Annotated in this window: 55 protein-coding genes, 1 tRNA gene, 1 pseudogene and 1 other annotated feature (1 of these 58 running past the window's edge); of the genes and pseudogenes, 48 read left to right on the top strand and 9 right to left on the bottom strand. The window is 36.5% G+C overall.

Annotated elements, in window-relative coordinates; all coding sequences use genetic code 11:
* From grpE to deoC, 7 genes are all read left to right on the top strand, one after another.
* Window positions 1-321, top strand: the 3' portion of a protein-coding gene (gene grpE / locus ACFYKX_RS21825; RefSeq protein WP_389363570.1) for a nucleotide exchange factor GrpE. Its footprint begins 261 nt before the window's first position; the window shows 321 of its 582 coding nt (coding positions 262-582); its start codon lies beyond the left edge, outside the window; its stop codon occupies window positions 319-321.
* 46 nt (window positions 322-367) lie between these two features.
* Window positions 368-2200, top strand: a complete 1833-nt coding sequence (gene dnaK / locus ACFYKX_RS21820) for a molecular chaperone DnaK (RefSeq protein WP_389363568.1) — start codon at window positions 368-370, stop codon at window positions 2198-2200.
* A gap of 194 nt (window positions 2201-2394) precedes the next feature.
* Window positions 2395-3528 carry a molecular chaperone DnaJ gene (dnaJ, locus tag ACFYKX_RS21815; protein ID WP_389363566.1) on the top strand — a complete coding sequence of 378 codons (1134 nt, stop codon included), beginning with the start codon at window positions 2395-2397 and terminating at the stop codon, window positions 3526-3528.
* A 20-nt stretch (window positions 3529-3548) separates the two neighbouring features.
* Window positions 3549-4487, top strand: coding sequence for a 50S ribosomal protein L11 methyltransferase (gene prmA, locus ACFYKX_RS21810; RefSeq protein ID WP_389363565.1), 939 nt, complete (start codon window positions 3549-3551; stop codon window positions 4485-4487).
* Window positions 4488-4622: 135 nt separating this feature from the next.
* Window positions 4623-5369: a 16S rRNA (uracil(1498)-N(3))-methyltransferase gene (locus ACFYKX_RS21805; protein ID WP_389363563.1), complete on the top strand. Its 747-nt coding sequence runs from the start codon at window positions 4623-4625 to the stop codon at window positions 5367-5369.
* A gap of 6 nt (window positions 5370-5375) precedes the next feature.
* Window positions 5376-6734: a tRNA (N(6)-L-threonylcarbamoyladenosine(37)-C(2))-methylthiotransferase MtaB gene (mtaB, locus tag ACFYKX_RS21800; protein ID WP_389363561.1), complete on the top strand. Its 1359-nt coding sequence runs from the start codon at window positions 5376-5378 to the stop codon at window positions 6732-6734.
* 708 nt (window positions 6735-7442) lie between these two features.
* Window positions 7443-8114 (top strand): deoxyribose-phosphate aldolase, encoded by a 672-nt coding sequence (gene deoC / locus ACFYKX_RS21795; RefSeq protein ID WP_389363560.1) that lies wholly within the window; start codon window positions 7443-7445, stop codon window positions 8112-8114.
* 41 nt (window positions 8115-8155) lie between these two features.
* Here the strand turns inward: deoC and ACFYKX_RS21790 are convergent, their stop codons facing one another.
* Window positions 8156-9088 carry a Na/Pi symporter gene (locus tag ACFYKX_RS21790; RefSeq protein ID WP_389363559.1) on the bottom strand — a complete coding sequence of 311 codons (933 nt, stop codon included), beginning with the start codon at window positions 9086-9088 and terminating at the stop codon, window positions 8156-8158.
* Between the two features lie 371 nt (window positions 9089-9459).
* Here ACFYKX_RS21790 and rpsU point away from each other — a divergent pair, with 371 nt between their 5' ends.
* The 27 genes and pseudogenes from rpsU (at window position 9460) to ACFYKX_RS21655 (ending at window position 35897) form a co-directional block, all read left to right on the top strand.
* On the top strand, window positions 9460-9633 hold the full coding sequence (gene rpsU / locus ACFYKX_RS21785; RefSeq protein ID WP_019154564.1) for a 30S ribosomal protein S21: 174 nt from the start codon (window positions 9460-9462) through the stop codon (window positions 9631-9633).
* A gap of 16 nt (window positions 9634-9649) precedes the next feature.
* On the top strand, window positions 9650-10093 hold the full coding sequence (locus ACFYKX_RS21780) for a GatB/YqeY domain-containing protein (RefSeq protein WP_389363556.1): 444 nt from the start codon (window positions 9650-9652) through the stop codon (window positions 10091-10093).
* A gap of 305 nt (window positions 10094-10398) precedes the next feature.
* On the top strand, window positions 10399-11676 hold the full coding sequence (locus tag ACFYKX_RS21775; RefSeq protein ID WP_389363699.1) for an NfeD family protein: 1278 nt from the start codon (window positions 10399-10401) through the stop codon (window positions 11674-11676).
* A gap of 19 nt (window positions 11677-11695) precedes the next feature.
* A complete protein-coding gene (gene floA, locus ACFYKX_RS21770) occupies window positions 11696-12694 on the top strand; it encodes a flotillin-like protein FloA (RefSeq protein ID WP_389363554.1) in 999 nt (332 codons plus the stop codon).
* Between the two features lie 32 nt (window positions 12695-12726).
* Entirely contained in the window at window positions 12727-13221 is a 495-nt protein-coding gene (locus ACFYKX_RS21765) for a hypothetical protein (protein ID WP_389363552.1), read from the top strand.
* Between the two features lie 160 nt (window positions 13222-13381).
* The gene (yqfC, locus tag ACFYKX_RS21760; RefSeq protein ID WP_389363551.1) at window positions 13382-13666 is read left to right on the top strand and encodes a sporulation protein YqfC; all 285 of its coding nucleotides are present in this window, start codon (window positions 13382-13384) and stop codon (window positions 13664-13666) included.
* A 166-nt stretch (window positions 13667-13832) separates the two neighbouring features.
* Window positions 13833-15026: a sporulation protein YqfD gene (gene yqfD / locus ACFYKX_RS21755; RefSeq protein WP_389363549.1), complete on the top strand. Its 1194-nt coding sequence runs from the start codon at window positions 13833-13835 to the stop codon at window positions 15024-15026.
* Window positions 15023-15988, top strand: a complete 966-nt coding sequence (locus ACFYKX_RS21750) for a PhoH family protein (protein WP_389363547.1) — start codon at window positions 15023-15025, stop codon at window positions 15986-15988. The genes yqfD and ACFYKX_RS21750 overlap by 4 nt, the downstream gene beginning before the upstream one ends.
* A 476-nt stretch (window positions 15989-16464) precedes the next feature.
* Entirely contained in the window at window positions 16465-18633 is a 2169-nt protein-coding gene (locus ACFYKX_RS21745) for an HD family phosphohydrolase (protein ID WP_389363697.1), read from the top strand.
* The gene (ybeY, locus tag ACFYKX_RS21740) at window positions 18630-19100 is read left to right on the top strand and encodes an rRNA maturation RNase YbeY (protein ID WP_389363545.1); all 471 of its coding nucleotides are present in this window, start codon (window positions 18630-18632) and stop codon (window positions 19098-19100) included. Before ACFYKX_RS21745 ends, ybeY begins: the two co-directional genes overlap by 4 nt.
* Entirely contained in the window at window positions 19078-19467 is a 390-nt protein-coding gene (locus tag ACFYKX_RS21735) for a diacylglycerol kinase family protein (protein ID WP_389363543.1), read from the top strand. Before ybeY ends, ACFYKX_RS21735 begins: the two co-directional genes overlap by 23 nt.
* 537 nt (window positions 19468-20004) lie before the next feature.
* The gene (locus ACFYKX_RS21730; RefSeq protein ID WP_389363542.1) at window positions 20005-20403 is read left to right on the top strand and encodes a cytidine deaminase; all 399 of its coding nucleotides are present in this window, start codon (window positions 20005-20007) and stop codon (window positions 20401-20403) included.
* Window positions 20396-21319 (top strand): GTPase Era, encoded by a 924-nt coding sequence (era, locus tag ACFYKX_RS21725; protein ID WP_389363540.1) that lies wholly within the window; start codon window positions 20396-20398, stop codon window positions 21317-21319. Before ACFYKX_RS21730 ends, era begins: the two co-directional genes overlap by 8 nt.
* Before the next feature lie 153 nt (window positions 21320-21472).
* Window positions 21473-21616, top strand: a complete 144-nt coding sequence (locus ACFYKX_RS21720; RefSeq protein ID WP_389363539.1) for a YqzL family protein — start codon at window positions 21473-21475, stop codon at window positions 21614-21616.
* A gap of 31 nt (window positions 21617-21647) precedes the next feature.
* A complete protein-coding gene (recO, locus tag ACFYKX_RS21715; protein ID WP_389363537.1) occupies window positions 21648-22403 on the top strand; it encodes a DNA repair protein RecO in 756 nt (251 codons plus the stop codon).
* 44 nt (window positions 22404-22447) lie between these two features.
* Window positions 22448-22621 (top strand) — a binding site (T-box leader).
* A 157-nt stretch (window positions 22622-22778) separates the two neighbouring features.
* Window positions 22779-23669, top strand: a complete 891-nt coding sequence (gene glyQ / locus ACFYKX_RS21710) for a glycine--tRNA ligase subunit alpha (RefSeq protein ID WP_389363535.1) — start codon at window positions 22779-22781, stop codon at window positions 23667-23669.
* Window positions 23662-25734 carry a glycine--tRNA ligase subunit beta gene (glyS, locus tag ACFYKX_RS21705; RefSeq protein WP_389363533.1) on the top strand — a complete coding sequence of 691 codons (2073 nt, stop codon included), beginning with the start codon at window positions 23662-23664 and terminating at the stop codon, window positions 25732-25734. The genes glyQ and glyS overlap by 8 nt, the downstream gene beginning before the upstream one ends.
* Window positions 25735-25921: 187 nt before the next feature.
* A complete protein-coding gene (locus ACFYKX_RS21700) occupies window positions 25922-26557 on the top strand; it encodes a helix-turn-helix transcriptional regulator (protein ID WP_389363532.1) in 636 nt (211 codons plus the stop codon).
* Window positions 26558-26676: 119 nt separating this feature from the next.
* Window positions 26677-27495: a pyruvate, water dikinase regulatory protein gene (locus ACFYKX_RS21695; protein ID WP_389363530.1), complete on the top strand. Its 819-nt coding sequence runs from the start codon at window positions 26677-26679 to the stop codon at window positions 27493-27495.
* Between the two features lie 387 nt (window positions 27496-27882).
* Window positions 27883-28347: pseudogene (locus ACFYKX_RS21690) on the top strand (YaiI/YqxD family protein).
* 40 nt (window positions 28348-28387) lie between these two features.
* The gene (gene dnaG / locus ACFYKX_RS21685; protein ID WP_389363528.1) at window positions 28388-30199 is read left to right on the top strand and encodes a DNA primase; all 1812 of its coding nucleotides are present in this window, start codon (window positions 28388-28390) and stop codon (window positions 30197-30199) included.
* 98 nt (window positions 30200-30297) lie between these two features.
* Window positions 30298-31422 carry an RNA polymerase sigma factor RpoD gene (rpoD, locus tag ACFYKX_RS21680; RefSeq protein ID WP_389363526.1) on the top strand — a complete coding sequence of 375 codons (1125 nt, stop codon included), beginning with the start codon at window positions 30298-30300 and terminating at the stop codon, window positions 31420-31422.
* A 177-nt stretch (window positions 31423-31599) separates the two neighbouring features.
* Window positions 31600-32127, top strand: coding sequence for a hypothetical protein (locus ACFYKX_RS21675; protein WP_389363524.1), 528 nt, complete (start codon window positions 31600-31602; stop codon window positions 32125-32127).
* Window positions 32128-32227: 100 nt separating this feature from the next.
* Window positions 32228-33367, top strand: coding sequence for an acyl-CoA dehydrogenase family protein (locus ACFYKX_RS21670; RefSeq protein WP_389363522.1), 1140 nt, complete (start codon window positions 32228-32230; stop codon window positions 33365-33367).
* Window positions 33368-33573: 206 nt separating this feature from the next.
* Window positions 33574-33936 carry a cytochrome c550 gene (gene cccA / locus ACFYKX_RS21665; protein ID WP_389363520.1) on the top strand — a complete coding sequence of 121 codons (363 nt, stop codon included), beginning with the start codon at window positions 33574-33576 and terminating at the stop codon, window positions 33934-33936.
* Window positions 33937-34071: 135 nt separating this feature from the next.
* Window positions 34072-34785, top strand: coding sequence for a tRNA (adenine(22)-N(1))-methyltransferase (locus tag ACFYKX_RS21660; RefSeq protein WP_389363518.1), 714 nt, complete (start codon window positions 34072-34074; stop codon window positions 34783-34785).
* Window positions 34782-35897, top strand: a complete 1116-nt coding sequence (locus ACFYKX_RS21655) for a Nif3-like dinuclear metal center hexameric protein (protein WP_389363516.1) — start codon at window positions 34782-34784, stop codon at window positions 35895-35897. Before ACFYKX_RS21660 ends, ACFYKX_RS21655 begins: the two co-directional genes overlap by 4 nt.
* A gap of 71 nt (window positions 35898-35968) precedes the next feature.
* Here the strand turns inward: ACFYKX_RS21655 and ACFYKX_RS21650 are convergent, their stop codons facing one another.
* Together ACFYKX_RS21650 and vrrA are read right to left on the bottom strand one after the other, a co-directional pair.
* Window positions 35969-36907, bottom strand: a complete 939-nt coding sequence (locus ACFYKX_RS21650) for a 4-hydroxy-3-methylbut-2-enyl diphosphate reductase (protein WP_389363514.1) — start codon at window positions 36905-36907, stop codon at window positions 35969-35971.
* 133 nt (window positions 36908-37040) lie between these two features.
* A complete protein-coding gene (gene vrrA, locus ACFYKX_RS21645; protein WP_389363512.1) occupies window positions 37041-37673 on the bottom strand; it encodes a VrrA/YqfQ family protein in 633 nt (210 codons plus the stop codon).
* Between the two features lie 265 nt (window positions 37674-37938).
* Here vrrA and ACFYKX_RS21640 point away from each other — a divergent pair, with 265 nt between their 5' ends.
* Together ACFYKX_RS21640 and ACFYKX_RS21635 are read left to right on the top strand one after the other, a co-directional pair.
* Window positions 37939-39249 carry a DEAD/DEAH box helicase gene (locus ACFYKX_RS21640; protein WP_389363510.1) on the top strand — a complete coding sequence of 437 codons (1311 nt, stop codon included), beginning with the start codon at window positions 37939-37941 and terminating at the stop codon, window positions 39247-39249.
* Between the two features lie 31 nt (window positions 39250-39280).
* Window positions 39281-40174: a deoxyribonuclease IV gene (locus tag ACFYKX_RS21635; RefSeq protein WP_389363508.1), complete on the top strand. Its 894-nt coding sequence runs from the start codon at window positions 39281-39283 to the stop codon at window positions 40172-40174.
* A 62-nt stretch (window positions 40175-40236) separates the two neighbouring features.
* On the opposite strand, the gene ACFYKX_RS21630 is transcribed toward ACFYKX_RS21635, so the two are convergent.
* Window positions 40237-40491 carry a DUF2624 domain-containing protein gene (locus ACFYKX_RS21630; RefSeq protein ID WP_389363506.1) on the bottom strand — a complete coding sequence of 85 codons (255 nt, stop codon included), beginning with the start codon at window positions 40489-40491 and terminating at the stop codon, window positions 40237-40239.
* A gap of 87 nt (window positions 40492-40578) precedes the next feature.
* On the opposite strand from ACFYKX_RS21630, the gene ACFYKX_RS21625 reads away from it, so the two are divergent.
* The 4 genes from ACFYKX_RS21625 to ACFYKX_RS21610 all read left to right on the top strand — a co-directional run bounded on the left by ACFYKX_RS21625 (window position 40579) and on the right by ACFYKX_RS21610 (window position 43706).
* Window positions 40579-41460: a YitT family protein gene (locus tag ACFYKX_RS21625; RefSeq protein ID WP_389363504.1), complete on the top strand. Its 882-nt coding sequence runs from the start codon at window positions 40579-40581 to the stop codon at window positions 41458-41460.
* A 180-nt stretch (window positions 41461-41640) separates the two neighbouring features.
* Complete coding sequence (locus tag ACFYKX_RS21620; RefSeq protein WP_389363502.1) at window positions 41641-42435, top strand: metal ABC transporter ATP-binding protein; 795 nt, start codon at window positions 41641-41643, stop codon at window positions 42433-42435.
* Window positions 42432-43274: a metal ABC transporter permease gene (locus tag ACFYKX_RS21615; protein WP_389363500.1), complete on the top strand. Its 843-nt coding sequence runs from the start codon at window positions 42432-42434 to the stop codon at window positions 43272-43274. Before ACFYKX_RS21620 ends, ACFYKX_RS21615 begins: the two co-directional genes overlap by 4 nt.
* An 18-nt stretch (window positions 43275-43292) precedes the next feature.
* Window positions 43293-43706: a Fur family transcriptional regulator gene (locus tag ACFYKX_RS21610; protein ID WP_389363498.1), complete on the top strand. Its 414-nt coding sequence runs from the start codon at window positions 43293-43295 to the stop codon at window positions 43704-43706.
* A gap of 31 nt (window positions 43707-43737) precedes the next feature.
* Here ACFYKX_RS21610 and ACFYKX_RS21605 read toward each other — a convergent pair whose 3' ends face one another.
* Window positions 43738-44307 carry a hypothetical protein gene (locus tag ACFYKX_RS21605; protein WP_389363496.1) on the bottom strand — a complete coding sequence of 190 codons (570 nt, stop codon included), beginning with the start codon at window positions 44305-44307 and terminating at the stop codon, window positions 43738-43740.
* A 212-nt stretch (window positions 44308-44519) separates the two neighbouring features.
* On the opposite strand from ACFYKX_RS21605, the gene ACFYKX_RS21600 reads away from it, so the two are divergent.
* Entirely contained in the window at window positions 44520-44900 is a 381-nt protein-coding gene (locus ACFYKX_RS21600) for a hypothetical protein (protein ID WP_389363494.1), read from the top strand.
* Between the two features lie 58 nt (window positions 44901-44958).
* Here the strand turns inward: ACFYKX_RS21600 and ispG are convergent, their stop codons facing one another.
* Together ispG and ACFYKX_RS21590 are read right to left on the bottom strand one after the other, a co-directional pair.
* Window positions 44959-46068 (bottom strand): flavodoxin-dependent (E)-4-hydroxy-3-methylbut-2-enyl-diphosphate synthase, encoded by a 1110-nt coding sequence (ispG, locus tag ACFYKX_RS21595; RefSeq protein ID WP_389363492.1) that lies wholly within the window; start codon window positions 46066-46068, stop codon window positions 44959-44961.
* 184 nt (window positions 46069-46252) lie between these two features.
* The gene (locus tag ACFYKX_RS21590; protein WP_389363490.1) at window positions 46253-46597 is read right to left on the bottom strand and encodes a hypothetical protein; all 345 of its coding nucleotides are present in this window, start codon (window positions 46595-46597) and stop codon (window positions 46253-46255) included.
* Window positions 46598-46825: 228 nt separating this feature from the next.
* Here ACFYKX_RS21590 and ACFYKX_RS21585 point away from each other — a divergent pair, with 228 nt between their 5' ends.
* Complete coding sequence (locus ACFYKX_RS21585) at window positions 46826-48628, top strand: methyl-accepting chemotaxis protein (protein ID WP_389363488.1); 1803 nt, start codon at window positions 46826-46828, stop codon at window positions 48626-48628.
* A 78-nt stretch (window positions 48629-48706) separates the two neighbouring features.
* On the opposite strand, the gene ACFYKX_RS21580 is transcribed toward ACFYKX_RS21585, so the two are convergent.
* Window positions 48707-49474 (bottom strand): DUF1189 domain-containing protein, encoded by a 768-nt coding sequence (locus ACFYKX_RS21580; RefSeq protein ID WP_389363486.1) that lies wholly within the window; start codon window positions 49472-49474, stop codon window positions 48707-48709.
* 261 nt (window positions 49475-49735) lie between these two features.
* Here ACFYKX_RS21580 and ACFYKX_RS21575 point away from each other — a divergent pair, with 261 nt between their 5' ends.
* From ACFYKX_RS21575 to ACFYKX_RS21565, 3 genes are all read left to right on the top strand, one after another.
* Window positions 49736-51346: a Na/Pi cotransporter family protein gene (locus ACFYKX_RS21575; RefSeq protein WP_389363696.1), complete on the top strand. Its 1611-nt coding sequence runs from the start codon at window positions 49736-49738 to the stop codon at window positions 51344-51346.
* Window positions 51347-51406: 60 nt separating this feature from the next.
* Window positions 51407-51889 (top strand): DUF456 domain-containing protein, encoded by a 483-nt coding sequence (locus ACFYKX_RS21570; protein WP_389363484.1) that lies wholly within the window; start codon window positions 51407-51409, stop codon window positions 51887-51889.
* Window positions 51890-51945: 56 nt separating this feature from the next.
* Window positions 51946-52019 (top strand) — tRNA-Leu (locus tag ACFYKX_RS21565).
* A gap of 47 nt (window positions 52020-52066) precedes the next feature.
* On the opposite strand, the gene ACFYKX_RS21560 is transcribed toward ACFYKX_RS21565, so the two are convergent.
* Entirely contained in the window at window positions 52067-52765 is a 699-nt protein-coding gene (locus tag ACFYKX_RS21560) for a Crp/Fnr family transcriptional regulator (protein WP_389363482.1), read from the bottom strand.
* Window positions 52766-53146: 381 nt separating this feature from the next.
* Between ACFYKX_RS21560 and sodA the strand changes: the two genes are divergently transcribed.
* From sodA to ACFYKX_RS21545, 3 genes are all read left to right on the top strand, one after another.
* Window positions 53147-53755 carry a superoxide dismutase SodA gene (sodA, locus tag ACFYKX_RS21555; RefSeq protein ID WP_389363480.1) on the top strand — a complete coding sequence of 203 codons (609 nt, stop codon included), beginning with the start codon at window positions 53147-53149 and terminating at the stop codon, window positions 53753-53755.
* Between the two features lie 161 nt (window positions 53756-53916).
* The gene (locus tag ACFYKX_RS21550) at window positions 53917-55134 is read left to right on the top strand and encodes an MFS transporter (protein ID WP_389363478.1); all 1218 of its coding nucleotides are present in this window, start codon (window positions 53917-53919) and stop codon (window positions 55132-55134) included.
* Window positions 55135-55406: 272 nt separating this feature from the next.
* The gene (locus ACFYKX_RS21545; RefSeq protein WP_389363694.1) at window positions 55407-57500 is read left to right on the top strand and encodes a peptidoglycan D,D-transpeptidase FtsI family protein; all 2094 of its coding nucleotides are present in this window, start codon (window positions 55407-55409) and stop codon (window positions 57498-57500) included.
* Window positions 57501-57671: the final 171 nt, after the last annotated feature.

Genomic DNA, 57671 nt, shown 5'->3' with positions numbered 1-57671 from the left:
TCTCAAAGTCTTATCACAGACATCCTACCAGCTTTAGATAATTTTGATAGAGCGCTTCAAATGGAGAGTGACAATGAGCAAGTAAAGTCGCTACTACAAGGTATGCAAATGGTTTACCGTAGCTTACATGAGGCACTGTTAAAAGAAGGCCTAGAACCAATTGAAGCTGTAGGAAATGAATTTGACCCTAATCTTCATCAAGCTGTCATGCAAGTCGAGGATGAGAACTTCGGTTCAAATGTGGTAGTGGAAGAATTCCAAAAGGGATATAAATTAAAGGATCGAGTACTTCGACCTTCAATGGTTAAGGTAAATCAATAATTTATTGAAATAAAGAACTTACATATATTTATGGGAGGAACAGGATATGAGTAAAATTATCGGAATTGACTTAGGTACAACAAACTCATGTGTATCCGTTTTAGAAGGCGGCGAACCTAAAGTTATACCTAATCCAGAAGGAAATAGAACAACTCCATCAGTTGTTGCATTTAAAAATGGCGAGCGACAAGTTGGGGAAGTAGCAAAGCGCCAATCGATTACAAATCCTAATACAATCATGTCCGTCAAACGTCACATGGGGACTGATTACAAAGTTGAGATTGAAGGGAAAGAGTATACCCCACAAGAGGTATCTGCTATTATCCTACAATACTTAAAATCATATGCAGAAGACTATCTTGGTGAAAAAGTAACAAAGGCTGTTGTTACAGTTCCTGCATACTTCAATGATGCTGAGCGTCAAGCAACGAAAGATGCTGGTAAAATTGCTGGTCTAGAGGTAGAGCGTATTATCAACGAACCAACTGCCGCTGCTCTTGCATACGGTCTAGACAAGATGGAAGAAGATCAAACGATTCTTGTTTATGACCTTGGTGGAGGAACATTTGACGTTTCCATCCTTGAACTTGGTGACGGAGTATTTGAAGTAAAAGCTACTGCTGGTGATAACCGCCTTGGTGGAGATGACTTTGACCAAGTAATTATTGATTATTTAGTAGAACAATTCAAAAAAGAAAATGGAATTGATCTTTCAAAAGATAAAATGGCTTTACAACGCCTAAAAGACGCAGCTGAAAAAGCGAAAAAAGATTTATCAGGTGTAACAACTACACAAATTTCATTACCTTTCATAACAGCTGGTGCAGAAGGACCACTTCACTTAGAAGTATCTCTTTCAAGAGCTAAATTTGATGAAATTTCATCAAATCTAGTAGAAAGAACAATGGGACCTACTCGCCAAGCAATTAAGGATGCAGGCTTAACACCATCTGAAATCGATAAGATTATCCTTGTTGGTGGTTCAACTCGTATCCCTGCAGTGCAAGAAGCAATCAAGAAAGAAACAGGAAAAGAGCCGCATAGAGGAGTAAATCCTGATGAAGTAGTTGCAATGGGTGCTGCAATCCAAGGTGGGGTTATTACTGGAGACGTGAAAGATGTAGTATTACTGGACGTTACTCCACTTTCACTAGGAATTGAGACAATGGGTGGAGTATTCACAAAGCTTATTGACCGTAATACAACGATTCCAACTTCTAAATCACAAGTATTCTCAACGGCTGCGGATAGTCAAACGGCTGTAGATATTCATGTATTACAAGGTGAGAGACCAATGGCTGCTGATAACAAAACGCTTGGTCGCTTCCAGTTAACGGATATTCCTCCAGCACCACGTGGAGTACCTCAAATCGAAGTTTCTTTCGATATTGATAAGAACGGAATTGTAAACGTACGTGCAAAGGATTTAGGAACAAACAAAGAACAAGCTATTACGATTAAATCTTCAACGGGATTATCAGACGAAGATATCGAAAAAATGGTAAGAGAAGCGGAAGAAAATGCTGAGGCAGATCAAAAGCGTAAAGCAGAAGTTGAATTACGCAATGAAGCAGATCAGTTAGTTTTCCAAACTGAAAAGACATTAAAAGATCTTGAAGGTAAAGTGGATGAGTCAGAAGTAGCTAAAGCTAACGAAGCGAAGGATGCTCTAAAAGCTGCTATTGAGAAAAATGACTTAGAAGAAATCCGTACGACGAAAGATGCTCTTCAAGAAATCGTTCAAAACTTATCTGTAAAGCTTTATGAAGAAGCAGCTAAACAAGCACAAGCTGCACAAGGTGAACAGCCTCAAGGTGCTGCTTCTAAAGACGACGATGTGGTGGATGCTGAGTTTGAAGAAGTTAAAGATGATAAGTAAGATTAGCTAATGATTAGAAAAGTCAAAGTCACATCTATAATGGCTTTGACTTTTTCTATGTAAAGGGTTGAAAGAGTAGAAGAACATAAAAAATTACTTAGAGGCTTTTGACAGACAGAGTGATAAATATTGCTTTGCTAGTTTAGACAGTGTTAAAATAACCTTTATGTGAATGTTGCGGGGAGTGGGTAATCATGAGTAAAAGGGATTACTATGAAGTTCTTGGCGTAAGTAAAAGTGCGTCTAAAGATGAAATTAAAAAAGCTTATCGTAAGCTATCGAAAAAGTATCATCCCGATATAAATAAAGAACCGGACGCAGATGAAAAATTTAAAGAAGTTAAAGAAGCTTATGAAGTGTTAAGTGACGACCAAAAGAAATCCCATTATGATCAGTTCGGGCATACAGACCCTAACCAAGGCTTTGGAGGCTTTGGCGGAGGTGGAGATTTTAATGGTTTTGGTGGTTTTGAAGACATTTTTAATACCTTCTTTGGCGGAGGTGGATCTAGACGTAGAGATCCAAATGCTCCGAGACAAGGAGCAGATTTACAATATACGATGACACTTTCTTTCGAAGAAGCTGTCTTTGGAAAAGAAACAGATATTGAAATTCCAAGAGAAGAAACTTGTGATACTTGTAACGGTTCGGGAGCTAAGCCAGGGACAAAGCCTGAAACATGTAGACACTGTAATGGTGCTGGTCAGTTAAATGTTGAGCAAAATACACCGTTCGGTAAAATTGTCAATCGTCGAGTGTGTCACTATTGTAGTGGAACAGGTAAAGAAATTAAGGATAAGTGTTCTACATGTGGTGGAGCAGGTAAGGTGAAAAAACGTCGCAAGATACATGTGAAAATTCCAGCTGGTATTGATGATGGTCAACAACTGAGAGTGTCAGGACAAGGAGAGCCTGGTGTAAACGGTGGTCCTTCTGGAGATTTATATGTAGTATTTCATGTTCGTTCTCATGAGTTTTTTGAACGTGATGGTGATGATATTTACTGCGAAATGCCAATCACCTTCGTTCAAGCGGCTTTAGGAGATGAGGTCGAGGTTCCTACTTTACATGGAAAAGTAAAGCTGAAAGTACCTGCTGGAACTCAAACAGGAACAAAATTCCGTTTAAGAGGAAAAGGAGTTCCGAATGTTAGAGGTTATGGTACAGGCGACCAACATATAATTGTGAAAATTGTAACACCTACAAAGCTAACAGAAAAGCAGAAGCAGCTTCTTCAAGAATTTGCTGATGTAAGTGGTCAAGTTCCTCAAGGAGATCATGAGGAAGGGTTTTTCTCGAAAGTGAAAAGAGCCTTTAAAGGAGAATAAAGAAAATGGAGTTGGTAGGAATGAAATGGTCGGAAATATCTATTCATACAACAAATGAAGCAGTTGAACCGATTTCTAATATATTGCATGAGGCTGGCGCTAGTGGCGTAGTGATTGAAGATCCAGTTGAACTTGTAAAAGAAAGAGAAGACCAATTCGGCGAAATCTACCAACTCAACCCACTTGATTACCCTGAGGAAGGGGTAATTGTAAAAGCCTACATTCCTGTTAATAGTTTTTTAGTTGAAACAGTGGACGGAATAAAGGAATCCATTAACAACTTAGTTTCTTACAATATCGACATTGGAAAAAATATTGTTACGATCTCTGAAGTGAATGAGGAAGAATGGGCAACAGCTTGGAAAAAGTATTATCACCCTGTCAAAATATCAGAAAGATTTACAATTGTACCTACATGGGAAGATTACACACCTGTAAATAGTGACGAATTAATTATCGAACTCGATCCAGGTATGGCTTTCGGTACAGGTACACACCCAACAACGGTCCTTTGTATCCAGGCATTAGAAAGAACTGTAAACAAAGGTGATAGCATTATTGATGTTGGAACAGGCTCTGGTGTACTAAGTATTGCAGCCGCTTTACTTGGTGCTGAAAGAGTTGATGCATTAGATTTAGATGAAGTAGCTGTAAACTCCGCAAAAATGAACATAGAGCTTAACCATGTTGATAACGTCGTTTCCGTTGCACAAAACAACCTTCTTCATGGAATTGATAAAACAGTGGATGTAGTGGTAGCCAATATTTTGGCAGAAGTTATTCTCAAATTTACAGACGATGTAGCACGCGTTGTAAAGAAGGATGGCTACTTTATCGCTTCTGGTATTATTTTACAAAAGAAACAAGTAGTGAAGGATGCCATCGCGGAAGCTGGTTTTGACATAGTGGAAACGGTACAAATGGAAGACTGGGTCGCTATTATTGGAAAAAGAAAATAGTTCATTTTATGGTGAATTATTGACTTTTGTATGTGAACGATGAAAGGGGGATTACGAACCACCCCCTTTTTAGCGTTACCACTATTCTTATTACTTAAAAATGAAAATTATCATTTCGAATAAGAGGTGTTTTCGATGCAACGATATTTTGTGGAAAATGCTATTGATAATCGTTTTATCATTACAAGTGACGATCGGCACCATATGGTTAATGTAATGAGGTTAAAATTAGGTGATCAGATTGTTTGTTCTAATCCACTTGGACAAAGCGCGTTATGCACAATTGAAGAAATTACCGATGAAAGAGTAGTGGCAACCGTTGTAAAATGGGAAGAAGGGTCAAAAGAACTTCCGGTTGAGGTCACGATCGCGAGCGGACTGCCCAAAGGGGATAAACTTGAGTTAGTTATTCAAAAGGGTACAGAACTTGGTGCTAAGAGATTTGTCCCTTTTACTGCAGCTCGCTCCGTTGTTAAATGGGATGAAAAAAAGGCTGCCAAAAAGGTTGAGCGTTGGGAGAAAATTGCGAAAGAGGCTGCGGAGCAGTCACATCGTACCCAGCTCCCTGAAATTATAAGTCCAGTCAATCTTAAAACTCTTATTCAATTGAGTGAGAGTTATACTCATAAATTAATTGCATTTGAAGAAGATGCAAAACAAGGTGAGGCCTCTGTTCTTGCACGTACAATGCAGGAATTAAAAAGAGGGGATTCTCTTTTAATAGTATTTGGTCCTGAAGGTGGATTAACAGAGGAAGAAGTTAATCTTCTAAAAGAACATCATTTCCAATCTTGTGGCCTAGGGCCTAGGATTTTAAGAACGGAAACGGCACCGTTATATGCCCTATCAGCCGTTTCTTATCATTTTGAATTAATGAGGTGATTATTAATGCCATCAGTTGCATTCCATACACTAGGTTGTAAAGTTAACCACTACGAAACAGAAGCCATTTGGCAGTTGTTCAAAAGTGAAGGTTACGAGCGGGTTGACTTTGAATCAACGTCTGATGTCTATATTATTAATACTTGTACGGTGACGAACACAGGAGATAAAAAGAGCCGTCAAGTGATACGTCGTGCAATTCGCAAAAATCCCGATGCGGTCATTTGTGTAACGGGCTGTTATGCACAAACATCTCCGGCTGAAATTATGGCGATTCCAGGCGTTGATATTGTTGTAGGAACTCAGGATCGAGTTAAAATGCTTGAATACATTGAACAGTACAAGCAAGAACGCCAGCCGATTAATGGTGTCGGAAATATTATGAAGAATCGCGTATATGAAGAGTTAGATGTACCAGCATTTACAGATAGAACACGTGCGTCTTTAAAAATTCAAGAAGGCTGCAATAACTTCTGTACTTTCTGTATCATTCCATGGGCGAGAGGATTAATGAGATCCCGCGATCCACAGGAAGTTATTCGTCAAGCTCAACAGTTAGTGGATGCTGGTTATCAAGAAATTGTTCTAACAGGTATTCATACCGGTGGATATGGCGAAGACATGAAAGATTACAATTTAGCGATGCTTTTAAGAGACTTAGAAGCGCAGGTAAAAGGCTTGAAACGTCTTCGTATATCATCTATCGAAGCTAGTCAAATTACAGATGAAGTGATTGAAGTAATGAATCAATCTAATGTTGTCGTTAGACATCTTCATATTCCATTACAATCAGGTTCTGATACGGTTCTTAAAAGAATGCGTAGAAAGTACACGATGGAGTTCTTTGGTGAGCGCTTAGATCGTTTAAAGGAAGCATTACCTGGACTAGCTGTAACTTCCGACGTAATTGTTGGTTTCCCTGGAGAAACAGAAGAAGAATTCTTAGAGACATATAACTTTATTAATAAACACAAGTTCTCTGAGCTGCATGTATTCCCATATTCTAAGAGAACAGGTACTCCTGCAGCTAGAATGGAAGATCAGGTAGACGAAGAAGTGAAGAATGAACGAGTACATCGTTTAATTGCTCTTTCTGATCAACTGGCGAAGGAATATGCTTCTCAATTTGAAGACGAAGTTCTAGAAGTAATCCCAGAAGAAAACTTCAAGGACGGTTCGCAGGATAACCTTTACGTTGGGTATACGGACAATTACCTAAAGGTTGTATTCCCTGCAAGCGAAGAAATGGTTGGGGAAATTGTAAAAGTGAAGATAACTAAAGCAGGTTACCCATATAACGAAGGTCAATTTGTTCGAGTGATAGAAAAAGAAATAGAATTAGACAGAGAAGAGGCAGTTAGCTAAACCTTTGATAATTATGTATAGAATGTGAAGAGGCTGTGGTATAAGTATCTCAGCCAATTATAAACCCGAACTATTAGGTGATATTTTAATAATATTTCGCCTAATAGTTCGGGTATTTGTTTTTCAATAGATTTGTTGATATGCATACCATTATTACTAACTAGTGGAATGGAGCGGAAGCCACTCGACTCCTGCGGGATGTAGAGGAAAGGCTTCCTCCCCGCAGGCGTAGCCGAGGAGGCTCAGCTTCCTCCCCGCGGAAAGCGAGTGGCTGCAGCGCAATGGAACGACCCTTTTCCTTCCGACTTAACTTATTGATAAGTAACATAGGTATTAAGATTAATTTAGATATTGTTAGACTTTCCGTATAGTTAATTAAATTATGTCCCAGCCTCTTTTTGTTTTTAACACTTGTTAAGTACATGGGATGTATGACAGCTGCCGAATTAAATTAATTGTATTTTTTACTTTCCCGCCCCAACCAATCTTTTATAGAATGCCCTCTCACATTACGGACAAAATAAAATGAAGTGTATAATGTTTGTTGTAAAAATAATGTCGAAAATTAAATAACATAGTGATATGATGTAAGAGGTACGTACAACTAACCTTGTGTAGGACTACCCTAATTGAAAATTACAATAAAGAACTTACATATATAAGGGTAAACTCCCCACAAAACATCTATCCTTGAAAGGAGAAAAATACATGATAAACAATATTGCTAAATTGATTGATCACACTTTATTAAAAGCAGATGCAACTAAAGACCAAATTACTAAGCTTTGTGATGAGGCTAAGGAATACACATTTGCTTCTGTTTGTGTTAACCCAACTTGGGTAAATTACTGTAGTGAATTATTGTCGGGTACTGAAGTGAAAGTTTGTACGGTGATTGGGTTCCCACTTGGTGCAACAACACCTGAAACAAAAGCATTTGAAACCACTAACGCGATAGAGAATGGTGCTACAGAAGTTGACATGGTAATCAATGTAGGAGCCCTAAAAGACGGAAACTACGAGTTAGTGGAAAGAGACATTCGTGCAGTCGTTGATGCGGCAAAAGGAAAAGCGTTATCGAAAGTAATTATTGAGACTTCTCTATTAACCGACGACGAAAAAGTTCGCGCTTGTGAAATTGCTGCAAAAGTGGGGGCGGACTTTGTTAAAACGTCAACAGGCTTCTCAACTGGTGGAGCAACCATTGAAGACATTGCCTTAATGAGTAAAACAGTGGGCTGTGATGTAGGAGTAAAAGCTTCTGGTGGAGTAAGAAGTGCAGAGGATGCAAGAAGCATGGTAGAAGCAGGTGCTACTCGCATTGGGGCAAGTTCTGGAATAGCAATTGTTAAAGGATTAACTTCTGACTCTGACTATTAAACGATGTACTAAAAAAATGCCGAACTTCATTAGGCATTTTTTTAGTACGTTTTACTTCCTCCATGAACCCTTAAAATAAACTCTCCAAATTTAGTTGCGAAGGGTAACACAATCAAAGAGGAGACCACGTTGAAAACTAAACTAATATGTGCAAGCTGTACATCCGGTTCATAAGCAAGCAATGGGGCTATTTGAGTTAGAAAACCTATTAGAGGGATAAAGAGTAGTACACCTACGACATTTAACCAAACATGAGCATATGCGCATAACTTTGATTCTCTCCCCCCACCAACCGATGCAAATAGTGATGTGACGCAAGTACCGATATTTGAACCGAGCATAACTCCAATTCCTGCACTTATATTTAAAACATTTGTAGTTAAAAATCCCATAATAATTCCCGTTGTGGCTGAGCTAGATTGGATAACTGCAGTTAAGATGATTCCAGTTACAATACTAAATAATTTACTCGTATTTAGACCCACAATAGAATCCTTAATAAAGGATAGTTCCGCTAGTGGAGAAGCAAGAAACTCAAATCCACTCATAGCAGTGAAAACGGATGAAATACCTAGTAAAATTAATCCGATGCTTTTCATTCGGATGTGACTAAAGCATATAAAAATTGCTCCTACTATCGCAAAAGGGATTAAGATTGAATCAATCTGGAACGTGATAAATTCGGTTGTAAACGTAGTACCGATATTCGTGCCTAAAATTATTCCTATTGATTGTCTGAATGTAAGCATGCCAGCTGAAATGAGACCTATTGTCATAACCATAACAGCGGAGCTACTCTGTAAAACCCCAGTAATAAAAGTTCCAATTAAAAGTCCTTTCCAGTGAGCATCCGTCCATTTTTCTAGCCAATTTTGAAGAGAATGACCAGAGACATTAAATAATCCGGTTCTTAAAATCGTCATCCCAAAAATAAATAATAAGATAAATAAACAGAATAATAATATATAAAACATGTCCCTCCACTCCTCCTATACATCATATGGGGTTATTTGTCGGGACATGCCTATATTTAATAAAGGCTCTTTTCGTAAACTTTGTTGCTATTTAAGTACTTTAAACTGTTTTTAAAAGGATATAGTGCTGTTTTCTTAATTTTTGGAAGAAAAGCTGCTACGAAGCAGCATAGAATCCGTGTTGCAACAATCTATACGAAAACAGCCTTAATAAAAGAAAATATGCTCATTTTACCTATGAATAGATAAAATGGGACAATGGATAGGTGAATTACAGTTGACCTTGTTTCATGGTTATATTATAATTGCAAAGTACATGGAATTCCCATGTTTTCATGTAAGTGTGTTGTGTTCGGAGGGAGGGAAAGAGAATGTCTAAAACCGTCGTTCGTAAAAACGAATCACTTGAAGATGCTCTTCGTCGCTTCAAACGTACTGTATCTAAATCAGGTACTATACAAGAAGCTAGAAAGCGTGAATTCTACGAAAAGCCTAGCGTAAAGCGCAAGAAGAAGTCTGAAGCTGCAAGAAAACGTAAGTGGTAAGAGAGGGTGTAATTTAGTGAGTCTTCTCGAGCGTTTAAATAATGATATGAAACAAGCGATGAAAAACAAAGAAAAAGATAAACTTACAGTCATTCGAATGATCAAAGCTTCAATTCAAAATGAAGAGATTAAACTCGGTCGTGAGTTAACGAATGACGAAGAGTTAACTGTCCTTTCTCGCGAAGTAAAACAACGCAAAGATTCCCTCCATGAATTTGATAAAGCTGGTCGTGAAGACCTTGTTGAAAAATTACGCACAGAGCTTCTGTACGTAGAAGAATATATGCCTCAACAGCTAACTGAAGAGGAGCTATCTGAAATTATTAAAACAGTAATTTCTGAAGTTGGTGCGTCATCAAAAGCTGAGATGGGTAAAGTGATGTCTATGCTAATGCCTCAAGTTAAAGGAAAAGCAGATGGCTCACTTGTTAATAAACTTGTACAACAACACCTTTCATAATGCACAGTTTAAAGACCGTAGGCTAAGCTTACGGTCTTTTTAATAGGCTCAAATTAAAAGTAGTATGCCCCAAATTACTTGTATTGAACTTTCCGTTATGCTCAAACTAATGATGATTTCCTATATTTTGGAGGTAGGACATCCAATTGAATGTAATTACATATCATAAAATATTCTTAAATAAAAATGGAACTTTTCCTAGACTACAAACGTAGAAAGTTTAGATGTTTTTTTAGAAGGGAGGTAAAAATTTGAAACTAAGAAAGTTATTGATTATTTTTTCTTTTTTATTTGCATTTCTACTAATGGTAATTCCTTCTAATGGAACCGCACAAAATGACATCGTTTATGTTGTTCCTCTTGAAGAAACAGTCGAAAAAGGGCTTTATGCTTTCTTAAACCGCGCAGTTAAAACAGCTGAGGAAGCAGGAGCTGAAGCTATTATCTTTGAAATAAATACTCCTGGTGGTGTTGTGAGTGCAGCGAGTGAAATTGGGAAGCTCCTGACCACAACTAAACTTAAAACAGTTTCTTTTATAAATAAAGAGGCAATCTCAGCGGGAGCATTTATTTCGTTAAACACTGATGAAATATATATGGTACCTGGGGCAACAATGGGATCCGCAGCGGTGATTGATCAACAGGGAAATGCTGCAGACAAAAAAACTCAATCCTATTGGCTAGGTACGATGCAAGGTGCTGCGGAACAAGGTGGACGAGATCCAATTTACGCAATGGCAATGGTAGATGCAAATATTGATTTACCAGAGTACGGTGCACCTAAAGGCGAACTCTTAACTCTAACTTCGACCACAGCTTTAGAAGTAGGATATTCAGAAGGGACTGTTTCCAATCTTGATGAACTACTTAACAAGCTTGGTTATGAAGGTGCAGAGGTAAGATCTCTTGATGAAAGTTTTGCTGAAAAAATAGCAAGGTTTATTACTCACCCTGTTGTGGTTCCCATTCTTTTATCCATAGGTAGTTTGGGTCTTGTATTAGAACTTTACTCACCTGGATTTGGGATACCTGGATTTATGGGGCTTTCAGCTCTGTTGCTATTTTTCTACGGCCATTTGGTGGCAGGACTTGCTGGCTACGAAACACTTATATTGTTTGTTCTAGGAATTGGACTAATAGTACTAGAATTTTTCTTACCAGGTGGAATTGCTGGTATAATAGGATTAGTATCCATAATAGCTAGTTTATTTTTAGCTACAGATAATGTTATCCATATGGGTATTTCCATTCTAATATCCATTGGAATATCCATCCTTGCATCTATTCTAATGGTAAAGGTGTTTGGTAAAAAAATGAAACTATTCAAGAAGATTATTTTAACGGATTCTACGAATACAGAAAGTGGTTATATCTCTAATAAAAATCGAACCGAATTAATTGGACTAGAAGGATATACGTTAACAGCTTTACGTCCTTCTGGTACGGTATTAATTAATGATGAGCGGTTGGACGTAGTAACAGAAGGTAGTTTTATAGCGAAGAATGTTAAAGTGAAGATTGTTAAAACAGAAGGAGCAAGAATTGTAGTACGAGAATTACCAAATATAAATAAAAAGGAATAATTGAAGGAGGATTACAGTAATGATTACACCCACAACAGCCTTATTTTTAGTTGCTGTAGTAGTAGGAATTATTTTCTTAGCTGTATTACTTACATTTGTGCCTGTAATGCTGTGGATTTCCGCATTAGCTGCAGGCGTAAAGGTAAGCATTTTCACACTAATCGGGATGAGGTTACGTCGAGTCATTCCAAGCCGTGTAATTAATCCATTGATTAAGGCGCACAAAGCAGGATTGAACGTAACAACAAACCAGTTAGAGAGTCATTATCTAGCAGGTGGTAATGTAGACCGTGTGGTTAACGCTTTAATTGCTGCACATAGAGCAAATATTGAACTAACGTTTGAACGTGCGGCTGCAATTGATCTTGCAGGACGTGACGTATTAGAAGCTGTACAAATGAGTGTTAACCCTAAAGTTATTGAAACTCCATTTATCGCTGGGGTTGCAATGGATGGGATTGAGGTAAAAGCAAAAGCTAGAATCACGGTAAGAGCTAACATCGATCGTTTAGTCGGTGGTGCTGGTGAAGAGACAATCGTTGCACGTGTTGGTGAAGGGATTGTTTCTACAATCGGTTCTTCTGATAATCATAAAAAAGTGTTAGAAAATCCTGATATGATTTCTCAAACGGTTTTATCAAAAGGTCTTGATGCAGGTACTGCCTTTGAAATCTTATCGATTGATATTGCGGACGTGGATATCGGAAAAAATATCGGTGCAGAGCTTCAAACAGAGCAAGCTGAAGCAGACAAGAAAATTGCCCAAGCAAAAGCTGAAGAACGCCGTGCAATGGCAGTAGCACAAGAACAGGAAATGAAAGCACGCGTAGAAGAAATGAGAGCGAAAGTTGTGGAAGCAGAAGCTACGGTACCACTTGCAATGGCCGAAGCACTCCGTTCTGGTAATATTGGTGTAATGGATTATATGAACATTAAAAATATTTCAGCTGATACAGACATGAGAGACTCAATCGGCAAAATTTCTGATGATAAAAAAGATCAAAAGAAAAATGATTAATCGGTGTCCATTATGAAGGGAGGTAATCTCTCTTGGAATTCTTATTTGAAAATCCGTTTTTACTTGTCATTCTTATAGGGCTTATTTCGTCTATTTTCAAAAGGATGAAAGGAACTCAAGAGGAGCCTAGGAAGTCACAACCGAAGCCATTTGTAGAGAGCGGGCCATTTGACTTTGAGCAACAACCGAGACAGGAACAACCTGTTCAACGAATGGAACCGGTCCCACAACAGACTTATGAACCTAATCCACTAGGGAAAATAGAACAGGAATTTCTAGAAAAGAAGAAAAAGGCTGAGGAGAAATTGGCTGCACTGAAAAAACAGCAGGCTACTGCTCAGAAAAAGGCTGAAACTATTCAATCTCATAGGCGTTTAAATCAAGTAAAAGAGAAGATTGAGACAACTGAACCAGAACAAGTTCACGTGGATAACCAAAAGCTCGTAGATGCTGTTATATGGTCAGAGATCCTTGGTCCTCCACGGTCAAAAAGACCACATTCTGCAAACAGAGTGGGTCGTTACTAATTAAATTCTTTGTAAGGCAAGAAATGTTATTAATAGTGATTTATATTTGAGATCCGCATTTTCTCACAATAAGGAAAGAAAGACTTCCTAGATATTCAAAAATAAGTGCTAGAACCCCCTTTCATTTCATAAATATGAGATGAAAGGGGGTTCTTTTTTTATGGCAAAAAAGTGGGGACAACGAGTCAGAAGCTGGATGACCAAACATATGGAGCTTCCTCAAGATGTCATGATGGATTTACCCCGCATAACGATGATTGGTCAAATTCACATATACATTGAGAACCACCGTGGATTAATTACTTTTTCTGATAAAGAGTTAAGACTCTTGTTAAAGCAAGGGCAGTTGCTTGTTAAAGGAAAAGGTTTTGTAATAAAGACGATATTGCCTGAAGAGATATTGCTTGAAGGAAAAATAGACCAGGTCATTTATCTTAGTGAATAACCGTGTCAAACAATTGTTAAAACACCTAGTCGCCTACATCACAGAAAAGAACTTGCTTTCCAAGAGCCTTGTGTTTAATCGCATTTACATAGAATGCTTTAAGTTGATGTAAATCATTTGGCTCTTGGAATTGCTGCAGAAAATCGAATTATTTAGGAGGCCGGAAATGAAGAATCATTGGATTCAATTTTATTCTGGAATTATTACAGTCAAGGTTACTGGACAAGGGGTAGAAAGACTCCTAAATACATTAACCAGAAATAATATGGTGATATGGGATGTCAAACGACATGGCACACATTCTTTAACCTTTAAGGTGAACCTTCAGGATGCTAAGAAGATTAGGCATGCTGTTCGCAACTCAGATTGTAAAATCGAATTCCTTCGTCGGGCTGGAATTCCTTTTCTTATAAAACGTCTGTTAAAGAATAGTGGATTTATGATTGGCGTGGCCCTATTTATCATTAGTATTTTCGTTTTATCTAACATGGTTTGGGGAATTCAAATTCAAGGAGCAGACCCTGCAACAGAATATAAGATTAGAAAGCATCTCCATTCAGTAGGGGTGAAAAAGGGACAATTTCAATTTTTCTTATCAAATCCTGAAGGGATACAGCGATCTATTATAGACAATGTAGAAGGATTAACATGGGTAGGTGTTGAATTAAAGGGGACAACCTACCACCTTCAAGTGGTCGAAAAGACAGAACCTGAAAAACCAGAGAAACTGGGGCCAAGAAATATTGTAGCTAAAAAGAAAGCAGTCATTGTTGACATGTTTATAGAGGAAGGGGACCCACAAGTTCAGGTTCATGATCATGTTCAAAAGGGACAACTTCTGGTATCAGGTCTAATTGGTAAAGAAGGAGAAACGAAGTCGGTACCTGCAAAAGGTCAAGTTTTAGGTGAAACTTGGTACAAGTCTCAAGTCCTGCTACCACTTGAGACAAACTTTCAAGTTTTTAACGGGAATGAAAAAACAAAACACTATATTAAGATAGGGAATTTATCGATCCCTTTCTGGGGCTTCGGCAAAGTGGAATTTCCTAAATACGAAAAAGAAGCAAATGAAAAAAATATTCATTTCCTAAAATGGACACTTCCAATTAGCTATATACAGCACACATTTAGAGAAAGTGAAGATATCAAAAGGACCTACTCAAAAGAAGAAGCCATTGAAGTTGCAAAAGAAATGGCAAGAAGAGATATAAAAAATCAGTTAAGTGAAAATGCTACTATTAAAGGTGAAAAAGTTTTGCACCAAACAATTGAGAATGGTAAAGTAAACCTATCAATACATTTTCAGGTAATTGAAGATATCGCACAAGGACAACCAATTATTCAAGGAGAGTTGGAATGACAGTAGATTTGAAAACAATGAATGTTCAACTAGAAGATCCAAATGAAGCTATTTCATTAATAGGCAATCAAGATGCAAATATTAAAATGATCGAACAGGAATTAAATGTTTCTATCGTAACAAGGGGCGAAACAATTAGTGTTTCTGGAGATCAGGAGCAAGTTGAACTAGTTAGTGGCATTTTAGACAATCTTCTTTATGTCATTAGAAAAGGGATTAGCATTAATGGAAGAGATGTTATGTATGCGATCCAGTTGGCTAAGAAAGGTACTCTTGAATACTTTAAGAATATATACGAAGAAGAAATTACGAAAAATGCCAAAGGCAAATCCATTCGTGCCAAGACCATTGGACAGCGTCAATATATAACAGCTATTAAGCATAATGACCTTGTTTTTGGAATTGGTCCTGCTGGAACAGGGAAAACCTACCTAGCGGTTGTGATGGCTGTAAATGCACTGAAAAACGGTTATGTTAAAAGAATTATATTAACGCGTCCAGCTGTAGAAGCAGGAGAAAGCTTAGGATTTTTACCAGGTGATTTAAAAGAAAAGGTAGATCCTTACTTAAGACCTCTATATGATGCATTAAATGATGTTTTAGGTTCTGAGCATACTCAAAGACTTATTGAAAGAGGAACGATTGAAATAGCACCTCTTGCGTATATGCGTGGACGAACTTTAGATGATGCTTTCGTAATTCTCGATGAGGCCCAAAATACAACTGGAGCTCAGATGAAAATGTTCCTAACGCGTCTAGGCTTTGGGTCAAAGATGGTAATTACAGGAGATAAAACACAAGTGGACCTACCAAAAGGAGTTAAGTCTGGACTAATTACATCTGAGACCATTTTAAAAGAGGTAAAAGGGATTTCCTTTCAATATCTGGTACAAAGCGATGTAGTTAGACATCCTCTAGTTGGAAAAATTATTGAAGCTTATGATCAAAAAGAAAATGATTAACTGTTAGGCTTTAAACTGCACCCCAATTGTTAGACATAACTAACAATTGGAGGTGCAGTTTTTTATTGGTTAGGCTTTTTCGTAAACGTTGCTGCTATCTACTTTAAATTACTTTTGAACAAGTGAATAGAAACAATCAATGCGAAAACAGTCATTGGTTAGCAAGATACCTATTCAGTTCAGCACTAGCCTTATCTATTGTTGATATTCGTCATTTGTTCTATTTAAGGGTGAAACTTGTACGGAAAACTGTTATCATTTTATAAACACCGTTATCACCGTCTTCATTAATACTTATAGTAAATGAAGTACCTGAGTAACTAGTTTTACATATCTATTTTTAATTTTCCATAAAAAGGTATAAAATGGTGTATAAAGAAAAGATAAACTGAACAGTCCGTACATTAAAAATTACTTATCAAGCGTTTATCGCAGTGATAGGAGGGATTTTAGTGGATAAGATTCAACAACAGTTAATGAAAATCCGTAGCTTATTAGATATCACGATTTTTAGAGTGCTCCTCTTTGTATTACTTGGGTTCATTCTTTATTTTGCGATGTACAGTAATGTAAAGCCAGAAAAATTAAATTTAAGTTTATTTACCATTGCAGAACAAACCGTCCGGTCACCAATTACGGTAGAAGATAAGGAAAGTACCGAGAAAAAGAGAGTAGAAGCGGAAGACCAGGTTAAAGATGTATATATTATGAAAAAAGAAATTACCGAGAATCGGGTCGATTTAATCACATCCATATTTGATTCTGCATCCGAGGTAAATAGTGAAGTAAAAAAGAGTATGGAGGAGAAAAATAAAGAAGTTACTGAAATAGAAGCAGAAGGGAGCAATCCACCAGTCATATCTGAACCTTCAGTCAGTGAAAAAGTCCAGATGATGAAAGAAAAGTTAACAGAGGACATTGTAAAAGAAGTTCCCGATCCAGTTTTCCACGCATTAATTTCAGCTAACAAAGAGGATCTATCGATTACAAAGGATCTAACGATTACAGCAATCAATAATGTCATGAGCAAAGAGATTCCTGCAAATCAAGTTGAAAATGCAAAAAAACGAGTTGAAGAGGAGCTTAAATATACAAGCTTAAATGGAAATTTAAAAAGTGCTGCTATAGATTTAGGAAGATATGCAGTTATTCAAAATCAATTTTACGATCTAATTGCCACACAGGAATTACGTGAACAGGCAAAAGAAAGTGTTGAACCAGTAAAAATCCTACAGGGGCAAATTATAGTTGAAGAAAATCAACTCATTAGTAGAGAGGTTTATAGACAGCTTGAACTCGTTGGGCTATTAGATAATGAAAAGTCTGTATTACCTTTTGTTGGTCTAGTTCTTATTATCGGAATCATTCTAACAACTTTATATTATTACTTCTATGAGTTAGATGCCAGAAGAGAATTAAAGCAAAACTTCTTACTTCTTTATAGCCTTATCTTCTTGCTTTCTGTGGTGATCATGAAAGGGATAAGCTTGATTCAACAGTTTGAATACTCAGAAGTGGGGTATTTATTTCCCGCTGCAATGGGAGCAATGTTAATTAAGCTATTAATTAACGAGCGCCTTGCCGTCTTATTTACCATTATTATGGCAGTCTGTGGGAGTATCATATTTAATGAAGGCCTCACTGGCGCGTTTAACTTTAATGTAGGAATCTATATTATTGCAAGTGGTTTGGCGGGTATTCTATTTTTAAGTAAACAAAATCAAAGAACAAAAATATTGCAAGCAGGGATGTTTGTCACGGTTGTAAACCTTATGGTAATTATTTCATTAATCCTTATCAAAAATGGGCAATATAGTCCCTTGGATTATACTTTCTATATGGTAACTGCAATCATTTCAGGAATTACCTCTGCCGTTTTAACCATTGGATTACTACCTTTCTTTGAAGCAGGTTTTGGAATATTATCGACGATGCGATTAATTGAATTGTCCAATCCTAACCACCCGTTGCTTCGAAAAATACTAACCGAAGCTCCTGGTACGTATCACCATAGTGTAATGGTTGCTAACTTAGCAGAATCTGCTTGTGAGGCAATAGGAGCTAACGGATTGCTTGCAAGAGTGGGTTGTTATTACCATGATATCGGAAAGACAAAAAGACCACAGTTCTTTATTGAAAACCAAATTAATATTGAAAATCCGCATGATCGCCTTCCACCTCAAACAAGCAAGAATATTATTATTGCTCATGCGACCGATGGGGCTGAAATGTTACGAAAGTATAAGATGCCGAAGGAAATTGTGGATATTGCAGAACAGCATCATGGCACCACCTTGTTGAAATATTTTTATCATAAGGCATTGCAAAATGTACCTGACATTAACGAAAAGGAATACCGTTATCCTGGACCGAAAGCGCAAACGAAAGAGACCGCTATTATTGGAATAGCGGATAGTGTTGAAGCGGCTGTTCGTTCCTTGAATAATCCGAAGCCTGAACAAATAGACGGACTGGTTCGAAATATCATTGCAGACCGACTTCAGGACGGACAATTAAATGAGTGTGACTTGACGTTAAAAGAATTAGAAACAGTTGGAAACACCCTATGTGAGACGCTAAAAGGTATTTTCCACTCTCGAATTGAGTATCCAGAAATGACAAAACAGAAGGTGAAACAAGCATGAGTTTAATTATTGATTTATTAGACGAGACAGCTCAACTAAATGATGAAAACCATAATATGATTGAGGGGCTTCTAAATTTTGCTGCAAGACTCGAAAACGTTGAAGGAAATAGTGAGGTATCTGTAACAGTTGTAACTGACGATAAGATCCAAGAAATTAACCGAGAATACCGTGATAAGGATAAACCTACAGATGTCATTTCATTTGCTCTTGAAGAAATGGGTGAAGGTGAAATCGTCGTTACAGGTGTTGAAATGCCTAGAATCCTTGGGGATATTATTATTTCGCTAGATAAAGCGAAAGAGCAGGCTGAAGAGTATGGGCATACTCTCTCACGCGAGCTTGGTTTTTTGGCGCTACATGGATTTTTACACCTTTTAGGTTATGACCACGAGACTGAAGAAGAAGAAAAAGTCATGTTTAATCGACAGAAGGAAATCTTAAATGAATTCGGATTACAAAGATAATCGTCCTTTTCTAAAAAGTGTGTTTCGATCATTCAAATATGCTATACAAGGGATTATTCATGCAGCAAAAAGAGAGAGGAACCTACAAATCCATTTTGTGATCTCTATAATGGTTATTTCGTTAGGAATATTTTTAAACCTCTCTCATGTTGAATGGATTTTCATTGTTCTTGCTATAGGAGGGATGCTCTCGTTGGAGCTCCTGAATACAGCGATTGAAAGAGTGGTTGATTTAGTCACTACTGAATATCATCCTTTAGCAAAGCAGGCGAAAGATGCAGCAGCAGGAGCTGTATTTATATACGCCATCTTATCAGTGATAGTAGGCGTTATCATTTTCCTTCCAAAAATTCTTACCCTGTTGTAAAAGGCCACTTTTATAGTGGTCTTTTGTCTTCTAGGAAATTATAAAATACTAGCATGTGTATAACTCTAAGTTAGTTATTACGTCCAGCTCCAGCGCCCAGCGCCTAGTAAACTTCCCCCCCTCCTAAGAAAAATCGAATGATTTTTCACTCCTTACGATAAGTCAACATCGAATCGCTAACGCTCTTCGTGTTTCCTTTATCTCATACGGAGGGAGTCCAGTTTATACGGCGCTAAACGGGCGCTTGCGCTTTTGTTCTTTACTATTGATGCCTTAGTAAAGGTGGATGCTCTTGAATAGCGTAATTAAGTGAAACTGGGATGAGGCTTAATTTGAAAAATAAATATTTGTTAGGTCAATATTTGAAAACGCTACCCAAAAAAGGTAAAATGACATAGCAAAAGAACCTTAGTACAAATTAATTTTTGGAAAATTCTAATTTTTATATTACGATTTCCTTACAATCGATGAAAAATCATTCAAAATGAGGTAAAATATAAGAAGCGGTAGTCTTCTTAGCTGAAAGGAAGAAAACTTGTGAATATTGAAAAATTAATTGAAGAAGCTAAATTGGCAAGAGACAAAGCATATGTTCCGTACTCAAAGTTTCAAGTAGGAGCAGCTCTTTTAACAGAAGATGGAAAAGTATATCATGGATGTAATATCGAAAATGCAGCTTACAGTATGACAAATTGTGCCGAAAGAACAGCACTATTTAAAGCATTTTCGGAAGGTGACCGTAAGTTTACGATGATTGCGGTTGTTGCGGATACCGATCGTCCAGTACCACCGTGTGGAGCCTGCCGTCAAGTTATTTCAGAATTGTGCCCAAAAGACATGAAAGTGGTTTTAACGAACTTAAAAGGGGATATTCAAGAACTAACAGTAGAAGAATTATTACCTGGAGCTTTTTCACCGGAGGATTTACATGAATAGAGAAGATGCAAACAAACAAAGCCATAAATCAGGTTTTATATCAATTATTGGACGCCCGAACGTAGGGAAATCGACTTTCCTTAACCGTGTTATTGGCCAAAAAATTGCCATAATGAGTGATAAGCCACAAACAACTCGGAATAAAGTGCAAGGTGTTTTAACAACAGATGATGCTCAACTAGTCTTTATAGATACACCAGGGATTCATAAACCTAAGCATAAGCTTGGGGACTTTATGATGAAAGTGGCTCAAAATACTCTAAAAGAAGTTGATTTAATTCTATTCATGGTTAATGCAGAGGAAGGGTATGGTCGCGGGGAAGAATTTATTCTAGAAAAATTTCAAACCGTAAAAACACCCATCTTTCTTGTTATAAATAAAATAGACCAACTTCACCCTGATAAACTACTACCACTTATTGATTCATATAAAGAGAAATATGATTTTGCAGAAGTTATTCCAATCTCTGCACTGGAAGGCAATAACGTTGAAAATTTATTAGAAACGATCAAGAAATATATACCGGAAGGGCCTCAATACTATCCGGCAGATCAAGTGACAGATCACCCAGAAAGATTTATCGTTTCAGAGTTAATTCGCGAAAAGGCCTTGCATTTAACAAGAGAAGAGATTCCTCATTCGCTCGCGGTCGTGATTGAAAAGATGGAACGTTTAGAAGACAAAGATGTAATCCATGTTATGGCAACCGTCATTGTTGAGCGAGACTCTCAAAAAGGAATCATCATCGGAAAGCAAGGCGGCATGTTAAAGGAAATTGGAAAAAGGGCACGTATCGATATTGAAAATCTATTAGGTTCAAAAGTCTTTTTAGAATTATGGGTTAAGGTACAAAAAGATTGGCGCAATAAAATGACGCAACTAAGGGATTTTGGCTTTAGAGAAGACGAATATTAATTTCCCTTTTTAAAGTATTAAGAGGATTTTTATTTTATGCATGCTTTCGATTTACAATATTTTCGTCTCATGATTTTGGAAGGACAGGGCTATGATAAAGGTAAGGATTTGGGATAGGTATTGCTAGTTAAAAATTGAAAGGTGGGGTTTTTGATGTTAGATTTTACCTGGAAGGTGTTTAAAGAAACAGGTAATATTGACACTTATCTTCTCTTTAAGGAGTTAGAAAAGGAGAATCAAGAAATACCCGGAGACTATGATGAAGAGCTAGCAGAGGTTGATTTTCCCATCTCATAGGTTTGTCACTTGACAGGGATGGTGACCAAAGATGCTTCAAAAATGTGAAGGCATCGTCATTCGAACCAATCATTATGGTGAAACAAATAAGATTGTTACTTTATATACGCGTGAATTTGGGAAGGTTGGAGTGATGGCAAAAGGAGCTAAGAAGCCTAATAGTAGGTTGGCTGCTGTCACCCAACTTTTTACATACGGCAATTTTTTAATTCAAACAAGTAGTGGACTAGGAAGTTTACAGCAGGGTGAGATGATATCTTCCATGAGATCTATTAAAGAAGATATTTTTCTAACTGCTTATGGTAGTTATGTTATTGATCTAACAGATAAGAGTTTAGATGAAAAAAAGCCAAATCCTTATTTATTTGAATTGCTTCATCAGACATTGAATTATATAAATGAGGGTTATGACCCTGAGATTTTGGTTAATATTTTTGAAATGAAAATGTTAAATACAATAGGACTCTATCCTATTTTAAATGAGTGTTCAATTTGTAAAAGTACAGATGGTCAGTTCGCCTTTTCAATTAGAGAAGGTGGTCTTCTATGTCATCGTTGCTTAGAGAAGGACCCATATCATTTTAAAATTTCACCAGCAGCGTTAAAGCTTCTTCGTGTTTTTTATTACTTCGACTTAAGTAGATTAGGAAATATCTCTGTTAAAGAGGAAACTAAAGCTGAACTGAAAAAAGTAATTAACGCTTATTATGATGAATATTCAGGGCTTCACCTGAAGACAAAGAAATTTCTTAATCAAATCAATCAATTGGGAAATTTACGTGAATGATTATTGACTTTCTAATTTGTTTCGGCTATGATTCAAATTAAATTAATATTGCGTTGAAGGAAAGTAGTACTTAGTCTCCTCTATAAAAGCGATCCTAGGTTGGTGTGAGCTAGGAAATAGAGCATTAAGGAAGGCAGTCCGGAGCAAAGATACCATTTAAGGTGGCTGCGTTTAAAGCAGCAAATAGGGTGGAACCGCGGGTAACTCTCGTCCCTATGCTAATTAGAGCATAGGGATGGGAGTTTTTTTGTTTTTCTCGAGAACTATGCTACAGGCTGGTTATTAAAGTTTTTTGAGAAAGTTGACGGAGTGGAAGGCAACACCCCTTATAAGAAATTTAAAAATGAGTTACTTAAATTGAAAGGAAGTAAGGCTATGAATATTCAAGATATGATTTTAACTTTACAAAAGCATTGGTCAGATCAAGGATGTATTTTAATGCAAGCATATGATGTGGAGAAGGGGGCAGGTACAATGAGCCCTTACACATTTTTAAGAGCAATTGGTCCTGAACCTTGGAATGTAGCGTATGTGGAGCCTTCACGTCGCCCTGCTGATGGACGGTATGGAGAGAATCCTAACCGCTTATATCAGCATCATCAATTTCAAGTTATTATGAAGCCTTCCCCTGATAATATCCAAGAACTTTATTTGGATTCCCTTCGTGCACTAGGAATTAACCCTCTAGAGCATGATATTCGATTTGTAGAGGACAACTGGGAAAATCCTTCCCTTGGTTGCGCAGGATTAGGATGGGAAGTATGGCTAGATGGGATGGAAATTACACAGTTTACTTACTTCCAACAAGTTGGTGGGTTAGAGTGCAAGCCTGTTTCTGTTGAAATCACATATGGAATTGAAAGACTAGCTTCGTACATTCAAGATAAGGAAAATGTATTTGAGCTTGAATGGACGAAGGGGTTCACGGTCAAAGATATCTTCTTTCAACCAGAATATGAGCATTCAAAATATACGTTTGAAACATCTGATCCTGATATGTTGTTTAATCTTTTTAACATTTATGAAAAAGAAGCACATCGACAAATGGATGAAGGTCTTGTTCACCCTGCGTATGATTACGTGCTAAAGTGCTCTCATGTGTTCAATATTCTTGATGCAAGAGGTTCCATATCTGTCACAGAGCGTACCGGTTACATCGGTCGTTGTCGTAACCTAGCAAGAAAAATAGCAAAAACATTCTATGAAGAACGTGAGAAACTTGGATTCCCAATTTTAATGACAGAGGAGGAGAATAGCCATGAATAAGAAAGATTTACTATTAGAAATTGGATTAGAAGAAATGCCCGCTAGATTCGTTACGAATTCTATGAACCAGCTATCAGAAAAAATTAAATCATGGTTAGAGTCGAAACAAATTGGCTATGGTGAAGTTCAAGCTTTCTCTACTCCTCGAAGGTTAGCTGTATTTGTAAAAGATGTAGATGTTTCACAGCAAGATATTCATGAAGAAGCGAAAGGTCCGGCTAAAAAAATTGCTCAAGATGCAAATGGTGAGTGGACAAAAGCAGCTATTGGTTTTGCTAGAGGGCAAGGTGCGACTGTAGAAGATATTTACTATAAAGAAATCAAGGGTGTCGAATATGTCCATGTAAATAAGTTTGTTAAAGGACTAGAAACAAAAGAACTACTGGGAGAATTGAAACAAATTATTACAGGTTTAAACTTCCCGAAAAATATGAGATGGGCAAGTCATGACTTAAAATATATTAGACCAATAAAATGGTTGGTTGCTCTATTTGGAGATGAAGTAGTTCCTTTTGATATTGTAGGAGTAAACACAAGCAATTGGAGTTTAGGTCATCGTTTCTTAGGAGAGAGAATTGAGATTGCTTCTCCAGCAGAGTACGAAACTGCACTCTTAGGGCAGCATGTAATCGTTGACGGGGTGAAACGTAAAGAAGCAATTGTTTCTCAAATTCAGAAATTAGAAGAAGAGAACAATTGGGTTATTCCAATAGACGAAACTTTACTAGAGGAAGTAAATAATCTTGTTGAGTATCCAACTGCCTTATTTGGAAAATTTGAAGGAGAATTTTTAGAATTACCGGAGGAAGTACTAATTACCTCTATGAAGGAGCATCAACGATACTTTCCGGTAAAATCAAAAAATGGTGAGCTTCAACCTTTCTTCGTTACAATTAGAAACGGCGATCACCTTCATTTAGATAGGGTAGCAAAAGGGAATGAAAAAGTGCTAAGAGCAAGACTATCTGATGCTGCATTTTTCTATAAGGAAGATCATAAACTTTCAATTAATGATGCATTAAACAAACTGGGGAGTATTGTCTATCATGAAGAGATTGGCACTCTTGCTGAAAAGGTAGCTCGTGTCCGAAAATTAACAAATGAACTAACTGATATGCTTTCTTTTAATCAAACTGAAAAGGAATCTTCGGATAGAGCAGCGGAAATTTGTAAGTTCGACTTAGTGACAAATATGGTATATGAGTTTCCTGAACTTCAAGGGTTTATGGGAGAGAAATATGCTCTACAAAAAGGTGAAACGGAGCAAGTAGCAAAGGCTGTAAACGAACATTATATGCCTCGCAATGCGGAAGATGCTACCCCAAGCAGTATTGAGGGTGCAGTTCTTTCCATCTCAGATAAGCTTGATACAATTGTTTCTTTCTTTAGCATTGGAGTGATTCCAAGTGGCTCCCAGGACCCATATGCTTTAAGACGACAAGCTTCAGGGATTGTTCAAATATTAATCCAAAAGGATTGGCATGTTGAATTAGAGGACCTAATTAAGAAAGCAGTTACCCCATTAGTAGAAGCTGGAATTGCTAAACAAGATCAAGAAGAGCTAGAAAACGAAATTCTATCTTTCTTTAAACTTCGAATTAAATATATCTTACAGGAGCTAGGAAATCGCTATGACTTAATCGACTCAGTCTTAGCAAACAAAGTGGGAGTTATATCTTCACTTGTTAAGAAAGTAAATATTTTAAATGCTAAGAAAGAAGAAGAAAGCTTTAAGGAAAGTATGGAAGCCTTAAGCCGTGTCATAAATATTTCTAGTAAAGCAGAGAGCGTTGTAAATGTGAATGAAGAACTATTTGAGAATGAGCATGAATCGAAGTTATATCAACATTTTACAGAAATTAGTAGTCAACTTACCTCTACAACTTCAGAAGAGGAGTACTATCAACTATTAGTCTCTTTAAAGGACGACATCGCAAACTATTTTGAGCATACAATGGTCATGGCAGACGATCAAGCTGTTCGTCAAAATCGTTTAAGCTTAATGGTTAAGATTGCTGAAAAAATTACACAATTTGCAAATGTAAATGAAATAAACGTAAAATAAACAATATTCGGGAATTTTCCCTTTCTTAAGGTAATATGTATATCAATAAAAGAGTCTACCTTCGACGGATAGACTCTTTTTCTTGTAGTGACCCCATATCAACTAAAATCTTATCCTTTTCATTTTGGATATATAGTATATAATAATTAATATAAAGTATAACATTATTCAGAACTGTTTCAGTTAGGTGGTGAGTACAATAGAACTCAATAAACGACAAGAACAAATCTTGCATATCGTGAAGGAAAATGGTCCTATTACTGGAGAACACATTGCTGATAGGCTAAATCTAACAAGAGCTACACTTCGACCGGACCTTGCGATACTTACCATGGCAGGTTATCTTGATGCAAGGCCTCGGGTAGGTTATTTTTATACAGGGAAATCAGGTGTACAGCTATTAACCGAAAATTTAAAAAAGCTTTATGTAAAGGATTATCAGTCCATTCCTGTTGTCGTGAATGAAAATGTATCCGTGTATGATGCAATTGTTACGATGTTTCTAGAGGATGTGGGAACCCTTTTTGTAGTAGATCAATCAACGGTACTAGTGGGAGTTCTATCACGTAAGGATTTATTAAGGGCAAGCATCGGGAATCAGGAGTTAACAAGCCTACCTGTTAACATCATTATGACTAGAATGCCGAATATAACCATGTGTAAAAGGGATGATTTGCTTATAGAAGTTGGGAAGAAACTAATTGAAAAGCAAATTGATGCTATGCCAGTAGTAAAAGAAACTGAAAAAGGCTTTGAAGTTATAGGACGGATTACAAAAACGAACATTACAAAGGCGTTTGTAGCACTTGGAGATAACGATTAACCTCTTTTAGGAAGGGTAGTATTTAAAAATCTGAAATCGAATGGGTTAGAACCATTATCTTATGTTAAAATGGTTGGAAAACCCGTATGAAATAAGTTAGAGGAGGTTGGTTAAATAGAATGGGAAAAATGCCAATCATCTATGTAGTGTCAGATTCAGTAGGAGAAACGGCAGAATTGGTTACTAAAGCTGCTATTAGTCAATTTGAAGGTACAGACGTAACGATTAAACGGTTTCCTTACGTTGAAGACAAATCAAATATCGACGAAGTTATCTCATTAGTAAAGCTAGATCAAGGTATGATTGCTTATACGTTAGTGAAACCAGAAATTAGAGAATATATGAAAGAACTATCAGAAAAAGAAGGAATTTATGCTTGTGATATTATTGGACCTTTAATGGATCAAATTCAAAGGGCCTGTGGAAAACAGCCACTTTTTGAACCAGGATTAGTTCGTAAACTGGATGAAGATTATTTTAAAAAGGTAGAAGCCATTGAATTTGCTGTGAAATATGACGATGGACGGGATCCTAGAGGAATTCTAAAAGCTGATATTGTACTAGTGGGTGTTTCTAGAACGTCAAAAACTCCTCTTTCACAATATTTAGCACACAAGAGACTAAAGGTTGCAAACGTACCTCTAGTACCTGAAGTGGATCCTCCAGAAGAGTTGTTTAAAGTTCCTTCTGATAAGTGCTTTGGCTTGAAAATTAGCCCTGAAAAATTAAATAATATCCGACGTGAAAGATTAATTTCATTAGGTTTAAATGATAAGGCAAGTTATGCAAACATTGAACGAATAAAAGAGGAAATTTCTTATTTTGAAAAGATCGTTGAAAGAATGGACTGTAACGTAATTGATGTAACGAACAAGGCTGTAGAGGAAACAGCGAATGTCATTTTAAATTATTATTACAAGAAAGAAATGCGAAAATAGCACATATAATATGGTGCTATTTTCTTTTTTGATTTTGTGAAAAATTTTTATATTAAATCACTTATGATAAATAGTCAACCATTTATGTTTAAAAGGATAACACGATTGTACATAGTATCTACTATGGGGAACATTAAAAATTTTTTTATCTGAGTGTTTTATTAAAATCGAGGCCAAACAAGAGATAAAATTATGGTAAAATCAATTTTTATGTACTATAATAAAAAATTGTGATAAAAATGTATCAAATTTAGGTTTAGACTTCCATGTGAACGAATAAACTATTTATTGTCAGAAGTCAAGAATGGGGTCTAAAAAAAATTCGACATATTCACAATTCCAAAACTTATTTCTTTTTAGAAGGAATATGTGGAGTGATGTAGAATTATAAGAACAATAGGAAAACCAATCGTCCTTGTTGACGCAGATTCATGTCCCGTAAAAGAGGAAATTGTCGAAATTGCTAGGCGTTATGAAATTGGGGTTATGTTTGTAGCTTCATATGATCACGTCAAAAATGATACCTCTGCTGGGATTTGGAAAATCGTGGACTCGAGTAGAGAAGCGGCGGATTTATCATTATAACCATGTAAAGAAAGAAGATGTCGTGATAACACAAGACATCGGCCTAGCATCTACCCTTATTCTAAAAGGGTTTATGTCCTTTCTCCAAGGGGAATCTTGTATGAAGAAAAGGATATTCAAGCTGCATTAGATATGAGATACTTCGCTGCAAAAGCACGAAGACAAGGGAAATATGGTAAAGGTCCAAAACCTTACTCAAAAGAAGATCGAGAAAGGTTTTCAAAAAAACTAAATAAAATTTTGTCGAAATTTGAAGGAAATCTTTAATTTTTCGCGAATACCTCATTATTAAAATGGAGTTGTTCTCATGGCAGAGCGTATCGCCGAGGATAAAATTAATGAAATTCGGCAAGCTGTTGATATCGTCGATATCGTTAACGATTATGTTCAGCTAAAGAAACAAGGACGTAATTACTTTGGTTTATGTCCTTTCCATGGCGAGAACTCACCGTCTTTTTCCGTTTCACCAGACAAGCAAATATATCATTGCTTTGGTTGCGGAGCAGGCGGGAATGTATTCTCATTTTTAATGGAAATTGAGGGTTTCTCCTTTCAAGAAGCTGCTCTTAAGTTGGCTGATAAGGCAAATGTAGAATTACAACTATCACCAAATTATGCGAAGGAAAAATCCGTACCTAAAGATTTTCAACAAATGATGGAAGCTCATGAACTGTTACGTAAATTTTACCATCATTTGCTTGTAAATACAAAAGATGGTCAGCACGCTTTAGAATATCTGCTCAACAGAGGCTTTACTCAAAAGTCTATTGAAAAATTTCAAATCGGTTATGCCCTAAAATCTTGGGACTTTGTTTATAAGTTTCTAACTAAGAGAAATTTTCAACCAGAACTGTTAGAAAAAGCAGGTCTTATCATAAGGCGTGAAAGGGATGGTGCATATTTTGACCGTTTCCGTGATCGGATTATGTTCCCTATTTTTGACCTTAAAGGAAATACAATTGCATTTTCAGGGAGATCCCTAGGGGCCGATAATGAGCCTAAGTATTTAAATAGTCCCGAAACGGCAATTTTTAACAAAAGTAAAATTTTATATAACTTTCACTTGGCTAGACCAAGCCTAAAAAAACTACAACAACTTGTATTATTTGAAGGGTTTGCAGATGTGATTGCAGCAGACCGTTCTGGAGTTGAAAATGGTGTTGCCACGATGGGGACATCACTTACAGATGAACATGTTTCCATTATAAGAAGGAATGTTCAATCGGTAACAATATGTTATGACTCTGATAATGCCGGAATTGAGGCTGCCTATCGAGCAGGAAATTCGCTTTCAGATTCAGGTTGTAACGTAAGGGTTGCGCTTATGCCTGATGGATTAGACCCTGACGAGTATATTAAGAAATTTGGTGAAGATAAGTTTTCCAAAGAAGTCATGGGGGCTAGTGTTACTTTCATGTCATTCAAACTTCTCTATCTGAGAAGAGGAAAAGATCTTCAAGATGAAGGAAATCGACTGCAATATATCGAAGATGTATTAAAGGAGATCAGTCTCCTTGAAAAAGCAGTTGAAAGAGATCATTACTTAAGGCAATTAGCTAATGATTTTTCACTATCTTTAGAGGCATTGAAGCAGGAACAAAAAAAGATCTATTTTGCTAACAAACGAAATAATAGAGGGCAAGCTGTGCAAGCCACTACAAAAACATTAATCGTACCAAGGCAAGTAGATACGTTAAAGCCTGCATATCATACAGCAGAAAGAAGATTAATTGCTTATATGCTAAGAAATATTGATATTGCATATAAAGTGCAACAGTTACTACAGGGAAATCCATTCAATATTGATGAACATCAAGCAATTATTACTTACTTATTTGGATTTTATGAAAAAGGAATGGAACCCAATGTAAGTTCATTCTTAAATTATCTAGAAGATGAAAAGCTAAAAAGAATCGTAACGAACATTGAAATGATGTCCATAAATGAAGAGCCAAGCGATCAAGAATTAACTGATTATATTAAACAGGTGTTGAATTATCAAAAGTTGTTAAAAATAAAAGAAAAAGAAGTGGAAGAGAAGGAAGCTGAGCGTCAAAAAGATTTCGCTAGAGCAGCGGCCATCGCAATGGAAATTATTAATTTACGCAAGTCTCTATAAAGTGTTACTTATAGAGTGCGTTTTCTCATAATGCTCGTGTGTTCTAATAAAAGAGCTAAAGGATATATCGTGTGTGATTTTTGGAAGGAGGGGTACATATGGCTGAAAAATCGGCCCGTTCAAAAGAGGTTGATTCAGATTTGACCCTAGAACAAGTGAAGGATCAATTAACAGAAATAGGTAAGAAAACTGGGGTTTTAGCTTATGATGATATTGCGGAGAGGCTTTCCAATTTTGAATTAGATTCAGATCAAATGGATGAGTTTTATGAGTTTCTTGGTGACCAAGGGGTAGAACTAGTTGGTGATAACGAAGACTCTGATCCAAACATTCAAGAACTAGCTAAAGGTGAAGAAGAGTTTGACTTAAATGACTTAAGCGTTCCTCCAGGTGTGAAAATAAATGACCCTGTTCGTATGTACTTAAAGGAAATAGGGCGTGTTGACCTTCTTTCTGCTGAAGAAGAGATTTCACTAGCTAAACGTATTGAAGATGGAGATGAGGAAGCTAAAAGACGCCTTGCTGAAGCAAACCTGCGTCTTGTAGTTAGTATCGCAAAAAGATATGTTGGGCGTGGAATGCTATTTTTAGACCTTATCCAAGAAGGAAATATGGGTCTAATTAAGGCAGTTGAGAAGTTTGATTACCGAAAAGGATACAAGTTTAGTACGTATGCGACTTGGTGGATTCGCCAAGCGATTACTCGTGCAATAGCTGACCAGGCTAGAACCATTCGTATCCCTGTTCACATGGTCGAAACCATTAATAAATTAATTCGAGTTCAACGTCAGTTATTACAAGATCTTGGACGCGAACCTAGTCCGGAAGAAATCGGAGAAGATATGGACCTATCTCCTGATAAGGTACGTGAAATTCTAAAAATAGCTCAAGAGCCTGTATCATTAGAAACTCCAATAGGTGAAGAAGATGATTCTCATCTAGGAGATTTTATTGAAGACCAAGATGCTACTTCTCCTTCGGAACACGCTGCTTACGAATTATTAAAAGAACAACTTGAAGATGTACTAGATACTCTAACAGATAGAGAAGAAAATGTATTAAGACTTCGTTTCGGTCTAGATGACGGTCGTACACGAACGCTAGAAGAGGTCGGAAAAGTCTTTGGTGTAACACGTGAACGTATTAGACAAATTGAAGCGAAAGCATTACGGAAGTTAAGACACCCAAGCAGAAGCAAGAGATTAAAAGACTTTTTAGAATAAAATTAGAAATTCGCTCAGTTTATTTGATTTCTAAGTGCTGGATAAAAATAAAAGGATTGCCAGAAAATAGTTTACTTCTTACAATTGAAGTGAACTATTTTTTTGTTATATTAGGCCCAATGGTTCGTAATAGCCGCTATTTTACTTTTATTTGTCAGTTAGAAAGGACACTCAAATATGGATGAAAACCGAAAAAAAATCATCGTGAAAGAAATTCTTTATTGGAAGGAAAGCCGCATGCTTCCGGTACAATACTGCGATTATTTGCTAACGCTATACACGGAGGGAAACCGGCCGAAGGAATTTATAAAAAATCAAACAAAGAATCGTTTTGATAAGAAACAGTATCTTTTCCTGATGTTAATTCCAGTTTCTGTGTTTTTAATTTATTTTACTGAATTGTCTTTCATTTTGCAAATGGCTCTTTTAGCTTTTTTAATGATCTCAGGATTATTTGTAATTTTTTATTTTTCTAAAAAAGGGATTCTGATGCAAATTCCGCTAATCGTAATCGCTTTGATGTTGCTGCTAGCTTCTGTAGAAATTATATCGGGTAGTTTTCCTAATAACCCCCAAACCCTATATATGGTGTTGTTTCTAAATTGTTTTCTCTGGCTATTTACAGGGTGGAGACTTAAAATCTTGTATTTTACCATCTCAGGATTATTAGGAATTGCTTTATTAATTGTTTCTATATTCATATAATAAAATTTTTTGAGAAGTTTTTAAATGTTGTGAAAATTGTTATTTCCCTTTTATAATAGTAATGAAAGCGTGTTCAATAATGCGTCTAAGGGGGATATAAATGAATTTCGATTTAACAACAGAACAAGAGATGATTCTAAAAACTATCCATGAGTTTGCAAACGAAGAGGTTGCACCTGGAGCGTTGGAGAGGGATCGAACAAAAGAATTTCCAAAAGAAATCTTTAAGAAGTTAGCTGATATGGGTATGATGGGACTTCCATTTCCTGAAGAGTATGGTGGTGGAGGAGCAGATACCATTAGCTTTGCGATCGTTACAGAAGAGCTGAGTCGTGCGTGTGCTTCTACAGGTATTACTTATTCTGCACATATATCATTAGGTGGAGCTCCATTGAACCTGTTTGGAACAGAAGAGCAAAAACAAAAATATTTAGTTCCAATCTGTACAGGAGAATCTTTTGGCGCGTTTGGTTTAACAGAGCCTAACGCAGGATCAGATGCTGGAGGAACGCAGACTACAGCAGTCGAAAATAATGGAGAATACATTATCAATGGAAATAAATGTTACATTACAAATGCAAGCTATGCAAAGCATCTGGCCCTTACGGCTATTACCGCACAGAATGATGGAAAGAAAGAGATAAGTGCTATTATCGTTCCAACTGATGCAAAAGGTTTTACGATTATCGATAATTATGAAAAGATGGGACTTAATGCTTCCAACACTACTGAACTTGTACTTGAAGACGTACGCGTTCCGACTGAGCACTTGCTCGGCAAAAGAGGAGAAGGATTTAAACAATTCTTAATTACCCTAGATGGTGGGAGAATTGGAATTGGAGCTATGTCGGTAGGTATTGCTCAAGCTGCTTACGAGAAAGCACTTAGCTACGCAAAGGAGCGTAAACAGTTTGGTCGTTCTATCTCAAACTTTCAAGCGATTCAATTTAAACTAGCTGATATGGCAATGAAGATAGAATTAGCAAGAAACATGGTCTATAAAGCAGCTTGGTTAAAAGACAATGGTCGCCCGTTTTCAAAAGAGGCTTCTATGTGTAAATTGTACGCCTCAGAAATTTGTATGGAGGTCGCAGATCAGGCTGTACAAATTCATGGTGGATATGGCTATATGAAAGAGTACCATGTTGAACGTTATATGAGAGACGGCAAGCTAACAGAAATTGGTGAAGGTACATCAGAAGTGCAAAGAATGGTCATAGCAAGGCAAATTGGTTGTTAAATAGAAATATAATTTCGAAATAGCAAAAATTATACAATATATGGGCAGAAACTTCATCATTTTGATGAAGTTTTTGTCCATTTTGCGAACATAATGTGACAAAGTTTACTTTAGGTCTTTTCCTTCTGCATTTTTTCAAGTACAATAGAAATTGTTTGTATTCTATAATTATTTACTGAAATGTTCTTACATAAGGAGGTTAAATCATGAATCGTAATCCAATTATACCGTTTGTCTTAATTATGGTTTTCGGTGTTATGGCAATGTTCTTCCTTTCTTTCAAAGGTTTAGGCGATATGGACGAGCTTGCAGCAGAAAGAGAAGGTCATGGTGAAGAAACGGAAGAAGTAGCAGCGAACCCAGAAGATATTTATAAGCAAAGCTGTATTGGCTGTCACGGTGACGCGTACCAAGGTGGAGTTGGACCTGCGTTAACTGGTGTTGGAGATAAGCTTTCTACAGAACAAATTGCAGACATTCTTGTTAACGGTGTAGGTTCTATGCCACCAGGGCTAGTTCCTGCTGATAAGGCTACAGAAATGGCTGAATGGTTAGCTGAAATTAAATAATTAAGTCATGAAAGTCCTTTGCATATGCAAAGGACTTTTTTTATACTAATAGGAGGCGGTTCCAAGAACCCTTGTACGTATTTAAAATAATGTAAATTGTGATATCATCTTGCATCCATAGAAGTGAGGGTAAAAATGAATACAAATAAATTATCTGATAGATTAGCCACGGTCGCAAAATATATTCCTGAGGGAAGTTCATTTGCTGATATAGGGTCAGACCATGCATATCTACCATGTCATGTTGTTCAAAGTGGGAAAGCAGTTTTTGCTATAGCAGGAGAAGTAGTAGAAGGTCCTTTCCAATCTGCTAGAAAACAAGTTCAAATGGAAGGCTTAACGGACAAAATTGAAGTACGGAAAGGAAATGGTTTAGAAGTCATTCAGCCTGGAGAAGTGGATTGTATCACAATAGCAGGGATGGGTGGAGCTTTAATATCTCAAATTCTAGATGAGGGAAAGTCAAAACTTGACTCAGTAAAGAGACTTGTTCTTCAACCTAATATAAGTGCCATCTCTATCCGTACATGGTTATTAGATCATAATTGGACACTAGTAGAGGAAGAGATTTTAGAAGAGGATGGAAAGATTTATGAGGTTCTAGTAGCCGAAAAAGGCAATGCCTTTAAGGCCTATAATAAAAACAAGATGGATGAAGGTCTTTTGATGGGACCGTATTTAATCCAAAAGCAATCGGAAGCCTTTTTAAAGAAATGGTCAAATGAAATGGAAAATTGGAAAAGAATCTTAGATCAATTAGATAAAGCAAATGAAACAATTGAAAATCAACAAAAGAAACAAGAGCTCCTAGATAAAATAAAAATGGTAGAGGAGACCTTAAAACAATGAAAAAAGTAAACGGACATGAAGTCATCCAATTGTTTGAGCATTTTTCTCCAAAGTCGTACGCGATGGAAGGGGACAAAATTGGCCTACAAATTGGGCGATTAAATAAACAGGTAGACAATGTAATGGTTGCGCTGGACGTGCTAGAAGATGTAGTAGACGAGGCGATTGAAAAGAACGTCCAACTCATTATTGCGCACCATCCGATTATATTTAGACCGTTACAGAAAATCACAACTGACACAGCATATGGTCGAATAATCGAAAAACTAATTAAGCATGATATAGCTGTCTATGCAGCTCACACGAATCTGGATGTTGCTAAGGGCGGAGTTAATGATTTACTTGCTGAGGCTCTAGGTTTATCTGACACTGAGGTTCTCGTACCTACATACGAAACTAAACTCAAAAAATTAGTTGTTTTTGTGCCTAATGAAGATGCTGAAAAAGTGAAGGAAGCATTAGGAAACGTTGGGGCTGGTTCAATCGGAAATTATAGTCATTGTTTATTTTCTGGTAGTGGAATAGGGCAATTCTTACCTGGCGAAGATACAAACCCCCATATAGGTACCATCGGGAAAATTGAAGAGGTTCATGAAACTAGAATAGAGACGATATTTCCAGCACAATTAGAAAAGAAAATTGTCTCTGCGATGATAAAGTCTCACCCTTACGAAGAAGTTGCCTATGATATTTATCCTCTTGATAATAAAGGAGAAACATTGGGCTTAGGTAGAATTGGAACTATAGATCAAATGACATTGAAGGATTTTGCCCTTCACGTAAAAGAGGCTCTAGGAGTGCATGGACTTCGTGTGGTTGGAGATTTGGATTCAAAAGTTAAAAAGGTAGCGGTACTTGGTGGAGATGGGAATAAATATTTCATGTCGGCGAAATTTAAAGGTGCTGATGTCTATGTTACGGGAGATATGTATTATCATGTAGCTCATGATGCGATCTTAGAAGGCCTTAATATTATTGACCCCGGACACAATGTTGAAAAGGTTATGAAAAAAGGAGTCTCAAACATTTTAACGAAGATGTTTGCGGAAAAAGGATATGATGTTAAGATTTTCCCTTCTGAGAAGGAAACGGATCCTTTTCAATTTTTATAATAAGATTAAAGACCTAACATTTGGTAAGAAAAAACCGGTTCTGCCATATTAAAGAACCGGTTTTTAATATCCTATTTCTTAACTTTAGGAAGGATTTTATTAAGTGGTACTTTTTTCTCCGTCACCCATGTAGATTCATCCAGTGGATTAAACTGTTCAATGAAACTAATGACTTCCTTGGTAATTGGTGTTGGTGTAGACGCACCAGAAGTTACAGCAACCGTAGAAGCATCTTTAATCCAGTCTACATTTAGTTCTGATAAATCCCCAATTCTGTATGCTTTAGTATGGGCTATTTCCTCAGACACTTGTGCAAGACGATTAGAGTTGTTGCTTTTTGGGTCTCCAACGACGATAAGAACATCGGCTTCCCCTGCTTGCTCAGCAACAGCTTCTTGGCGGACCTGAGTTGCTAAGCAAATCTCTTTATGAAATTCTGCATGCGAGTACTTTTCTTTTATCTTATCCATAATATGTCCAACATCCCATTGACTCATAGTTGTTTGGTTGGTCACAAGGATTTTGTTACTTTCAATTTGTAGTTGGTTCACGTCGTCAATTGTTTCAACGAGATGAACAATATGTGGAGCAACTCCAACAGCTCCTTCAGGCTCTGGATGTCCTTTTTTACCAATATAGATGATTTGAAAGCCTTCTTTCTCTTTTTCTCTAATCAAATCATGAGTTTTGGTCACATCTGGACATGTTGCATCAATAGAAACGAGTCCTTTTTCTTTTGCTAGCTCCCTCACTTCCGGAGAGACTCCATGGGCTGTAAATATCACAGTCCCACCATCTACTTTTTCAAGAATTTCTTTTCGATTCTTACCATCTAGCGTAATAATACCTTCTTCCTCGAAAGCATCCGTTACGTGCTTATTATGAACAATCATCCCTAATATATAGATTGGTCTTGGTAGTGTTTTATCTAGAGCGGCATTTCTTGCAATAACCATTGCATCAACAACACCGTAACAGTAACCTCGTGGTGAAATTTTAATTATTTTCATATCATAAGTCCCCCTAAAAGCACGATTTATGCTCTTATTCTATGGATTAATTATATATAACTTGAGGAGATAATACAAAAGGACAAACTATCCAGACAAAAATAAAAGAATGCATAGGAAGCATTCTTTCAAGTTAAATATATAGTTTTGGTACCGAGCTTCCAGGAGGGGTATTAGATGGTGCAGTTTTTATGTCATCTGAAACAGCTGGTGAGCTAGCTGTTGTCTTTTTTCGTACTTTTTTCTTGGTTTCCTTAACCGTTGAATCTTCTACATCCACACTATTATTAGTCGTTTCATTTTCTGTTTCTGATGGGGCATCTTTTAAGCCTTTATATAATCTCCACATAGCAGGTAAATTTCGAACCATAGGACCATATTGTTGAACCATAGGACCAATTTGTTGAGCAGTACCTAACACTTTTTGTGTATTTGCTAAAAATCCATTGATCGAAGAAGGGTTAGTTAAAGCTTTCAGTAAACCTCCTCCAGCTCCAGCGGTATTACCTGCATTTGTTCCAGCTACCCCCGCTGCACGACTTGCCCCGCTTAGGGCTTGCATTCCGCCTGCTTGCTTGCCTTTACCAAGAAGCTTTGCAAGAAGTCCTCCTCCTTGTCTCGCTTGTGGGCCTCTGCCCATTCCCATCATTGGGCTCATTCTACCTCTACCCATCATCGGATTCATATTTCCCCTACCCATCATTGGGTTCATCGGTGGTCGCATCATGCCCCCTCCTCTAAAAGGAACTTGTGGACGTGGCGGCATAACATCGCCTCCTTTCTAAAAGGTCTCTCATACTAATCTATGCAGATAACTAAAAATGGTTTAAGGCAATTGCGGAGATAATCTTAGTTAGTAGGGTCAATATAGAGGAATGAGACTTTTTATGTTAATTTTCAATGCTAAAAAATGAATATTAGGTCCAATATAAATAATAAGAATAGGTGCATAAGTGGCACTTTGATAGAAACTTTATTATAATTACAGGATGGGTAAAGAAAGTTTTACCACAAAAGAAGGAGCATTAAAAATGACTGAAACTAAATTTGAAATGTATAAGTTTAAACCTTTTATTATAGAGGCCGTTAAAAAGCTAGGATTTTATGAACCGACTGAAATACAGGAACGATTAATTCCGACCGTACTAAAAGGAGATAGTGCCATTGGACAATCCCAAACAGGTACAGGGAAGACACACTCGTTTGTACTGCCTATTCTTCAAAAAGTTGACCCAACGAAACAAGAGGTACAAGCTGTAATAACAGCTCCAACACGTGAGTTAGCCAATCAAATTTATCATGAAATTTTGAAAGTAACAGAACATTGCCTTCCAGGGGAACAAATTAGCACACGTTGCTACATAGGTGGAACAGATAAAGTTAGGGCTATTGAAAAGTTAAAAACACAACCTCATGTTGTGGTAGGAACACCAGGACGAATTAATGATTTAGCTAAAGAGGGAGCATTGTTGGTTTATACTGCTTCCACTCTTGTTGTAGATGAAGCGGATTTAATGTTAGATATGGGCTTTATTGAGGATGTTGATCAAATTGGGGCAAGAATGCCTGAGAAGCTCCAAATGCTTGTCTTCTCTGCAACGATTCCTGAGAAACTAAAGCCGTTCTTGAAAAAATACATGGAGAACCCAAAGTATATTCATATTGAGCCAAAAAAATTGGCTGCTGAAAATATTGAGCATCTATTGATTCCTTCTAGGCACCGCGACAAGAAAAGTATCGTTTTTGATGCGCTGAATATCTTTAACCCTTACTTAGCAATCGTATTTACCAATACAAAAAAGATGGCTGACGAAGTAGCAGATGCTATGAGCGCTAGAGGATTAAAGGTTGGAAGAATCCATGGGGATTTAAGTCCGCGTGAACGCAAAAAGATGATGAAGCAAATTAATGATTTAGAATTTCAATATATTATTGCGACCGACCTTGCAGCAAGGGGAATTGATATTCAAGGGATTAGCCATGTCATTAATTATGAACTTCCTTCAGACCTTGATTTTTATGTACACAGAGTTGGGCGAACTGCACGTGCAGGGAATTCAGGGGTTGCATTAACCATTTATGATATCGCGGATGAGGATGCTTTAAATAAACTTGAAAAGCTAGGAATTGAATTTAAAACGATTGATATTCAAAAAGGTGAATTAGTAGACATTGGCGATCGTAACAAACGAAGAAAACGCCAGAAACAACAAGATGAAGTAGATGAGAAAGCAAAAACATTGGTTAAAAAGCCTAAAAAGGTTAAGCCAGGCTATAAAAAGAAGATGCAATACGAAATGGACAAAATTAAGAAACGACAAAATCGACTAAAGAAAAAATAGGAAAAAATAAAGCAAGGGAGAGTTTTAACAAATGGTAAAGATCGGTTCTCACGTATCCATGAGTGGAAAAAACATGTTACTTGCTGCAAGTGAAGAAGCAGTTTCTTATGGAGCAAATACCTTTATGATTTATACAGGAGCTCCTCAAAATACAAGAAGAAAAAAGATTGAAGATTTGAATATTGAGGCTGGGAAACTACATATGGAAGCAAACGGGATTAACGAAATCGTTGTTCATGCTCCATATATTATCAATATTGCAAATACAACCAATCCGGATACATTTGACCTTGGTGTAAGATTTTTAAGAAGTGAAATTGAACGTACGGAAGCATTAGGAGCTAGACAGATTGTTCTACACCCAGGTGCTCATGTTGGAGCAGGAGAAGAAGAGGGCATAAAAAAAATCATTGAAGGCCTAAACGAAGTTCTGACAGGGAAGGAAAACCTTCAAATAGCTTTAGAAACTATGGCAGGAAAAGGGTCAGAATGCGGTAAATCATTCGAAGAGCTCGCGATGATTATAGAAGGTGTAAAATATAATGACAAGCTTTCAGTCTGCTTTGATACTTGTCATACTCATGATGCTGGATATAATATCGTAGATGATTTTGATGGTGTTCTTGAACAATTTGATAAGATTATTGGAGTTGATCGTTTAAAGGTACTCCACATCAATGATAGTAAAAATGAAAGAGGAGCTAAAAAGGATCGACATGAGAATATTGGTTTTGGCCATATTGGATTCGATTCCTTAAAGTACATTGTTCATCATCCACAATTGATTGATGTTCCAAAAATTCTCGAAACTCCTTTTGTAGGAGAAGATAAGAATAGTAAAAAGGCTCCTTATAAACATGAAATAAGCATGTTACTTTCTAAAGAATTTAACGAAAATATACTGAACGCTATTTTAGAAGACTAACTCTCATCATGTAGAAAAGGAAGAAAAATGATTCATTTTTCTTCCTTTTGTAAACATACTTATTATTTTGTAAATTGTACAAACAGTTTATTTACCTCTTTTGCTGTTTCTGGTCCTGCTACCTTCGCAATTTCCTTTATTAATTTTGCTCGTTCTGCATCATTAAAAATGTTTACTTGTCTTCCTCTTAAGTATTTTGCAATTTTCTGCGCTTCTGCCTTATTAACTTTTATTTGGAATTGGTTGGCGTATTTTAGAAGTTCATCGCCTGTAATGGTATTGATTTTGTGATTGATGACACTCTCAAAGATTTTCACTCTTTCATCACTCCTCCCTTGTAAAATATGAAAATTGGGCGGTTTATGTGACAGTATAGAGATTCTTTTTTTGGAAAAGGAGAAATAATGGTTAAGAAAGAACATAGAAAAGAAAGTGTATTTCATTTAGTATATAGACTTATTTTAATTACGCTTGGCGCGGGGATGGCTGCTGTTTCAATTGAATTGTTCCTCATTCCAAACAATATTATTGACGGAGGAATTATCGGAATCTCGTTGATTTTAGACTATTTATTCTCTGGCCAGATTGCATTTGTAAACTTTGCTACATTGGTAATTGTATTGAATTTACCTTTTATGTACTCCGGATACAAACAAATTGGAAAAACATTCATGATTTCTTCAATTTTCGCAATTATATGTTTAGCGATTTTTGAACGATCTCTTCATCATTTCGAGCCCTTTACTGACCAACCTATTTTAGCTACTGTTTTTGGTGGACTTATTTTAGGGGTGGGAGTGGGCTTAGTCATTCGGCACGGGGGATCGTTGGATGGAACAGAGATTTTAGGGATTTTATTAACCAAAAAACTTCCTTTCTCTGTTGGAGAATTTGTGATGTTTATTAACATATTTATATTCGGATGGGCTGCCTTTGTATTCGGCCCCGAACAAGCCATGTACTCGGTTATGGCCTATTACATTGCATTTAAGACGATTGATACCGTTATCCAAGGTCTTGATGAGACAAAGGCTGTTATCATTGTCTCAGACCTTTATGAAGAGGTATCCGACGCCATTCTAGACCGGTTAGGACGTGGAACAACGAAACTTAGAGGAAAAGGCGGATACACAGATAACGAAAAAGATGTGATTTATGTAGTTGTAACTCGATTAGAGGTGACCAAATTAAAATCGGTTGTACACGAAGTTGACCCTAATGCATTCCTGACCATCATGAACACACATGAAACGAAAGGTGCTAAGTTTAAATCTGCGATTCATTAGATAGTCACCCTAATGGAAAATCTAACAATAAGTCGACTCTCTAATGAGTCGGCTTTCATTCTAGAGAAAGAAAGCAAGGAATGTTTACGTATGAATTCACATATCTTTACAATGTTACAAACATCCTGTATACTACAGTTTGTTAAATCGGAATGATTCTTAATTTATTAGGTGATAATCATGAATTCTAATTCTTCTATTATAAATATCGACCATGTATCCTATCGCTATGAAAAGGAAAATGTGCTTGAGGATGTGAGTCTCTCTATCCCAAAAGGGGCTTTTCTAGGGATTGTAGGTCCTAATGGTTCAGGAAAATCAACCCTATTAAAGCTTATACTAGGTCTTTTAAAGCTCCAAAAGGGAGGAATAAGCCTTTTCGGACAGGATATTAACAAGTTTAAGGAGTGGCACAAAATCGGATTTGTCTCCCAGAAAGCCAATTCCTTCAATACGGGATTTCCTGCAACGGTGTATGAGGTGGTTGCTAGTGGACTAACGAAAAAGCTAGGCTTATTTAAATTTATGGCAAAACAAGACCAACAAAAGGTCCATGAAGCCATTAAGTCAGTGGACTTAACTAAATTTACAAACCAAAATATTGGTGAGCTATCCGGTGGACAACAGCAAAGAGTTTTTATTGCTCGAGCACTTGTAAGTGACCCTGAATTATTAATTTTAGATGAGCCAACCGTAGGGGTGGATGCCCAAAATGTTCAATCCTTTTATGAGATGCTTGGAAACTTAAATCAAAAAATGGGGATTACGTTACTTTTGGTTACACATGATATTGGAACCATTACAGACAAAGTAACTCATGTAGCATGCTTGAATAAGCATTTGCATTTCCATGGAAATACGGATGAATTTGAACAACTGAAGTTAAATGATATGTCAGACTTCTACGGTCATGATGTTCATGTTCTTACTCATGATCACCACCATCATCACCATCATGGGGGAACCTCACAATGATTCAAGGAATTTTACAATATGAGTTTTTACAAAACGCTTTTTTAACAGGTATCATTATTGGAATTATTGCACCGTTATTAGGTGTTTTTATTGTTGTGAGAAGACTTTCGCTCATTGCAGATGCCCTAAGTCACGTTACATTGGCAGGAATTGCAGCCAGTCTCTTTTTAGAAAAGAAATTCATGCTCACATCTGGTCTGAACCCTATGTATATGGGGATGGCCTTCTCTGTAATGGGTTCATTATTTATTGAGAAGTTAAGAGGTGTGTATAAACATTATCAGGAATTAGCGATCCCTATTATTTTATCTGGTGGAATTGGGCTAGGTGTAATTTTTATTTCCTTAGCTGATGGATTTAATACTGATTTATTTAGTTACCTTTTTGGTAGTGTGAGTGCTGTCAGTAGGACGGATTTATATATTATTATTTTTATTAGTATTATTGTCATTGCTCTGATCATCGTTCTGTACAAGGAGTTATTTTTATTATCTTTTGACGAGGAACATGCAAAAGCATCAGGAATAGCTGCTAAAAGTATCCACTTTGTATTTATCATTATGGTTGCTCTTGTTATAGCTGCTTCCATGCGAGTAGTTGGAATTTTACTCGTTTCCTCTTTAATGACGTTACCTGTTGCTGCGAGTATAAGAATTGCAAAAGGGTTTAAACAGACGATTTTTCTCTCTGTCTTGTTCGGTGAGACCTCTGTTTTAGGTGGTTTAACCATTTCATACTATCTGGATTTAGCTCCAGGTGGTACAATTGTAATGATTGCAGTACTAATCTTAATCTTAACCATCTTAATCAAAAAAATGTCTACAGCAAGGCCTGTTTAATAAGAGGTGAATATAACAATGGACGTAACAGAGGCATTACAATTATTAAAAGAAAAAGGGTTTAAACATACAGGAAAAAGAGAAGAGATGCTCGAATTTTTTTCGAATAGTGATCGGTATTTGACTGCTAGAGATGTGTTAGAAGAGATGAAGGACAATTATCCTGGACTTAGCTTTGATACCATTTACAGAAATTTATCTTTGTTTGTTGATCTTGGAATATTTGAAATGACGGAGCTTTCGGGAGAAAAACATTTCCGTTTTACGTGTTCTCATAAACATCATCATCATCATTTTATTTGTTTAGATTGTGGCAAAACAAAGGAAATCGAGACTTGTCCAATGAACGGACTACAAGAAAATCTAAAAGGATATGATATATCTGGACATAAATTTGAAATATACGGTCACTGTCCAGATTGTATAAATTAAATGAAAAAACGGCTTGGATTTCCAAGCCGTTTTAATTATGCTTTAACCACTCACCAACCCAACGTTCTGCTTCTAACCAACTATACACTCTAATGACACCATCTGGTATAGGATCCTGATTGTATGGCGTATCGAATAAGATGACTGGAATTTGACATTGTTCGTGAATCATAACTGCATTATCATGTTTGTCCTCAAAAAATATATCCACTTCATACTTTTTAGCGGTGTTTATTTTGTCATGGGTGCCAATAAGTTCAATGTGGTCAAACGGCAATTTCTCTTTAAGGAACCATTTCTTAGTAACCTCTAACAGGTGAGAGCCTCTAGCGCTGATAAAATAAAGTTCATGCTTTCTTCCCCAGTTTACTATAATCTCCTTTGCACCTTCAGCAAGTGGTGATTGTTCGTAAATGATGGCTTCATTATTGGTAAACCAAGTAGCAAACTCCGATTCAGACACATCTACCAAAGGATTCAAATCGTATTGTTTAATATCGTCAAGGGTAATATTTATGTTAAAGTCCTTATTTAGGAAAGGGACAATTGATGCGGGACAAGTTACGGTTCCATCAATATCTATGCCAAATCTCTTTTTCATGATTATTATGCGCTCCTTTATTTCGGTCCTCACTATTTTATCAAAAGAATGCCGTAGTCTAAAGAGGAAGTTCGATAAATAAGGGAGTTACTCGTTTTTGACAGGAACTATTTGAAAAAAAGAACCTATTAAGTCAATCATTAACATCAATAATAATTAATTTTTATCAAATAATATAAATGCTCCCATAAAGGAAAGCGAGGGGATCAAATATGGCAGATCAAGAACGCAAGAACGAGTTAATGGTTATTCGTGAACGCGATGAGATTGGTACAACGGACCAATTTGGAGCTGCAGATTATTTAGAGGAAACCTCAGCTGAGTTTGCTGCACCAGCAGCTTTCAATAGAGGAAATGTTAGGGAAGAACGAGAAGATAGAACTGAAGGCGCAGTGGCCGGAAGAGGAGTAGGGTTTGCGGCTTTAATCCTTTCTATCCTTTCCCTGTTTGTACTTCCTATATTGTTTGGTGCTGCAGGAATCGTGTTAGGCTTTGTTGCACGACGCAGAGGAGCGACTGGTCTTGGTAGCTGGGCTATCGGGATCGGAGCAGTTTCGATTATCGTAGGTATGTTTATATTACCGTTTTTCTAGATTCAAGCTTGGAGCACTTGAAAAAAGGCTTGGCGAATTTCGCCAAGCCTTTCTAACTTTAAACCTTCTCTTTTGCTTCTTGTTCTCTCTTTGCAAGCATTTCTTCTGCAATTTGATCTATTTCTTTCTTTAATTCTTCTACCATTGTTTTTTCAGGAACTTTTCTTACAATTTCACCTTTGCGGAAAAGGAGTCCTTCTCCACGAGCACCAGCAATCCCGATATCAGCCTCACGAGCTTCCCCAGGACCGTTAACAGCGCATCCAAGAACTGCAACTTTAATAGGTGCCTTTATTTTTTGAATATATTCCTCAACTTCATTAGCAATACTGATAAGGTCAATTTCAATTCGTCCACATGTAGGGCAAGAGATTAAAGTGGCCGCGTTAGCAGCTAAGCCAAATGCCTTTAAAAGCTCTCTAGCAACTTTCACTTCTTCAACTGGGTCAGCACTTAGCGAAATCCTAACTGTATTTCCAATTCCTTTACTTAAGATTGCGCCTAGACCTGCTGCACTTTTTACCGTACCAGCAAATAATGTTCCAGACTCCGTGATACCCAGGTGTAGAGGATAATCGAAAGCTTTTGCAGCTTTTTCATAAGCTTCAATCGCAAGATTAACATCTGATGCTTTCATCGAAACAATGATGTCGTGGAAATCAAGGTCTTCTAAGATTTTGATATGGTGAAGCGCGCTTTCAACCATTCCATCCGCTGTTGGATATCCATATTTTTCAAGGATTCTTTTTTCAAGGGAACCTGCATTTACCCCAATACGAATGGGAATGCCCTTTTCTTTCGCAGCTTTTACAACAGCCTCAACCTTTTCTCTTTTACCGATGTTTCCAGGGTTAATCCTAATTTTATCTGCTCCGCCCTCAATGGCTTTTAAAGCGAGCTTATAATCAAAATGAATATCAACGACTAATGGGATATTGATTCTTTTCTTTATCTCTGAAATAGCGTTTGCAGCTCTTTCGTCAGGGCATGCAACACGAACAACTTGACAACCAGCTTCCTCTAATCGCTTGATTTCAGCAACGGTAGCTTCAACATCATGCGTTTTTGTTGTGGTCATACTCTGAATAACCACTTCATTATTACCGCCAATGGTTAGTGGACCAACTTTAACTGGTCTAGTTTTGGTACGATGTATTATTTCACTCAACAGTGATTCGCTCCTTTTGAAAAGTATTCACGCTGTCATTTAATATCATGTAATAGACAGATAATACTAGAAGTGTAATGGTCCTATCATGCAACATAAAGAATTTTTTATATTTCCAACATGAATTTATTGTATCAGTGAACGGTTAAGATTGACAAGAAACTTGGTGAAGAATTGTCCAAGTTTAGTCTACCTTCTTATAATCAGGAAATTTGTACGTTTTCCCATATTGAATTTGTTCAGGCTTTAAGCCTTTGTTTAGTTCTTCAAAATCCTGAACTACTTGTTGGATTGAAACGGGAATCGAGCTGTCTAGGCTCTCTTCAACAATGGATAAAACCGTATCTCCCTTACCAACAACCTTTTCGAAAAATACGATCTTAGTGTCTTCCACTATCTCATTTTCAACCACTTCACTTACCACTTCTTCTTTTTGTTCTGACATTGCAGGAAGTGTCCCATGACTTAAGTCATAGTAGATTGAATATATAATTAAAACAAGCATAATTAATCCAGCTAAACGTTTCATTTCAAATTTTCCTCCTATATGGGGCTTGTCCCATACATATGCTGGTCTTACCACTTCTAGAACATTATTGGATAAAAATATTAAAACGTTTGGTTTGATTTCTTTTTAAAATCAGCAAATCTAGGTAAAAGGGATTAGTCTTTATATAATCCTTACATCCTCTTTACAATTTCTTAACAATATTTTGAGATAATGATTTTGGATAATTTTGGGGAGAGGTGTATATATTTGGCGAAGTTTGTAGATTTTGCACATAAATTGTCAAGTGGGCTAAGTAGGATATTTAAAAAATCTTTAGTCAATAAACCATTTTTAAACAAACTGATTATAAAGCTTCCATTGGGGTCAAGTATTCGCAGTAAAATTATTCTAAGTTTTAGTTTTGTTTTGTTTATTTCAGGTGGATTGGCTACTTATTCTATTCTTAATATAGAAAAAGCGAATAAACTAGCTGAAGAACTAATTCTTGAGGAGTCGAAAGAGCTTATTCTTTTACAAGATTTGAGATTTAACATGTCTGAACGGTTAGGACTAGTAAATAACTATTTACTAGATGGTTCTCCTCAATCTAAAGAAAAGTTCGAGTTGAACATAAAAAATAATAAAGTATTGGAAGAAAAGTTATTTACTCTTGTTTATGGTGATAATTCTGAAAAGAAAATTGAAAAAATTATTTCAAATGGGCTTAAGTGGAATGACATCATGGTAAAAGATGTGATTCAAGTGTATGACCAAGGCGATACTCGACAAGCTCTATTAAACTTAGGCTCTGAACAGTATAAAGCAGAGCAAACCATGTTGGATTTAAAAGCATTGGCTGAAGAAAAACAAAAAAGAGTCGATGAGCTTGGAACAGAAATCATCACAAATGGAACGAAAGTAAGTACCATGACGATGATCCTTACAACGATTGGAGTTATTTTATCTGTATTAGTAGCTTTCCTATTATCAAGATCTATCTACCTTCCTATTAGTCGGTTATCAACTAGAATAAAAGAAGTGGCAGAAGGTGATTTTAGTAAACCGAACATGGATGTTACTTCAAAAGATGAGCTTGGAGAGTTAACGAACACGTTCAATAAAATGGTTATAGACCTTAGATATCTAATTAAACAGGCATCGATTACTACCGCACAAGTTTCAGCATCTACTGAAGAATTAACAGCTAGTTCAGAAGAAATAACTAGAGCAACTGAACAAATTACTGGATCAATCCAAGAAGTTGCAGCTACTTCTAACAGACAACTTGATAGTATACATGATACTCTTCAAACGGTTGATGAATTAACAGATAGCTTAGAAACTTTGACAACATCTATAAATGAATTAGATTCTACTGCAAGAAGTGTGGCAGATTTATCGATTAGTGGAAATGGTGTAGTTGAGAATGCTGTCTCGCAAATGACCCTGATCAATAATTCTGTTATCGATGTTTCGTCTGTTATTGAAACACTAGGTACACGTTCAAAAGAAATCAGTCAGATTACAGATGCAATTACAAGTATTGCAGAACAAACAAATCTTTTGGCGTTAAATGCAGCTATTGAGGCTGCACGTGCAGGGGAACATGGAAAAGGTTTCGCCGTAGTTGCTGACGAGGTTAGAAAGTTAGCAGTTCAATCGAAAGATTCTTCCAGCAAAATTGTCCATTTAATCACGCAAATTCAAGTCGATACGCAAAATGCCATTGATGCGATGAACAGAAATACAAAGGAAGTTGAAAGTGGTACACATGCTGTGAATGAGGCAGGATTATCCTTCAAAGATATCTCCCATTCAATTAATGATATAAGAAAAACGATTAATGACATTAATGAATTTGTTGAGTCTATGTCTTTGAGTTCTGAAAAGGTTTCAACGAACGTTGAAATGTTAACTGAAATTGCGAAAACAAATTCAACCTACTCACATAGTGTTGCATCATCCGCAGAGGAGCAGCTTGCCACTTATGAGGAAATGGAGAGGTCGACTCAAAAGGTAAATGACTTTGCTCTAAATCTAAAAGCGGTTCTTATAAAATTTAAAATATAAAATAAAAAGGATAGGCCCGAATACACCTAGTTCGGCCTATCCTTTTTATTTTCACAAAAAAGTTTTAAGAAAAAAAGATTAGTTTGTTTTCGGTTTAGGTATTTCTTTTAAAGCTAGGTATAAGATAATCGTTGATACGAACCAGTTAATAAGAAAACCGTTTGGTACAGGTGTTTGCAATGCTGCCATAATCGTAAAGAAGATTGTTGGAAGCGTTACGCTATAAGCTGCCATCCTCCACATATGTCTGTACTGTAGCTTAAGGTTCATTATATTTTTTAGAACTAGACCAAACAATGCAAGTATAGTCACTTCAAGAAACTTAATTCCTGCAGTAAAAATATAAATGGTTAGAACCAAAATAGGTAAGATAATGGGCAGTAAAGACTCCATAGATTTAACTAAACTCGATATGTCTTTTTTGGTTAAAATCATATCGGTAAACAAAGAGTATGAATAGGTATCAATATTACCACCTGCAACGAGAACAAAGTCATTTTTAAGAAGTGCTAGTCCGTTAGAAACCTCTAACTCGTCTAATGTGATATCTCCAGTAGAATCAAAGATGATTGTAAAATTATCTTGCTCCATTGTAATAGGTTCAGCTTGATCAGAGGTTAATTCCCCATTGCTTATTTCAAATTCTGGGATCCCCTCATTAATTGTATTTTGGGTAGCTTCTATTCCATTAATAATGGCTGAGCTAAAGTAAGAAACATTGGGGATAATCGCAATAAGTGTTAGAAAGAAAATATATAAGATGGTTTTTCCGATACCTTGAAAACGGAATAATGCTATATCCTTTGGAGAATATAAACTCTTAATTAATTGTTTAAAAATATTCATTGGTTGACACACCCTTATCATTATTCATTCCTTATTTTATCCGTACCTATAAAGATGTACAAGTTTAAAAATAATTTAAAATTATTATAATTTGTAACATTAATGTAATATAAAGAGGAATTGTTAAGGTAGTGTAAATTTAGTGAATATATTCTTTACTTTTTATTAACTTTTCCTTCATAATTGTATGGGGTTTTGTTGATTATTGTCGAATAATTATTAAGTAGGGGTTGAAGAATCTTGGAATTAAATGTTCAAGAAATGCTGTTTCAATTTTTAGGTGGTCTAGGGATTTTCTTATTTGGTATTAAATACATGGGTGACGGCCTCCAAAGAGCAGCGGGTGACAAGCTTAGAGATATTCTAGACAGATTTACGACTAATCCTTTAATGGGTGTACTCGCAGGGATTATTGTAACGGTCTTAATTCAAAGTAGTTCCGGAACTACCGTTATAACTGTTGGTTTAGTTAGTGCAGGTTTTATGAACTTACGCCAGGCCATTGGGGTAATAATGGGTGCTAACATTGGTACTACTGTAACAGCGTTTATCATTGGTATTAAACTTGGAGATTATGCTCTTCCAATCATAGCGCTAGGTGCAATTTTGATATTCTTCTTTAAAAGTAAGAAGACTAGCCATTTTGGGCAAATTGTTTTTGGTTTCGGTGCTTTATTCTACGGACTTGAATTAATGAGTGGAGGGATGAAGCCGTTAAGAGGTTTGGAAGCATTCCATGACTTAACTGTTAGTATGAGTGCCAACCCAATACTAGGGGTAGTCATTGGTACCGTATTCACAGTAATCGTTCAGAGTTCAAGTGCTACGATTGGGATCCTACAGGGGTTATTTGCAGAGGATCTAATTAATTTAACTGCTGCCTTACCGGTGTTATTTGGTGATAATATTGGAACAACAATAACGGCTGTATTAGCGGCAATTGGTGCTTCTGTTGCTGCAAGAAGAGCAGCGGCAACGCACGTATTGTTCAACCTAATCGGAACCACCATTTTTATGATTCTTTTAAAACCTTTCACATTATTTATTGCATATTTACAGGATGTACTAAATCTAAATCCTGAGATGACAATCGCGTTTGCTCATGGAATTTTTAATACAACCAATACACTAATTCAGTTACCTTTCATTGCTATTCTTGCAATGATTGTAACCAAACTGATACCTGGCGAAGACTCACTTATTGAGTATAAAGCAAAGCATTTGGACCCACACTTTATTGAACAATCTCCTGCTATTGCTTTAGGACAAGCCAAAGAAGAAGTACTACGAATGGGACAGTTTGCTGTTCGTGGTTTAGAAGAAACAAATACGTTCTTAAAGACAAAACTACCAAAGCACGCAGAAACTGCATATCAATTAGAGGACGCTATTAACAATTTAGATAGAAAGATTACAGATTATTTAGTTGATCTTGCGACAAGTTCATTATCTGAACATGATTCGGAGGAACACTCAATCTTAATGGACACAGTACGTGATATAGAAAGAATAGGTGACCATTTTGAAAATATTATTGAGCTTATTGAGTATCAACAAGCTAATAAGGTGAAAATTACTGAATCCGCAATGAATGACCTTGAAGAAATGTTCAACTTAACTATTTCAACTGTTCGTGAGTCATTACAGGCTTTAGATCATAAGGATAAAGATTCAGCTCGTCTAGTTGTTACAAAAGAGGAGCAAATTGACAAAATGGAAAGAAAACTACGTAAACAACATATCCTTCGTCTAAATGAAGGCTTATGTACTGGTCAAGCTGGTATTGTTTATGTGGATATTATCAGTAACTTAGAAAGAATTGGCGATCATGCAGTAAATATTGCAGAGGCAGTACTAGGAGAAAGACATTAATGGTAAAATAAAGCAAGGGGATTCCCTTGCTTTTATTAATTTTTAGAAAAGGATGTTACTATGGATTATCTATATTGGGCTATTATTATTGCTCTGTTCATCATCTCTTTTATAGGGCTTATTTATCCTATCATTCCTAGTGTGCTATTTCTTTTTGCTGGTTTTATTTTGTACGGAGTATTATTCTCCTTTGAACCTTTCAACTGGTTGTTCTGGCTGATTCAAGGATTATTCGTATTATTGTTGTTTGGCGCAGATTACATTGCTAATATGATTGGTGTGAAAAAGTTCGGCGGATCCAAAGCGGGGATATGGGGCAGTACACTCGGTATTCTTATAGGGCCGTTTGTCATCCCAGTCATTGGAATTTTAATTGGTCCCTTTGTAGGAGCAATTATAGCAGAGTTAATCGTGAATAAAAAAGATTTCAAAGAGGCTGTTAAAATTGGGTTTGGCTCAGTAGTAGGTTTTATAAGTAGCGTATTTACAAAAGGAATTATACAAGCAGTGATGATTATTTATTTCTCAGTTCTTGTTCTATAGATTGAGAGGAAAAAAAGAGATACATGTTAAATTTTTGGTTACATTAGGATAAATTTGGCCCCTTAGCTCAGCTGGTTAGAGCTGACAGCTCAAAACCGTCCGGTCGTAGGTTCGAGTCCTGCAGGGTCCATTTCAGGAGAAATCTCATTTTTGTAGATTTCTCCTTTTATATTAATCTTAATTAAGCCCACAAATCTCATACGGACAATTTTGGCAATCTACTTCTTCCTTTAAATAATTGATATTTTTTATTGTGAATTTTTGTTGATCATAGGATATAATCTCTTTCTCTCTTAGATCTTTGAGCATTCTTTGAATAACTTCACGTGTTCCGTAAGTTAAACTAGCGAGCTCTTGATGAGTTAAAGGGAGGTCTATTAATATCCCCTCCTTTGTCATTACGCCATAACTATTACATAAACGAATAAGAATTGAATAGAGTCCACCTCTTTTTCCGTTCATCAGTAAATCCTGACACTTCATCTGTGCCTTTAAATATCGTGTACTAAGCCAAGAAGTTAATTCCCCAATTACTTCTGGATTGCTCATAATATACCTCTCGAAGTCTTCACGCTTAATCATAAGCAATTCGCATTCTGATAATGTCTTAGCATAGAAATGGTATTTGGGGTGATTTTTAAATATTTGATATTCAACAATCAATTCCTCACCATGAAGGATTTTAAGAATAAATTCTTTTCCTTTCATATGAACCCTTCCTAAAGCAACGCTTCCTTCAATTAGAATATAGATATGATCTACACTGTCTCTCTCATTAAATAGAATAGTGCCTGCTCTTAATTTTTGGGTGGTTTCTACATTTATAAATTCTTGAATAAGTAAACTGTATAGTGAAAGATTTAATTTTTGTATCATGGTTGTCACTCCTATAATGGCTCTTACTTTGATTTAATAAAAATGGCGACAACCTGTCAATTAGCGTTTGGATTATAATGGAAATCTATTTCTTCAGATTGGGTCTTAAACATTTATATATCAGTCTTTTAAACAAAAACGACAATTTATCGAATCATGTCATAAAAAGATTAAAAAATAAAAAGGAATTTCTGAACGAATGGTGAATAAATTCTAGTTGAAAGGGTAATGTATATTTGTTGGCTAAGCATTTTATTTGAAACGATTATCCAACTTTGGTAATCTTAAGTTAATCACTTTAGAAACATTCTTATATCAGAAACCAACCTATATAAGAATGGCATCTAAAGATAGTAATTAATACATAGGAGGAATTTAAAAATGGCTTTCGAACTTCCACAATTACCTTATGCTTATGATGCATTAGAACCACACATCGACAAGGAAACAATGAATATTCACCACACTAAGCACCACAATACTTATGTAACAAACCTAAACAATGCTTTAGAAGGAAATGAAGAGCTTCTTTCAAAAACTGTTGAAGAGGTTGTAGCTAACCTAGATGCAGTTCCTGAAGCAGTACGTACTGCAGTACGTAATAACGGTGGTGGCCATGCTAACCACGCATTATTCTGGTCTATTCTTTCTCCAAACGGTGGCGGCGAGCCTACTGGTGAACTTGCTGAAGCAATCAACAGCAAATTCGGTAGCTATGCTAGCTTCAAAGAAGAGTTTGCTAAAGCTGCAACAACTCGTTTCGGATCTGGTTGGGCTTGGTTAGTAGTAAACAACGGTGAATTAGAAGTAACTAGCACACCTAACCAAGATACTCCTTTAATGGAAGGTAAAACTCCTGTTTTAGGACTTGATGTTTGGGAGCACGCATACTACTTAAACTATCAAAACCGTCGTCCTGACTACATCAATTCTTTCTGGAACGTTGTAAACTGGGATGAAGTTTCTAAGCGTTATAACGCAGCAAAATAATATACAAAAAGCAGTTGAGAATAGTTTATTCTCGCTGCTTTTTTTATTCTTTTACAAAATTTAAGTGAAGGGTCCCTATTTGTTTACATAGTTCTTCGATTTGTGCATAATCAACTGGTTTTTGTAAGAAACTACCCCATAGATATAAAGGGGAGTTTCTTATGAGCAAAGTGAAAAAGTTGATTGGAGATGTCGAATTAACAAAAGATCTTACGTTACTGCTATTAATTGGTGGACTGTATTCCTTAAGTGTTGCTCTATCAAATACATTTGTAAATATATACTTGTGGAAGCAATCCGGAGAGTTTAAAGATTTAGGATTATATAATTTATCTGTAGTTGTATTACAGCCAATAACATTCATTTTAGCAGGAAGATGGGCTAAGAAAATTGACAGAGTAATTGTATTAAGAATCGGCGTCATTTTTTTAGCTCTATTTTATTTAACGGTTTTAGTGATTGGGACAAATGCCTCTAAGTTTTTATTATTACTAGGAGGACTTCTGGGCATTGGCTATGGATTTTATTGGCTGGCATTCAATGTTTTAACGTTTGAAATAACAGAACCCGAGACTCGAGATTTTTTTAACGGTTTTTTAGGGATTCTATCTTCCTTTGGAGGTATGATTGGGCCATTTGCTGCAGGTTTTATCATTTCTAAAATGAGTAAGTTTACAGGATATTCTATTGTTTTTGGCATTTCTTTAGGCTTATTTTCTTTAGCTGTATTTTTAAGCTTTTTCTTAAAAAGGAGACCTGCTAAGGGAAAGTATTGGTTCTTACGTATTGTAGAGGAACGTAAACATAATCATAACTGGCGCTTAATAACCAATGCTCACTTTTTTCAAGGTCTTAGAGAAGGAACCTTCGTGTTTATCATTTCTGTGTTCGTGTTTATTTCTACGGGAAGTGAACTCGCATTGGGAACCTTTGGGTTAGTCAACTCTGGGATTGCTTTTATCGCCTATTACTTTGCATCTAGAATGATTAAAAAGAAACAAAGAAAGAAGGCAATCTTAGTTGGTGGCCTGCTCTTATACTCAGCAATCTTTTTAATTGTCTTTGATTTAACTTATACAAAGTTGCTTTTTTATGCAGGAATAATCGCGATTGCCTACCCTATAATTCTTGTTCCATATCTCTCCCTTACTTATGATGTAATTGGTAGAGGTTGGAAGGCTGCTGAAATGAGAATTGAATATATTGTAGTAAGAGAGATCTTTTTGAACTTAGGTAGGATTATTTCCATCCTTTCTTTCCTAGCGGCTATTTCCTTTTTCAATCCGGATAAAAGTATCCCAATTCTCCTACTCATATTGGGATTAGGACATACAATGATTTATTTTTTTGTCAGACATGTAAAATTTGCTGAGTCTTAGGAAAGGTAATTGCCTTTCCTTTTATTATGTCAAAAGAGGGAAGCATAAGGAGAGATTATAGTTAGTTTTATTTAACCTTTTCTATCTTGCTCTTTTTCATCTTACTCTTATAAAGTGGAATCGGTGTAAGTCAATATTTGAAGTACCTTATTAATAGAATTTTTACTAAAGGTACTATAGAATATAAGAAGAAACTGAGAAAATGTTCCAAAAAAGGAAGTGATCTATTGAATAAAAAGAAAAAGAAGACACATGTTCCTTTTCGCCTAAATATGTTGTTTTTTATTGTATTTGTTCTTTTTTCTGTACTTATTTTACGTCTTGGAATTGTACAAATTGTATATGGTGAAGATTATAAAAGGGAAATAGAAAGAACTGAAGACATAACGGTAAATAATCCTGTCCCTAGGGGGAAAATGTTTGACCGGAAAGGTAAGACCATTGTAGATAACGTCCCTCAGTATGCCATTACATACACTTATCAAGGTGCAAGTCAAAGTGAGATGTTAGAAGTTGCAGAGCGCTTAGCGAAGTTAATTGAAGTAAAGCCTGATCGGGTACAAGTAAGGGAGAAGAAGGATTATTGGATTATAAAGAATCCTGAACGTGCTGATGAAAAGATTACGGAAGAAGAACGCATGCAATTTAAAGCGAAAAAATTAGATAGTGATGATATCTATAATTTAAAACTCAAGAGGATTTCGGAAAATGAATTAGAAGAACTATCAGCTCAGGATCTAGAGATACTAGCCATTTTCCGTGAGTTCAATAGCGGTTATGCCTTAACACCACAGATTGTGAAAAATAAGGATGTCACTGCAGAAGAATTTGCAAAGGTTAGTGAAAACCTACAATTCTTACCTGGGGTAGACACGACTACAGATTGGGAAAGACTCTATGCGTATGGTAATACATTAAAAACTGTCCTTGGGAAGGTAACGGATTCAAGCGAAGGGATACCAAAGGAACAGTTAGATTATTACTTAGCAAGAGATTATAATCGAAATGACCGTGTAGGCAAAAGTTACATTGAAATGCAGTACGAAGAGGTTTTACACGGTCAAAAAGCAAAAGTAAAAAAAATAACGGACAAAGCTGGAAACGTATTATCCACAGAAGTGGTTTCTGAGGGCCAAAGAGGAAAAGATTTGGTCTTAACAGTAGATATGGATCTTCAATTAGAGGTAGAAAAAATTATTGAAGAAGAGCTTTTGGCGGCAAAGAAAGAGCCTGGTACTGCTCTGCTTGATCGAGCATTTGTGGTTTTAATGGATCCTAACACAGGTGAAGTATTAACAATGGCAGGGAAATGGCTTGTTAAAGATAAAGAAACAGGCAAATCGGAGATGCAAGATTTTGCACTTGGTAACATCACTTCATCATATAATGTAGGTTCTGCTGTTAAAGGAGCCACTATTCTAACAGGGTATCAATCAGGAGTAATTCAACCTGGTTCATATTTTTATGATGCCCCAATAAAAATTAAGGGCACACCTGAAAAGGCATCTTGGAAAAACTTTGGAAATTTAAATGATATTAGAGCTCTAAGAGTTTCATCCAATGTGTATATGTTTAGAACGGCCATTTCGATTGGGGGAGGTCGTTACGAATACAATCAACCTATCCGTCTGAATTCTCAAGCGTTCAATACGATTAGACAGTCGTTTAATCAATTCGGACTGGGGACTAGAACAGGTATTGATTTACCCAATGAACAAATTGGATACAAAGGTCCTTTAGCTAAACCAGGCTTTCTTCTTGATCTAGTAATTGGACAGTATGATACGTATACGCCGATGCAATTGGCTCAATACGTGTCAACAATTGCAAATGGAGGATACCGAATTCAACCTCGTATGGTTAAAGAGATAAGGGCTCCCCTTATGGATAACGATAAGCTTGGACCAGTCATAGAAGAAATCCAGCCTACTATTCTTAATAGAATCAATTTGGAAGATGGATGGATCGAAAATGTTCATGAAGGTTTTCGACAAGTCATGCAACATCCTGAGGGAACTGCTTACCGAAAGTTTGGGAATGCACCTTATTTACCTGCAGGAAAAACAGGAACGGCCCAAGCATTTTATGATGGCCCAGAGAGAAAAAACTACGAATTTCCACCTGAAGTAATGAATCTAAGTCTGGTAGCGTACGCACCATATAATAATCCTGAAGTTGCAATGGCCGTTGTTGTCCCTTGGGCATATCAAGGGGATAGCGGTCATACAGCAAATTATGAAATTGGTAGAAGGGTACTTGATGCATACTTTCATTTAAAGAATAAACAACCTGATTCTACATCAAATCAGCCAACGGAAAATAATGATGAATCACAAGAATCTCTTCAGGAAGAAAGTCAAAATTAAAGCGAGTAAACTAAAACTGTCCTTAAAAGGGCAGTTTCAGACTATAGACAAACTCGAAAATTTCGAGGTTGCCTACAGTCCTTTTTTTATTAAAATAAAGTTATACTCTTGGTAACCGTTGATTTACGCTACGGGCGAACGCTTTCCGCGGGCGGGGCCGAGCCGCTTCCC

This window comes from Cytobacillus spartinae, assembly GCF_042865285.1.
GTDB lineage: Bacteria > Bacillota > Bacilli > Bacillales > Cytobacillaceae > Robertmurraya_A > Robertmurraya_A spartinae.
The sequence above is the reverse complement of the archived record's forward strand: the minus strand, read 5'-3'. Positions and strand labels throughout refer to the sequence as shown.

What these genes read in the sequence shown, in the direction of transcription:
- dnaK (WP_389363568.1), top strand. Translation starts at nt 368, where the DNA reads ATGAGTAAAATTATCGGAATTGACTTAGGTACAACAAACTCATGTGTA.
- dnaJ (WP_389363566.1), top strand. Translation starts at nt 2,395, where the DNA reads ATGAGTAAAAGGGATTACTATGAAGTTCTTGGCGTAAGTAAAAGTGCG.
- prmA (WP_389363565.1), top strand. Translation starts at nt 3,549, where the DNA reads ATGAAATGGTCGGAAATATCTATTCATACAACAAATGAAGCAGTTGAA.
- ACFYKX_RS21805 (WP_389363563.1), top strand. Translation starts at nt 4,623, where the DNA reads ATGCAACGATATTTTGTGGAAAATGCTATTGATAATCGTTTTATCATT.
- mtaB (WP_389363561.1), top strand. Translation starts at nt 5,376, where the DNA reads ATGCCATCAGTTGCATTCCATACACTAGGTTGTAAAGTTAACCACTAC.
- deoC (WP_389363560.1), top strand. Translation starts at nt 7,443, where the DNA reads ATGATAAACAATATTGCTAAATTGATTGATCACACTTTATTAAAAGCA.
- ACFYKX_RS21790 (WP_389363559.1), bottom strand. Translation starts at nt 9,088, where the DNA reads ATGTTTTATATATTATTATTCTGTTTATTTATCTTATTATTTATTTTT.
- rpsU (WP_019154564.1), top strand. Translation starts at nt 9,460, where the DNA reads ATGTCTAAAACCGTCGTTCGTAAAAACGAATCACTTGAAGATGCTCTT.
- ACFYKX_RS21775 (WP_389363699.1), top strand. Translation starts at nt 10,399, where the DNA reads ATGGTAATTCCTTCTAATGGAACCGCACAAAATGACATCGTTTATGTT.
- floA (WP_389363554.1), top strand. Translation starts at nt 11,696, where the DNA reads ATGATTACACCCACAACAGCCTTATTTTTAGTTGCTGTAGTAGTAGGA.
- yqfC (WP_389363551.1), top strand. Translation starts at nt 13,382, where the DNA reads ATGGCAAAAAAGTGGGGACAACGAGTCAGAAGCTGGATGACCAAACAT.
- yqfD (WP_389363549.1), top strand. Translation starts at nt 13,833, where the DNA reads ATGAAGAATCATTGGATTCAATTTTATTCTGGAATTATTACAGTCAAG.
- ACFYKX_RS21750 (WP_389363547.1), top strand. Translation starts at nt 15,023, where the DNA reads ATGACAGTAGATTTGAAAACAATGAATGTTCAACTAGAAGATCCAAAT.
- ACFYKX_RS21745 (WP_389363697.1), top strand. Translation starts at nt 16,465, where the DNA reads ATGAAAATCCGTAGCTTATTAGATATCACGATTTTTAGAGTGCTCCTC.
- ybeY (WP_389363545.1), top strand. Translation starts at nt 18,630, where the DNA reads ATGAGTTTAATTATTGATTTATTAGACGAGACAGCTCAACTAAATGAT.
- ACFYKX_RS21735 (WP_389363543.1), top strand. Translation starts at nt 19,078, where the DNA reads ATGAATTCGGATTACAAAGATAATCGTCCTTTTCTAAAAAGTGTGTTT.
- era (WP_389363540.1), top strand. Translation starts at nt 20,396, where the DNA reads ATGAATAGAGAAGATGCAAACAAACAAAGCCATAAATCAGGTTTTATA.
- ACFYKX_RS21720 (WP_389363539.1), top strand. Translation starts at nt 21,473, where the DNA reads ATGTTAGATTTTACCTGGAAGGTGTTTAAAGAAACAGGTAATATTGAC.
- recO (WP_389363537.1), top strand. Translation starts at nt 21,648, where the DNA reads ATGCTTCAAAAATGTGAAGGCATCGTCATTCGAACCAATCATTATGGT.
- glyQ (WP_389363535.1), top strand. Translation starts at nt 22,779, where the DNA reads ATGAATATTCAAGATATGATTTTAACTTTACAAAAGCATTGGTCAGAT.
- glyS (WP_389363533.1), top strand. Translation starts at nt 23,662, where the DNA reads ATGAATAAGAAAGATTTACTATTAGAAATTGGATTAGAAGAAATGCCC.
- ACFYKX_RS21695 (WP_389363530.1), top strand. Translation starts at nt 26,677, where the DNA reads ATGGGAAAAATGCCAATCATCTATGTAGTGTCAGATTCAGTAGGAGAA.
- dnaG (WP_389363528.1), top strand. Translation starts at nt 28,388, where the DNA reads ATGGCAGAGCGTATCGCCGAGGATAAAATTAATGAAATTCGGCAAGCT.
- rpoD (WP_389363526.1), top strand. Translation starts at nt 30,298, where the DNA reads ATGGCTGAAAAATCGGCCCGTTCAAAAGAGGTTGATTCAGATTTGACC.
- ACFYKX_RS21675 (WP_389363524.1), top strand. Translation starts at nt 31,600, where the DNA reads ATGGATGAAAACCGAAAAAAAATCATCGTGAAAGAAATTCTTTATTGG.
- ACFYKX_RS21670 (WP_389363522.1), top strand. Translation starts at nt 32,228, where the DNA reads ATGAATTTCGATTTAACAACAGAACAAGAGATGATTCTAAAAACTATC.
- cccA (WP_389363520.1), top strand. Translation starts at nt 33,574, where the DNA reads ATGAATCGTAATCCAATTATACCGTTTGTCTTAATTATGGTTTTCGGT.
- ACFYKX_RS21660 (WP_389363518.1), top strand. Translation starts at nt 34,072, where the DNA reads ATGAATACAAATAAATTATCTGATAGATTAGCCACGGTCGCAAAATAT.
- ACFYKX_RS21655 (WP_389363516.1), top strand. Translation starts at nt 34,782, where the DNA reads ATGAAAAAAGTAAACGGACATGAAGTCATCCAATTGTTTGAGCATTTT.
- ACFYKX_RS21650 (WP_389363514.1), bottom strand. Translation starts at nt 36,907, where the DNA reads ATGAAAATAATTAAAATTTCACCACGAGGTTACTGTTACGGTGTTGTT.
- vrrA (WP_389363512.1), bottom strand. Translation starts at nt 37,673, where the DNA reads ATGCCGCCACGTCCACAAGTTCCTTTTAGAGGAGGGGGCATGATGCGA.
- ACFYKX_RS21640 (WP_389363510.1), top strand. Translation starts at nt 37,939, where the DNA reads ATGACTGAAACTAAATTTGAAATGTATAAGTTTAAACCTTTTATTATA.
- ACFYKX_RS21635 (WP_389363508.1), top strand. Translation starts at nt 39,281, where the DNA reads ATGGTAAAGATCGGTTCTCACGTATCCATGAGTGGAAAAAACATGTTA.
- ACFYKX_RS21625 (WP_389363504.1), top strand. Translation starts at nt 40,579, where the DNA reads ATGGTTAAGAAAGAACATAGAAAAGAAAGTGTATTTCATTTAGTATAT.
- ACFYKX_RS21620 (WP_389363502.1), top strand. Translation starts at nt 41,641, where the DNA reads ATGAATTCTAATTCTTCTATTATAAATATCGACCATGTATCCTATCGC.
- ACFYKX_RS21615 (WP_389363500.1), top strand. Translation starts at nt 42,432, where the DNA reads ATGATTCAAGGAATTTTACAATATGAGTTTTTACAAAACGCTTTTTTA.
- ACFYKX_RS21610 (WP_389363498.1), top strand. Translation starts at nt 43,293, where the DNA reads ATGGACGTAACAGAGGCATTACAATTATTAAAAGAAAAAGGGTTTAAA.
- ACFYKX_RS21605 (WP_389363496.1), bottom strand. Translation starts at nt 44,307, where the DNA reads ATGAAAAAGAGATTTGGCATAGATATTGATGGAACCGTAACTTGTCCC.
- ACFYKX_RS21600 (WP_389363494.1), top strand. Translation starts at nt 44,520, where the DNA reads ATGGCAGATCAAGAACGCAAGAACGAGTTAATGGTTATTCGTGAACGC.
- ACFYKX_RS21590 (WP_389363490.1), bottom strand. Translation starts at nt 46,597, where the DNA reads ATGAAACGTTTAGCTGGATTAATTATGCTTGTTTTAATTATATATTCA.
- ACFYKX_RS21580 (WP_389363486.1), bottom strand. Translation starts at nt 49,474, where the DNA reads ATGAATATTTTTAAACAATTAATTAAGAGTTTATATTCTCCAAAGGAT.
- ACFYKX_RS21575 (WP_389363696.1), top strand. Translation starts at nt 49,736, where the DNA reads ATGCTGTTTCAATTTTTAGGTGGTCTAGGGATTTTCTTATTTGGTATT.
- ACFYKX_RS21570 (WP_389363484.1), top strand. Translation starts at nt 51,407, where the DNA reads ATGGATTATCTATATTGGGCTATTATTATTGCTCTGTTCATCATCTCT.
- ACFYKX_RS21560 (WP_389363482.1), bottom strand. Translation starts at nt 52,765, where the DNA reads ATGATACAAAAATTAAATCTTTCACTATACAGTTTACTTATTCAAGAA.
- sodA (WP_389363480.1), top strand. Translation starts at nt 53,147, where the DNA reads ATGGCTTTCGAACTTCCACAATTACCTTATGCTTATGATGCATTAGAA.
- ACFYKX_RS21550 (WP_389363478.1), top strand. Translation starts at nt 53,917, where the DNA reads ATGAGCAAAGTGAAAAAGTTGATTGGAGATGTCGAATTAACAAAAGAT.
- ACFYKX_RS21545 (WP_389363694.1), top strand. Translation starts at nt 55,407, where the DNA reads ATGTTGTTTTTTATTGTATTTGTTCTTTTTTCTGTACTTATTTTACGT.